The sequence below is a fragment of the Pseudoalteromonas sp. MMG013 genome (genome assembly GCF_018100885.1).
Classification (GTDB): Bacteria; Pseudomonadota; Gammaproteobacteria; order Enterobacterales; family Alteromonadaceae; genus Pseudoalteromonas; species Pseudoalteromonas aurantia.
Map to the genome: position 1 here is coordinate 227814 of NZ_JAGJEE010000002.1, position 57671 is coordinate 285484.

Sequence of the window (57671 nt, forward strand, 5' to 3'; positions counted from 1 at the left end):
TATTTGGTTATTTGTTACAAAAGCATCCTACAATTGTAGATACATTTGATGGCTTCAGTTCTTTGATCATGGGGATTGACTCAGTGATCCATGTTGAAGTGGCAAAACTATATCAAGAGCCAAATTTACCAAAAATAGAATGCGAATTGGTGCGTGAAGGTTTTATCTTGATGCAATATTATTCAAAACGAAAATTATGCTTATGTGCCGAGGGCCTTATTTATGGTGCGGCTGCGCACTACAGTATTGATGTTACATTAGATCACGTAGAGTGTATGCATCAAGGGGCTGATGCATGCGTGATTGAAGTTAGGTATGAGAGTACAAGTATATGAGTGATGATACGCATAATTATAAAAAAGCATATTTAAGGGAAAAGGCGGCCCGTGATGAATTAGAAAGCTTATTGGAAGATAAAACACGTGCGTTGTTTAACACTAATCAAGCGCTTGAAGAAAAAATAGATCAATTACAGAATCAACAAGCCATCCTTATGCAAACCGAGAAAATGGCAACACTAGGGACTTTGTCTGCCGGTGTAGCTCATGAGATAAATAACCCTTTGGCGTATGCAACCAGTAACTTAGAGAGTATTCGATACTTAACACCCACTTTGGTGTCGTTAATTAAACTGGCGCAACAAGTTATGGCTCAAACAGTTTCTGAGCAGCAGGTAAAGGAAGTATTGATTCAATTGGATCAAGAGCAAAGCTTTAACTTTGTATTAGAAGACTTAGATGAACTGTTAGATGACACACATGAAGGATTGCAGCGGATAAGCGCCATAGTGAACAATTTATTAAGTTTCGCTAGGCCAAAGAATAACCTCATGGCGATGACTGATCTCACCGAATCTTTAGATGGTGCACTGAAGTTATTAACGAATCAACTGAAGAACTGTAAAGTGACATGCAATACAGATCCTTTACCCCTTAGCTATTTTAACTTGGCGGCAACGAATCAAATATTTGTCAATTTGCTGTTGAACGCTAAGTACGCATGTGATCTTGTTGAGGGGCAATATGCACAAATTAACGTGGAGGTTTCATCTGACACCGAAAATATTTATGTGGAGGTTTCTGACAACGGCTGTGGTATGGATGAAAATACGGTAAACCGTATTTTTGAACCCTTTTTTACCACCAAACCAGTTGGTGAAGGTACAGGGATGGGAATGGCGATAGTGTATGGCATCGTAAAAGAACACCGAGGTGAGATCCAAGTACAGAGTAAACTTAATGAAGGCACTCGTGTTTTGTGCCGCTTTCCTATCGCAGAAGATCCACAAGACGTATTGGCGTAATGCCATTCACATTGTGGTGTTCACAGGTTTCATTTTTAAATCACGCTTTTCAGCATAACTATTTCTCAGAAGTTGTGTATCAAACTCTTTAATGTATCGCTTTATTTCTATCCAGCTCAGTTTGTTGAAATATAAATGGCCTATTTCCTACCTCGGAAGCCTACTTTTTTGTACCTGAATGTATATAGAAGACTCGATTGGAACTTGTTTTTGTTAAAAATGAGAATAAATTATTTACAAAACATTGAGTTACAACTCTAAAGTTTACAGTGGTATTACTCTTTAGCGGGTCATTTGATGAAAGTTAGGTTAATTCACTTTGTTTTTTTATAATCAAAAGCTATATGTTATATCTTTGGGTTATTATTGTGAGTATTTTATATTCATTAGTTTTATTTATCCGAAAGCCAATTGATTAGTAATGAATTCAATATACGTCCCTCCAATATACTGTTTTTAATAACTTAATGGCTTCATATTAGGAAACGTTAAGATGAGTCAAATTCATATCAAAATTGAATTGTTGAGGCTGAATATTACTCATTTAGTTTTAGTGAAAATACGACATTATTACTATTTTAATGGCCAGTACTGGTTGAAAAGTGTTCAGGGGGCGATTGACGAGCCGAAACTATGTGTTACTTTTAATGTTAATTTGTTAAACAAAAGTTACATGTAAAGGTTGGAGAAATCATGAGAACACAAAAAATGTTCAAGTCGGCATTAAAATATAGTGCTATATCCCTCGGTTTATTTTCAAGCATAGGCTATGCATCAGATTTACCATATGACTGTACAGGCGTACCTGTTTGGCAAGAAAATACAGCGTATGTAAAAGGCGATGTTGTTCAAAAAGCGGATGCGGCTTATGAGTCACAGTGGTGGAATAAAGTTGATCCTGTTACGCATTCTAACCCGTGGCAAGAGTGGATTAAGTTGGGTGTTTGTGACAGCGTTGTCAATAACACGCCTCCTACAGTATCGGGGTTAACGCCCGCGTCAGGTACTGAATTTAACGTAAATGACAGCGTTGCCATTAGCGTAAACGCAACAGATTCTGATGGCACTGTAGCCAAAGTTGAGTTTTATGTTGATGATGTACTTGTGGCAACTGATACACAAGGTGCAGGTCAGGTATTTGACAGCGCTTGGGCGGCAACAGAAGGTACGCATACAATTTCGGTGAAAGCGACCGATGATAAAGGTGCTGTGTCAACGAAATTGAGTAACCAAGTAATTGTTAAAGCTGTGGTAGATCCGGTGAATAAAGCGCCAGTAGCGGCATTAGAACTGGTGAGCCTACCGGCTGAATTGGTGATAGGTTCAAGCGTTGAATTTAATCTTTCTGGCAGTGATAGTGATGGTCAAGTAACGGCGCTAAGCTTTGCAGTCGACGGTGTTGAAGTTGCAGCTTCTAATGGTTCAGCAACGATGCACACTTGGCAGGCTTCTCAGTTAGGTTCGGTTACATTTACGTTAACGGTAACTGATAATGAAGGTGCCACAGGTCAAGTAAGTAAGACCCTAACGGTTGTAGAACCAGGGCAAGTCGATAACCGAGATGCTTGTCAGCCAGCAGGTTTATATCAAACTCCAGGTGTTAACACCCCATATTGTACTATTTACGACCAAAATGGTCGTGAAGTAATGGGGGCAGATCACCCTCGACGTGTAATTGGCTATTTTACAAGCTGGCGTAACGGCGCAAACGGTCAACCTAGTTACTTAGTTAATGACATTCCTTGGGACAAAATCACGCATATTAACTATGCCTTTGCACATGTTGATGCAGCGAACAAAGTGTCAATCGGTGATCCGAATGCGGTTGGCAATCCAGCCACCAATATGGAATGGCCTGGTGTCGCCGGTGCAGAGTTAGATCCAAGCTTGCCTTACAAAGGACATTTTAACTTGTTGAACAAGTATAAAAAGCAACACCCTGATGTTAAAACACTTATCTCAGTTGGTGGTTGGGCTGAAACTGGTGGGTTCTTTGGTGGGGATGGAAAGCGTGTTAAAAGCGGTGGTTTCTACACAATGACAACCAATGCAGATGGTTCAGTCAATCACGCTGGCATCGAGGCTTTCGCACAAAGCTCTGTTGATTTTATTAAAAAGTATGGCTTTGATGGGGTTGATATAGACTACGAATATCCGTCATCAATGAAGGATTCAGGTCACCCTGATGACTTCCCTATCTCTAATGCGCGTCGTGCAGGGTTAAATGCGTCATACCAAGTTCTGATGAAACGATTACGCGAGGTACTTGATAAAGCGGGTGAAGTAGATGGTAAGCACTACATGCTGACAATAGCGTCACCTTCATCTGGTTATTTACTACGTGGTATGGAAACTTTCCAAGTGACTAAGTATTTAGACTACGTCAACATCATGTCGTATGACCTACATGGCGCATGGAATTCGCATGTTGGGCACAATGCGGCACTGTTCGATACCGGGTTAGATTCTGAATTAAAGCAGTGGGATGTGTATGGAACAAAAGAATTTGAAGGGATTGGATATTTAAATACAGATTGGGCCGTGCGTTATTTTAGAGGCGCAATTTCTGCTGGACGTATTAACATCGGTATTCCTTATTACACACGTGGATTTCAAAATGTACAGGGTGGAACAAATGGCCTTTGGGGACAAGCAGCACTTGCAAACCAAAGTGCATGTGCGCCGGGTACTGGGGTTGGTGAGAAGAATAAATGTGGTGATGGTGCTGTAGGTATTGATAACCTTTGGCATGATAAGAATGATAACGGATATGAAGTACCAGCGGGGTCAAATCCACTTTGGCATGCTAAAAACCTTGAAAAAGGTGTTACACCAAGTTACCTAGGGGTATATGGTCTCACACCAGACACAGATCCAACTGATGTATTAACAGGGACTTATACTCGCCACTATGATTCTGTTGCTGTAGCACCTTGGTTATGGAATGCAGACAAAAAAGTATTCATTTCAATTGAAGATGAACAGTCTATGGGCACCAAAGTTGATTATGTAATTAATAATGGCTTGGGCGGGATCATGTTCTGGGAACTGGCTGGCGATTATGATTACGATGCTGCTAAAGGTGAGTACTTTATGGGTTCAAGCATGACATCGCTTGCTTATAACAAGTTCAACCAAAGCGGTGTTGCATACGATGTTCATAATGGTGACCCGACATTCGTTGTGCCAACAGAGTCCGTTGATGTTTCTTTTGTAGCGAAGGATTTCCCAACGGGAGATGACAACTACCCTATTGCACCGACATTTGCTTTTACCAATAACTCTGCCATTGACTTAAGCGGGGCAAAAATTTCATTTGATGTGCCGGTATCGACATCAGCGATATTTAAATCAAATTGGGCTGCACAAGAGAAGTTGACTATGGCAGTTGACGTAAATGGTTCAAATGCCGCGGGTAATAACATTGGTGGTTTCGAGAATGAATATCATCGCTTCTCAATCACTCTTGTCAATGAGTGGGGAAGTGTACCTAAATCACTTGCGCCAGGTGAAACGGTTAATGCACAAGTGATGTATTACAACCCCATTACAGGCCCTGCTAACTTTGTCGCAGAGAAAGACGGTAAACGTTACGCATTTAAATTTGAGTATCCGAAACTACCAGCTGCGAAACCAGGTAATGGAGATGGCGGTCCAATCACCAGTTGTGAAGGAGTGCCGATTGCAGATATTTCGGTTTATCCAGCATTCCCACGTTCAACGCATGCAGCGGCAGGTGATTTGATTATTCAAGGGAACAAGGTATACAAAGCGAAATGGTGGTCGAATAAAGCACCACAGACAAGCAGTGATTATGACAAAGTCTGTAATTTATAAGCGTCAACTTTAGGGCAGCTAAGCTGCCCTAATAAAGGGAATGATTATGAAAACATTAGATAAGAATATATCACGTCTGGGCTCTAGTATTGGCGCCATTGCCTTAACAATAGTAAGTCAAACGGTAATGGCACATGGCTTTATGGAGATCCCTAAAGCACGTCAAGCGATCTGTCAGGCGCAAGGTGGTTATTGGTGGCCAGATGATGGTTCCAGTATTCCTAACTTAGCGTGTCGTGCTGCTTTTTTAGAGTCTGGGTATGTTCAGTTCATTCAGGAACATGAGTTTGCAGTCAATACACCTGATTATAATAATCAAGCTGCAGTAGAGCAAAATATTCCTAATGGCACATTGTGTGCAGCTGGATCGAATGAAAAACGCGGGATGAATTTACCTTCGTCGCATTGGCAAAAGACCGAGGTTACCCCGAATGCGCAAAATGAGTTAGCAGTTAGGTTTCGTGCGACAACACCACATAACCCAAGCTTTTGGAAGTTTTACATTAGCAAGCCAACTTTTGATCCGTCAGTTGATACCTTAGATTGGCAGGATCTCGAGTTGGTGACTGAAGTTGGAAATGTGGATTTTGTTAAAGACCCTGATGGCAAGCGCTTTTATGAAATGAAAGTTGCCATTCCTCAAGATCGTGTTGGTGATGCAATTTTATATACCCGTTGGCAACGTATTGATGTTGTTGGTGAGGGTTTTTATAACTGTAGTGATATAACGATTGTTCGAGACACCGGCCCAGTTAACTGGACTAGCGCTGGTTATTATTTAAAACAAGGTCAGTCTGCAAAAGTAACAGATACGGTATGGACACGTATTTTTGACGGCACAGGTAAAGAAATTGTTAGTAAGTCTCTAAAAGTGACCGCGGATAATGAATTGAATTGGCAGCAAAAATTGGCAGATATGCTTAATTTGGACCACGCCAATATAGTGCAAGTTGGTGTGCGCCAAGCGAGTGGTGACATCACCTTTGATGCTCAGAATTTATTGTCGAATGAAGTATTTGTAAGTCATAGTGAACATACCTATAACTTAACAGTACAAGTACAAGCCCCGAATACAGCACCTAAAATTCATAAGCCGGAACCTTTTATCCTAGATGAAAGTGCCACAGCGCAACTTCATGTTCATGCGTTTGATGATGAGCAGCAGGCACTGACGTATCAATGGCAGGTGCCGAGTCCTTTAACGTTCACAGGTAGTGGCGCAACGATTGATGTTACAGCTTCACAGGTAGATGTAGACACCGATTTTTCAATACTCGTTACGGTATCAGATGGTGAACTGAGCACTTCAGCAACCGTTCCTGTCACTGTCAAAAACACAACTGCACCACAATTTCCTAAATGGCGGGTTGATGGCACGTATGTTGGCGGAGATAAGGTCAGTCATAACGGAAATAATTATGAAGCTAAGTGGTGGACGTTAGGCGAAGAACCCGGTTCAGCACAAGTATGGAAGAAGCTATAGCGCCAATTTCTATAATGGACGCATAGTTCACAGTATAAATTTAGCAGTACAACAATAAGCAGTACAACAATAATCATCCACCATATTGGTTGGATACAACATGTAAAGAAGGTTGAGAAAGTAATGAAACTAAAGCAACTAACGGCTCTTGTAGGCTTAGCGTTGGCTTCAGGTGCAGTAATGGCAGCGCCATCTACACCAAGCCTAGATTGGAAACCACAGCAGTATTCATTCGTTGAAGTTAATCTTGATGGGAATGGATCATATAAGGATATCGTTACCGCCAAAGACGTTGTGACGATTAGTCTCAAATGGAATGCGTGGAGTGGTAGCGGTGGTGATGGCTACAAAGTTTATTTTGATGATATGTTAGTCAATGAAGGTGCACTCACTGCGGGAACAAAAGCGGGTACGGTCTCTTTTCCATACACAAAATCTGGGCGTCACACAGTTTATCTTGAACTATGTGAGGGTACTACGTGTGCACGAAGCGCAGGTAAACCCATTGTAATCGCGGATACTGATGGCGGTCACTTAGCGCCACTGCCAATGAATGTTGATCCTAACAATAAAGATTATGGTACTAAGCCAGGTATGGTAACGGGTACTTACTTTGTTGAGTGGGGCATTTATGGTCGTAATTTTGACGTTACGCAAATTCCAGCACAAAATTTATCGCATTTATTGTATGGCTTTATTCCAATTTGTGGTGCAAATGAGTCGCTTAAAGAAATTGAAAATGGTAACAGCTGGCGTGCACTTGAAAAAGCATGTGGTGGTACAGCCGACTATGAAGTTGTTATACACGATCCTTGGGCAGCAGTACAAAAAGCACTACCAGGAGTAGACTCAAAAGATCCAATTCGTGGTACTTATTCGCAATTAATGGCACTAAAACAACGTTATCCAGATTTGAAAATTTTACCATCGGTAGGTGGTTGGACGTTATCAGACCCATTCCACGGTTTTACTGAAAAAGCCAACCGAGATACCTTTGTTGCATCAATGAAGAAATTCCTGAAAACATGGAAGTTCTATGATGGTGTTGATATCGATTGGGAATTTCCAGGTGGTGGTGGTCCAAATGCTAACTTAGGCGACCCAGTCAAAGATGGACCTGCATATGTTGCGTTAATGCAAGAGCTACGAGTAATGCTTGACGGTTTAGAAGCTGAAACGGGACGTACATACGAATTAACATCAGCAATTGGTTCTGGTTACGATAAGATTGAAGACGTAGATTATCAAGCTGCATCACAGTACATGGATTATATTTTTGCCATGACGTATGACTTTTTTGGTGGTTGGAACAATGTAACAGGTCATCAAACGGCACTGTATTGTGGTTCACATTTAAGTACTGACGAGTGTAATGGTACAGGTCTAGACGATAACGGCGAGCCCCGTAAAGGCCCAGCATATACAACGGATCACGCGGTACAGTTATTGTTACAACAAGGTGTGAACTCGAAAAAAATCGTTGTGGGTGCGGCAATGTATGGTCGCGGTTGGGAAGGTGTGCAAGAACAAAATGCAACAATCCCTGGTAACCCAATGACTGCACCAGGTAATGGTAAGTACAAAGGTTCAACCTCTGAAGGTGTGTGGGAGGCGGGTATTATGGATTATAAGAGTGTTGCCGCTAACTTAATTGGACCAAACGGCACCGGTATTAATGGTTTTGAGATAGGTTATGACGATCAAGCCGAAGGTGCATATGCATGGAATCGCAGTAATGGTAAATTATTGACTTTTGATACACCACGTTCAGTTAAAGCGAAAGGGGCTTATGTGAATACACATAACCTTGGAGGCTTATTCTCTTGGGAAATCGACGCCGATAATGGTGATATCCTTAATGCAATGCACGATGGCTTAGCAGGCGGAGTACCAGCAAATAGATTGCCTGTCGTGACGGTTGATTCTCAAGTGACAATCGCATCAGGTACGAGTGCTGTTGTGACCGCTAGTGCAACGGATGCAGACCGTGATGCTCTGACATATAGTTGGTCAGGTGATGCAGCACTGATGTTAACTAATGGTAATTCAGCATCTGTAACGGTTGCAGTACCAGCGGTAACAGTGGATACACAATACGCATTGTCAGTGACTGTATCTGATGGCAAAGGTCAAGTGACTCGTAATGTCGTGGTAACAGCGAAAGCGGCTGGCTCAAATACTGCGCCGGTACTTTCTCCTATAGCAGATGTGACCGTAGAAGAGTTGGCGAGTGTCTCTGTTACTGCGTCGGCTTCTGATGCAGATAATGATGCATTAACGTACAACTGGACAGTACCTGCAGGTTTAACTTTATCAGGAACTGGTGCGAACGTGTCTTTGACTGCTGGTGAAGTTGCTGTTGATACAAGTTATCAAGTAACGCTGACTGTGTCTGATGGTCAAGCTGACGCATCGCAAACGTTTAGTGTGACCGTCACAAATAAAGTGGGCGGTGGTGACACTTGGCAAGCGGATAAAGTGTATGTTGGTGGAGACAAGGTTGTTTATGGTGGTGTAAATTACCAAGCTAAGTGGTGGACACTTGGTGAAGAACCGGGTACGGCACAAGTATGGAAAGCGTTATAAGTAAGTTGTTATGGGCTTGATATCGATGGTGTTTAGTTGGTTGACTCAAGGATGGGCCAAGCCCTAAAAAAAATGTTATATATTGAATGATTAAAGGCGCCTTTGGCGCCTTTGTTTTTATGGTATCATGTTCCATAATGTAGTGACCTACTTTATTATCTTTGGCGTATTATTCTGAAATTCTCTTCTTTTTTTCTTTTTATTTTTAGTTGGTTGAGCTTTGTTACAAGCGCTTGCACTGATACTTTTAAAGTGGGAGTTGGTACCTCGTGGCCCCCTTATGTAATGTATGATGATGTTAGGTACACAGGTTTAGATGTTGAAATTACAGAACAAGTGTTTCTTCGCGCAGGGTTTTGTGTAGAGTTTGTTAAACTACCTTCCTCAGCACGAGGAATTGTCGAGTTACAAAAAGGTGAAATCGACGTGTTACCCTCTGCCAGCTATAACAAAAGTAGAGCGAAAATAGCCCATTTTAGTAAAGGGTATCGTAGAGAAAGGATGCGCCTATTTACCCGCCACATAAACCAACCCATTAATAGTCTGACCGAGCTTTTCTCTGCGGAATACACCTTTACCGCAAACCCTGGTGCGTATTATGGTGAGGAGTTAGCACAAATATTGACCATAAAATGGTATAAACAAAGATTGTTTGAGGTTGCAAGCGTGACACAACGGATGGAGTTAGTTAAGCGCGGGAGAGTGGACTTCTTAATTGAAGATGAAATCAGTGGTTTGTATTTTAAACGGTTATTAGGCTATAAAGATATTCAATTACATAGCTATGTTGTTAATGATAACGCCATTCACTTTATGCTCAACCGAAAAAATTTTGATAGTGAAAAGGTCAAGAAGGTAAATAACGCGATTAGTGAGTTAAAAGTAAGCTTGCAGGCAATTGAAGATAAGTATACCAAATGGATCAAGTCGCCTTAGCGCCCACTATATTAAGGGCGCTGACAGTTTTTCGACGGGGGTATTTACCCTAGCCGTGTAATGCAAATACTGATATAACCAAAATTTTGACCGTAGTCTTGTGCAATATCATTGGCAAATGGTGTAAATTCACCTGAACGGTTTATCCTCATTTCACACGCATCGGTAATTACAAACGCATAATCATCAAGACAGCTAATACAGCCAATAAGCGCAAACCAAGGCGTATTCATTGCACGCTTAAACGGCGTAAACAATTCGACCGGTTGCTGTTTTACGCCAATTGTTTGGCCTGTGCGTTGCCAACCTTTAATGCCGACTTCTTGCCCTTTATCATACCAAATACTGTTTTTCTCTATATTGAATTTATATGTGGCGCCTTTTTCAAGCATGATACCGGTTAGGTTATAGTATTCAGAGGCGTACGCCCTTATAGTGATACTTTCTCCTGCTTTTAATATGGTGATATGTTGATTTTCAAGTGTGATATGGGGGCTTAACCCTGAACACATAAGATGCTCTGCGTGGCTGTTTTCAATATTGTGGGGAAGCGATTTAAGTGATTCAGGTCGATAGCTACTGATTTTATTGATCCGCGTTGCAACGCTGTGATGAATGATTGGTAATCGTTCACTTACTTGGTTTTGTTCGAGCACAGTGCATAAACGGGTAACAGATTTAAAACTACTGTGCATCCAAAAATAGTCATGTTGATGACTTATAGCCAGAGGATCAGGGCTTAATGTAAGGTCATCTTTATCAATGAGTAGCGTACCATCGTGTGGTAAGAGTGCTTGAAAATTAATGTGTTCTTGATTCAAAAGCGTCAGAGGTATGTTAAGTGTAATAAGCCAGTTTAGTGCATAACGTAGGGTAATGTCAGATAAGCCACTGCGGTAATATCCACCACCAACATCTGAATGGCAGCCAGCAAACCAAATTTCTGTGACGTGAGGCGCGTAATTAAATAATGTGGGCTCAAATGAGCGCCGCTTATCATCTAAGCTCACACAATGCAGTGCTTGTTCCACATTACTAGCGACACTGTGATCTTCAAAAATAACATGCTCAGCACCGCAGGTCGCTTTTGTTATTTTGGAAAAACCGATTGACGCGATAGTATCAAATACACATAAATAAACCCCACTACTTATATAGCGCTCTAAGCACTTTGCAAATCGTCTAGCCAGTGCCGCACCACGACTAAAGCCAATCAATAGAACTTTGTCGCCATCTTGGTAGTGATGGTTAAAGTCATTCATTGCGGTTGAAAGAATAGATCCGACTTCGGTGTCGTTAGGTGCCAGTATTTGATTGAGCAGTTTTTTTACCTCACTGCCTTGATTCCCAATGCCTGAATAATAAAAGCACTGCTGTTGTGGCAAGACTGCTTGAGCATGAGAGTGGAGTTTGCCTCCCAGCATGAGATGCAATTTAAGGACATTACTGATCCCGGTATCTTCTTTAAAATGCTCACTACTGTATTGATGCGTGTCTCTTGGTTCACTGGATGTTCCATCAAAGTTGAAAATGAGAGTTTTGTAAGCGGTAGGGTTAGGCATCAAGAACCTCTATGTAGGTTTTCAAGTGAAGTGAAACCCAGCTGACTATGAGCCGAGAACGTAATAAAAACTTCTACAACATGATCAGATACTGCACATTAGAGTATAAAAATATGATATTTTTAGGTCACTTTATTGAATATACTGAGACCATCTCTATGGTGCATGAGCAGCAACTGCTTCAAAGCTTATCGCAACATTTTGGATTTGCCACCTTTCGCACGGGGCAAGCACAAACAATCACACAATTATTAGCTGGGCAGTCGTCTTTAGCGATATTTCCCACAGGATCAGGTAAATCCTTGTGTTATCAATTGACAGCTTTGCATTTGCCTAACTTGACTTTGGTTGTTTCTCCTTTGTTAGCGTTAATGCAGGATCAAATAGATTTCTTGCAAAAAAAAGGCATTGCAGCTGCGAGTTTAGATTCAACGCAATCAAAAGCACAGAGTCAGGCCATTATGCAGGGAATTCGCAGTGGCGACATCAAGATATTAATGGTGTCTGTTGAACGCTTTAAAAACGAGCGGTTCCGTGAGTTTATTAAGCAAATTCCTGTTTCGATGATGGTTGTTGATGAAGCGCATTGTATTTCTGAGTGGGGCCACAACTTTCGGCCTGACTATTTAAAATTACCTGAATATAGAAAAGCACTAAACATTCCATTGGTGCTATTACTCACTGCAACGGCGACAAAGAAAGTAAAAAAGGATATGGCTGAAAAGTTTCATATTGAAGCGCAGCATATTGTTCAAACCGGCTTTTACCGCGCGAACTTAGATATTAATGTACTTGCGTTATCAAATGATGAAAAGCTCACTCATCTGGTACATTCGGTAAATGCTCAAATTGGAGCGGGGATCGTATATGTTACGTTGCAACAGCAAGCTGAGCAGGTCGCTAAACAATTACAGGCCTCAGGTATAAAAGCTGCAGCGTACCATGCAGGTTTAGGTGACGATGTACGGCAGCAGGTACAGCAAGCGTTTATGCAAAATCAACTTCAAGTCGTTGTTGCAACCATTGCATTTGGTATGGGAGTGGATAAATCTGATATTCGATTCGTGATCCATTTTGATTTACCGAAATCCATTGAAAATTACAGTCAAGAAATAGGCCGAGCGGGCCGAGATGGGCAACCATCGCAGTGTACTGTTTTGGCAAACTTGGATGGTATTGCAACGGTCGAAAACTTTGTGTATGGCGACACTCCCGAACTTTCAGGTGTTGAAACGGTTATAAAAACCATTCAATCTGAGCATCAAAGTGGTCGCTGGGATATGCAAGAGCTGGCATTATCAAAGGCAAGTAATATACGGGTGTTGGCTTTGAAGACGCTGTTAGTGCAATTAGAGATCCGTGGTGTCCTCACCTCACAGTACGCGTATTACGCTGATTTTAGAGTTAAATTGTTATATACAGAACAAAAAATTCTGGCTAAGTTTGATCAACAGCGACAGCAGTTTTTACAACAGGTGTTTTCGGCAACGCAATTTAAGAAAGTGTGGGGAACGGTTGATATAGCCTCGTTAGTATCTCAGGGAGTTGATAGAGAGCGGGTTGTTTCAGCACTTGATTACCTCAGTGAACAAGGCTTAGTTGAACTAGAAAGTAAACGTGTCATGCAGGTGTATGATGTCAATATTGAACGGTTAGAGCAAGCCAATTTGGCTGAGCAACTCTATACGTATTTTAAATCAAAAGAGCAAAGTGAGTTGAAGCGCATTGCTGCGATGATCCGCTTTTTTGAACTAGACCGTTGTTTAAGTGCTAATTTGGCACATTACTTTGATGATACAAACGCTCCAGAAATGTGCGGACACTGTAGCGTATGTAAGGGGAGAGTGGCGCAGCTAGTAGCAAGCCAGCAACGTGTTTTGCCAAGTGATGAACAGTTGCGAACAAATGTATTTGGTTTACAAAAGCACCTACATAATGCATCTGAAAGTGCCAGTGCAGATACGGTCCTACGGTTTTTAACTGGCGTAACCACGCCATTATTTAGCAAATATAAACTCAAGCAGTTACCGGGGTTTGCCTGTTGTGAAGGCCATAGATACGCAGTGGTAACGGATAAAATTAAACAACTAGGGCTAGTTAGAGACTAGCTTATCAGGTGTTATTCAGATTGTGTTGAGTAATATTATGCTGATGATGATAAATAAAGGGCTAATGGTTGTGATGAAATTACAGATGTATACTTTTTTCGGTATTTTACTACTTAGCAGCACGCAAGTGTTTGCACAAAGCGGCATATATAACTTTGATACTATTCAAACATTAATGCCTGCAAGCGCTTTTGAAAACAATGAACGCGTGTACCCAAAGCAAAGTGATTTTAGTATTGTGCGTGCGATCCCAATGAGTACAGATTCAGGAGAACGCGCAGCGTTAGTTGTGATAAAAAACCAAGCATCAGGTCAGCGTATTTTTGATATCAAACAGGTTGTGGCCATTATCGGTGACGGTACGCGTGTCTATGCTCAATCGGAGGATTTAAAAGTGAAGCTCTCCGGCAATGAGCAAACAACAGTGAAGTTGGAATTTGGTAAATTTGATTACCCAATAGTGAGTTTATATACCTCAGAGAGTGAGTCGTAAAATACCAATGCATGTACATATAACAAAACTGGCAGACAGTGCAGCCCGTCAAAGCAAGTATATAATTGGCCTAATGAGTGGCACCTCACTGGATGGACTCGATATTGCTTTATGCAGAATATCAGGCCATGGTCGTGCAACAAAAATAGAGGTCTTACAATTTACGACCTGTGATTATCCAAAAGAAGTGAAAGATAAAATAAGAACAGTTTTTGCTAAACCTCATGTAGATCTGGCGTATTTAACGTTATTGAATGGTTGGTTAGGGCGTTATCATGGTCAGTTAGTCATTCAAGCGCTTACGCAGTGGCAAGTTGATTCGAAAGACATAGACGTTATCGCAAGCCATGGTCAAACGATTTATCATTGTCCAGCCCACCAACATCAATATAGTGAGTTTGGCGATGGTACCTTACAAATTGCAGATGCTGATCATATCGCAGTAACCACCGGGATCACAACATTGTCTGATTTCAGGCAAAAGCATATCGCGGCGGGTGGAGAAGGGGCGCCTTTGGCACATTATGGAGACTATTACTATTTCAGTAGTGATAGCGAGCACCGCATATTGTTAAATATGGGTGGTATAGCAAACCTAACCTGGTTACCTAAAGGCGCGAAATTTAATGAGGTTGTTTGTTCTGATATTGGTGCGGGCAATACGATTATGGATGCATATATGCATCGCTATTGTGCTCAGGAATATGATAAAAATGCACAATTTGCACTTCAAGGCCGTATTCATCCTGGGTTATTAGCGCAGTTAATGAGTGAACCTTTTATTAACCGTCTGGGGCCAAAAACCACAGGGCCTGAAGTGTTTAATTTGGCAATGCTGGCAAAAGCTCAAACACGCAGTGGTACTTGCTCTTTATCACACATGGATGTAATGGCGACTTTAAATGCCTTTAGTGCCCGTGTAATAGCAAAATACATCAATAATTTGGTTGAAGATGAACCGGTAACGATTTATGCAAGTGGTGGTGGGTATCATAACCCTTTGCTCGTGAAACAAATAAAAGAAGCACTCAACGAGAATTTTGTATTTGTGAGTAGCACTGAATTGGGAATAGACCCAGATGCAAAAGAGGCGGTTTTATTTGCCATCTTAGCCAATGAAGCACTCTCAGGAGAAAGTGACCAAGTACAAGCTGCTGCGCAAGGAAAACCAATGGTTACGATGGGAAAAGTCAGTTTTCCAGATTAAAATATCGAGAGGAATGATGTGAGCACACTGGCGGCATATCTTTTTGCTGTTTTGCTCCATGGCATGCTTAAAAATGGTTTTGAAGCACGTTGTTTTACTTTGAATTGATTTTGTATTTGTGCACTAAACTCGGCTGAGTTTTTTACGGTGTTATAGATCCCAAGCAAGTTTAATTGGATCACATACTCACCATCATTACCACGCCCTTTAAGGCATAACTCAACGTGACCATTATCTAGGTGTTGTTTGGTCAGGTGACTATCAGCTGCAAAACTAGCGCCTCTGCCTGTTACAGATGTGGCAGACAGTGAAATACTATCTCCAATTTTTGCATCATAAGGTAAAATGCAATTAATCATTACTCCAGCAGGTTGATAATCAAGCAAAAGAGTGTCGTACTGCATCGCTTCTGCGCATACATTAGTGGTATGTTCGTCTAAGGTGCGTGCTGCAAAACTAAGCCGTACAGGCTGGTGGTTCATGATAGTTAACGTGCTCTGGTTATTTGATGGCGGTATTATTGATCAATACCATGACAGTTTTATGACTTTAAATGCAATAAAGCGGTTTGTGACTATTAACTCAGTATATGCAGGTGTGTTTAGGTATTAACCAGATTAAGCCTGCATTGCTAATGTTATAAATTCACTTTTCAAGCATAATTTTTTCTTAGTATGCCAACCTATTGCGTTACGCGAAGTATTTGCTCACCCACTGTAATCTCTTTAAAAGTGGGTGGCTGGGAGGTAAACTTTTGCTTGAGAAGCGCATCAATTAGCTGTGCTTCCGTAAATGGATTTTGGCCCATAGCAAAATGCATATTGGCGGTTTCCCAGTTAAATTGTGGTTTATAAAATAGTATGAGCTCAAAGTGATGATCAAAGTGTGCGATTAATAGGTATTCTTTTTGAGAGTCTCCATATAAATCAACAGCAATAAAATTAAGCTTGGTACTATCAAATAAATTTCGATGTGTATTTTGGACGTGGCTTTGTAAAGCCACCAAAAGCTGTTTTGGGAGTTCTACCATGGGTAAGCCAATACTGCTGTCTAGCTTATCAATAATATTTACATTTTTGTGGCTTTGTTGCTGTGCGTATTCAGTTTCACCCGAAAGCACTCGATCAATTCTTTTTTGCAGTACTGTATCGTTTTGAGCGTAGGTATTTTTTAGCGATATTAGCGCCTCTTTACCAGGCATGCCTAACGAAAAAGCAAAGTAATTAAGATCAATATCTTCAACGGCTATACGTCCAGAGTTAATGTAAGCCATTTGGCTCGATGCTGAGATTTTTTTAAAGTCGAGTAGTGGAGATTGACTCGCAAGCAGTGCTATCACCAATAACACCCCAATCCGTGTATTTATATTACCAAGATGTTGGTACCAAAGTGTTTTATATTTGACTATCACCGTACTATAACAGGCATAATAAGCCATCAAAAATAGGCATATAAATATTCCCCATAGTCGGTCAACAGATAATCCATATTGGGTGACTCGGTTGTACAGCCCATATCCACTTATCCCAACATAGGTAGGTAAAATCAAAACACCGAGCGTGAGTGCAATATATAGTGAGTTGGGAGCACTGAGTTTGTCTTTATCGTTTTGTAACGCTGTATTGAGGGTTAGAAGAATGAGCGTGAGTAAAATAAAAATTAACGCACTGCCACCATTATCCCAAAGCGGTTGCAAGCCTTGAACCATCAGTGTCATTAAAAATAAACTACTTAGCGCAATTAAAAGAGGCAACAACGATAATGACAGTGCTTGAATGAGCCTATTGGCTGTTTTCACCACAGTGACATTGTTTTTTACTTTAATGACAGCCAATGCGTGACTGATTGATATCATAGGATAGATAAACCATGGCTCGTAGAATATGGTTTCAAAAACAGTAATATTAATAACGGCAAATAATTCGGCCCAAAGAACAAAAATCAACCAGACCATAAGTGTAAAAAAACCTGCAAAAATCAGGGTAATGGCCAGTTTTGATGCGTGGTCTATCACGGCTGCATAGTTAATACGCCAGCCTTGTGAATGCTTTACAATGGACTTTGTAAACAACAGTACTTTGAAACTGATGAGGGTCATGATCACAGCATAATTAAAACTATGAGATCCGAGGGATGAACCCGATATATCAGAGACTTGACTACCCACATATGCACCTAAGCCGCTACACATGAGAGAAAAGAAAGTCGCGTACCAAAAGTGTTTGGAGGGCGTGCTGTTATTAACACCATATATAAGAAGAGTCGGCATAGAAATCGAGAAGGTGTAGCAGGCAAACATGACAGCAGGGGAGCGTGCGATAGGCCAATTAAAGTCAATTGCTTGGTGTAATAAGAGTAATGTAAGCCCTTGCAACAAGGCAATTAAAAGTAACAATTTTGATTGAAATGGGGTTATTTCAGTATGCTTTGAAAGCATGAACAATCCTTGTTTTTGAGGGCTTTAAGCCTACTATACTATGTATTGTGAAGATTAGGTATTTCGTATTGCATTCAGCTTTGCTGAGAAGGTTTTTCTTAAATAGCCGGTTTTGCCACATCTAAAGCTTGATAGTATTTATTGGTGAGCTTTTCTATATTTTGTTTATTTTTTATAATGGCCAAATTAAATGCTTGTAATTTGGATTCACTAAACATGCCAGGCCTGAGCATGTAATGGACAGGATCATTGCGCACATTGAATCTTGTCGCTTTCACGTGACCTTCAATTTCTTTGCTATTTTTAATCAGGTAAGCACCCGTGAGTAAATCTTCAATAACGAAATTAACGCGCTTGTATTTTAATAATCGAAACCGTGCGATTGAAGCGTTCATTTCAACAACGCAGTCAGGACATTGCGCTTTAAATTTGCTAAAAGGCGCACCGTACACACTGCCTCTATTGATTGCCGTTATTGATTTTTCTAAAAATTTAGGAATAACTTTGGTTTTACTTTTCTCCATTGTGTCTGCGAGGATAAAGTCTTGGTGTGAGAACAGCTGCATGAACTCTGTTCGATAAGCGATGCTAAATTCGGAAAACCCCCTGCGCGGCGAGGTATAACTGGCTGCAAATATAAGGTCAATGTTGTCTTTTTTAAATTCTTGAAACGCACGACTTGAAGAAGGGAAGGAGACATATTCCCAACACAAATTGATATCTGATAGGATCATTTCAATAATGTCGATATCTAAGCCTGAAAAGCCACCATTATTTATGTAAGAATAGGGGGGCCAGTCTTTTGCTGCACTGATGCGTATTTTTTGCTCGCACGCGTAACTCAACGGCACTAAGCCTAGTGCAAAAAGCGGTATAAGAAGTTTAAAGAGGAGCATGGCCCACTTTATTGGCAAACAGGTTTGTATTATATACCGAAACATTAAGCGCCTTAGCACTGAGAACAGTTAATATCAGTAGTATAGCTGTCGGGTAGCTTGAATCAATGTAAATGCGTTTCTTACTAAGAAACGCATAACTCAGGTTAATCTATGTTGAATCTACCTACGAGTTTGTCTAGTCCATCAGCTAAACTCACCAGTTTTGTCGCACCGTCTGACAGGCTGTCGGTGGAGTGACTCACTTGCTGCACCGATTCGGTCACTTTTTGAATCTGGCTATGGGTTTCATTGGCCGATATACCCTGTTGACTTGCTTCATGGGCAATGGTACTAATGAGCTCTTTTACCTTGGTTACACTGCTGGCGATGTCGTCGAATGCTTGATGTGCTTGTTCAGATTGGGTAATTGCATCATTCGATGCTGACACGCTTTGTGTCATTTTTTCTGATACGGAGCGAGTTTGGTCAATAAGTTTGGTTAGCACCTGCTCTATCTCTTGGGTCGCATCGTGAGAACGTTGCGCGAGGGTTCTTACTTCATCGGCAACCACGGCGAATCCTCTGCCTTGTTCTCCTGCTCGAGCAGCTTCAATAGCTGCATTCAGGGCAAGTAAATTGGTTTGTTCAGCAATTGCTCGAATAACACCCAGTATATTCGTGATATTGTTACTTTCACTTTCGAGTTGACTCATGGCCGCTGCCGAACCACTTAATGAGTCATTCAGCTGCGCAACTTGTGTTACGGTGTTACCAATTAACGTATTACCATTATGTGCGCACTCATCAGTTTGCGCAATTTCAGTCAAAGAGTCTTGGCAATTTTGGCTGACGATATGTGCCATATTGTTGACTGATTCAGTATTTGTGGCTGCTTGGTTTGCAGTGTCGGATTGACTATGGCACTGCGTGCGAATATCTGTAATTTGGGTTTCGAAATGATGGGCTGCACTGTTTAAGGTATGCGCATTTTGTTGAATATCTTTAACCAGGCCATTGATTGAATTTAAAAATTGATTAAACCATGTGGCCAGTTCACTGATCTCATCATTGCCAATGACTTGCAGTCGTTTTGATAAATTACCTTCCCCTTGGGCTATGTCTCTTAAGCCTTCAGATACTCGCTCGATAGGGTAAACAATTTTATTCGCCAGTACCACGGCGATAATGCCAAAAATAACCAGCATAACCAGAGCAATCATGCTGATGAGCATTGACATACTATAGGCCGAAGAAAGGATCTCCTCCTCATCAATGATTGCAACAAATCGCCAATTGAGTTTATCTGAGTGATAACGTTTTGCAGTGACCGTTTTTTGCTCTGTTTCAATAGATAAAAACGGCTGGTTACCGGCAGCTCCCAGTGCTTTATATAGCGGCGAATTCAACTCTTTCATATTTTTAAAGTTGTTATCTGGGTTTTTAGGATCGGCAAGGATCACACCATTGCCATCCATTAAAATTAAATAGCCCGTTTCACCTAAACGAATGTTGCTGACTATGTCAGTGAGTGTTGATAAGGTAACGTCTAAAGATTGCACACCGGCAAAGCTGCCATTTTTGTATATGCCCGTTGCTACTGACACCATAGCCTGGCCTGTGACACCTTGGTAGGGTTCAGTAATAATAACGTCGCGAGGGGACTTTTTCGCATTTTGATACCAAGGGCGTTTCCTAGGATCATAACCACCCAAAGGTTCAGCAGGGTATTGAATAAACCCGCCCTTCTCAGAGCCTAAATAAACAAATAAAAGCTCTTCGTGGGTTACGCCAAACGCTGTGAATAGTTCAAATATTTCAGCTTCTTGCGCGCCATTCTCAAGTGGTGCCATCATTCTTTCAGGCCCAGTGTAGGTGCTTATATCATCAGGAATATTACTGACCAGCTTACTTTGCGCTAAAAAACGTGCGTTATTTTTCATTTGATCGAAGAACAGCACAAACGTATTTTCGACTTGGCGAATTTCATTACTGGAAGAGTCTAAAAATTGTTCCAAAGATTCCTGCTTAGTTTGAGAAATACTCACCAATGAAATGGCTAAAATGGGCACTATCACCGTTAATAGAAAACTCACTATGAGCTTTTGACGCATTCTCATCTGATACTCCCGAGATTGTTTGAATATTGGTTACATTTGTTATGTGATTATGTGTAACCCATTAAATTATACATACAATCGCAGATTTTGCTGGTTTTGTACAAAAATACACAATAAATAGTTGACGGGAAGGCGTCGCTTTATCTATACAGGCACTCAGTTTATATCGTGCTTTTTCATTAGTTTATAAAAGTCTGAGCGGTTTCTTTGCGCTAGCTTTGCAGCTTCGGCAACATTCCCCGCACACAGGGACAACACTTTTTGTATATACTCATATTCAAATTGTTTTTTTGCGTTGTTTAGCCCTTGAAAGTGATGCTCTGATTGCAAAGGTAGCGCGTTTGTCATGATATCCTCGGTGATGAGTTTATTGCTACTGAGCACCACAGCGTGTTCACAAACATTGTGAAGTTGACGAATATTACCAGGCCAATGGTAGTTTATTAAATGTGTCATAGCTTGTGGGCTTAGATGCTTTTCGTGTGCACTGAGTGTTTCTACAAACTGTTCAGCAAGTAGGATAATGTCTTCGGGCCGCTGGCGTAATGCAGGTAACGTAATGGAGACCACATTCAGTCGGTAATAGAGATCTTCACGAAACTCTTTGTTAGCCACAGCTTGCTGTAAATCTTTGTGACTGGCAGATAAAAAACGGACGTTGATTTTATGTTCAATATGCGACCCCAGAGGCCTAACAGTACGTTCTTGTAATACACGTAAAACCTTTACTTGTAGGTCTAACGGCATATCACCAATTTCATCTAATAAGATGGTTCCGCCATCGGCGCTTTGTAGTAACCCCGTTTTATCGCTAATGGCACCTGTAAACGCGCCTTTTTTGTGGCCGAATAACTCGGATTCTAACAGGTGAGCGGGTACCGCAGCACAGTTAATGGCGACAAATGGTCCATTGGCGTGCTCACTTGCTTGATGAATGGCTTTAGCTGTAACTTCTTTACCTGTACCACTTTCACCTTGGATGAGAATATTTACATTACTTGGCGCGAGTGCTTGAATATGCTTTACCACTTGTTGCATTGCTGAACTTTGATAGGTAATGCCAAAATAACGGTGCTGATCAGTGATGACACTGCGCGTTTGGGTGTGCTCTAATGCACTTTCTATGGTTGACAACAAAGCTTGGCTATCAATTGGTTTGCTTAAAAAGCTCAAAAAACCTTGCTGTATGGCATCTACCGCGTCAGGAATTGAGCCATGTGCGGTCATCATAATCACCGGAAGGCCAATATGGTGCTTTTTAATGTTTTCAAATAACTCAAACCCATCCATATGGGCCATTTTTAAATCGGTGATCACAATATCAATGACTTCTTGGCGCAGAATTTTTAACGCCTGTGTGCCTCGGTGAGCACATAGGGTGTGATAGCCATTAGCGAGCAAGCGCATAGCTAATAGCTCCGCAAGGGCGTGGTCGTCGTCAACAAGTAAGATGGTGGCTAAACTCAAGCTGTTATTCCTCTATTGAATTCGCGTTATTATCGGTTTGTGTTGCATTGAGGTGCCTAAGCTCAATGAGCGCAAGTTGACGTTTTAATTCAGCGAGCGCATTTTGCGTAACAGATAACTGCTGCTTTTCTTTCTCCAGTGCTTTGCGTAATTTAATATTTGCTAACCTTTGCTTTCGTAACCGTTGTGTATTGAACTTAAGTGAATCGAAATAAACTCGGTATTCATCTGGCCAGTTATATGAACGCGTAAACTGTTTCAACAGGCGTAGCTGTGTTGTCGTCGAGCGTGTGTTACACCAATCAGCGAAAAACGTATTAATTTGTTGGTATTGCTCAAAATGAGCGGGAAGTTCATTGTTGTGAGAACATGCATTTTTTTGTGTGCTCATCAGTGTTGCCAACGGCGCATAAGTAAGAGAAGACACCTCGAGGGGCAGTTTGGGCTCTAGTACAGGGCTTGATTGGCAGGCACTTAACAAAAAAGTGAGGATGAAGAGTATGATAATACGCATTATTAACTGCCTTCCACTGGAAATTGTACGCAGATATGGGTGCCACTTTCTACGTTATTAAATTGAATGTTGCCCTTGAGTTGCTTGACGGATTCTTCAACAATGGCAAGTCCAAGGCCACTGCCAGAGTGGCTATGACTGTGTTGGCCTCTGAAAAATGGCTGCATGAGTTGCGCAAGCTCTGAAGATTCAATGCCAATACCATCATCCACAATAGAGAATGTCGCGATGTGGTTTTGTACCGAGAGGCTAACTTGCACTTTATGCTTGGCATATTGAAGCGCATTGTTGATAAGCTGGATTAAAATGAGTTTACAAGGCATATACGGAAGCCCCTCTGTTGAATCACTTATTTGCCAGTCGATATGTTTGGTGTGAGACAGTGAGTGCGTGCCAAACTGGGTTTGTAAGTCTAGCGCCAGCAAGTTCAAGGCCTTTCTCTTTTGTTGATGTAAAGGGTGACTCGCCGCACTGTAATTAAGTAAGTCATCAATCAGTATATTCAGCCGCGTTAACGATGTATCCATTATCGTTACAATTCTTTGTTGTTGCGGATTGAGAATCCCTATGTCATCACTTTTTAACAGGCTATTCCCTTCGCTTAACGACGATAATGGGGTTTTCAACTCGTGACTGACATGACGTAGGAAAGAGTCTTTTTGGGCATGACTACGTTGTAGTTCATCATTGAGCCAGCTGAGCTTCTGGCCCAGTTTACTTAACTCATTGCTGCCATGTAACTCAATTTCACTCGAATACTTGCCATCACCCAAGCGAGAGAGAGAGTGCTCAACTTTGTACAGTTGTTGAGTAACGCGATGAATGAGCGCGAGGCTGATCATAATAAATACAGGGAGTAAAATGAGCAATAAAGCTACAAACCAATGATTCACATATGAAATATTGGCGCGTTTGGCGGCTAGACGTATTGCCAGTGCTTGGTGAAAGAGCTTTTCGGTCGTGCTGAGTTGGTAATGTAAGTCTTTATAACTAACAAGATGAGAATCATAAATGGGCACCAGCGAAAGTACTTGTTGCCAATTGGCAACAAGTGCTGTTTCTACAATCGCATTTTTAAGTAAAATAATGCGTTTATGGGTCATTTTCCACTTATTTTCGATACTATTTTGTAGTGCAGGGCTATTGAGTAAATGATTATTTTTTTGCGCTTTTTCTAATGCAGAAATGTCTTCCTTTAACGAGGAAAACTCTAATATAAGTTGATGATTATTAACGTAAGCCTGATGCATTCTTTGTTGTTCAGAAGACACATGGTTTGCATACCAAATTGTCAGTGCAATAATGGGAATGAGTGCCACAGCCAGTGCCAATTTAGCCTGAAACCCCAAAGAGCGAGAAAAAAAATTTTCCTGCGATTTTTTGAGCTTTATAAATGGCGGAGCAACCTGCTTTTTTAACCTATCAATCGTCATATGAAATACTGTTCCGAGACACGCAGTCGCCAAATAGCAACTACATAACTTATTGATTTTTATAAACAACACGAATTTTTCGCATTTGTATGTTGCTATTTAGCAACAGTCACACTTAATCCTTCCTGAACTAAGCACAGTGCCAATTCATAACTCACTGACTTAAATAGATTTTTAACATATGGCACCAAAGTTGAAATAATGACTGTGAATTCAATGAACTGTGTTTGTAATGTGCAGTTAGATACTTAACTTTGGAGCAATACGATGATGAAAACAGCACTACTGATACTGACGGTATCTATATCAACAGGTGTCATTGCTAACTCTGAATTCACGCAATTAGATACGAATAATGACGGCGCTATTAGCTTGAGCGAGTCAAAGGCGAATCCAAGTGTCATGGCGCAATTTAAAGATTTGGATACCGACAATAATGGTCGATTATCAAAAAGTGAATACAGCCACTTTGTTAAAAAATAACGTGGTGGTTAAGTCGACAGAACAACATGCTCAAATATAAAAGAGGATACAACATGAAATTAGTCCACGCCTTTACGGCAACAACATTGATGTTCGTCAGTGCATTAAGCTTTGCATCTGGGCTGACATTTGCTGATTTAGATTCAAACGACGATGCTCAAATAAGCCAAGAAGAAGCCTCGGTAAACATGCAATTAAGTGCACAGTTTTCGGCGCTCGATTTAGATAAAAATAAACTACTCAGTAGCAGTGAATTTTCAAATTTTAAATTATAGGTGATGATATGAAAATGCTTAATGTGATGGTTGTCGGCGTGTTAACAGTTATGAGTATGAACGCGCTAGCTGACGACTTCAGTGACTTTGATTTAAACCAAGATGGCTTTATTAGCCAAAGTGAGGCGGCCATATCGGATACGTTAACGTCTCAATTTATGCGTTTAGATACCAATAAAGATGGCAAGTTATCTAAAAGCGAGTTCGCACACTAGATACTTGATTACGCATTGATTTATGACAACAGACGGAGAGTTCAATGAAAATATTTACAGCATTATTTACCGCAATCTTATTAGGTGTATCTCATGGTGCGATAGCGAGCAATTTCTCATCACTGGATAGTGATAAAGATGGCTTTATTAGTAAAAGCGAAGCGGCACATTCGGAGTCACTGTTAAAAGTATTTGATTTATTAGACAGCGATAAAGATGGCAAATTGTCGAAAAAAGAGTTTCATCAATAAGTAGCCTCCCGTACTACTTGACGCACAAAGCCTAGGTATGACCTAGGCTTTTTTCGCTTTTATCAGAAGCGATATGTGATATTGGCACTGACTTGGAATTGATTGAGTGTATCACCATCAAAATGCCAGCTACACATGTCGGTTGTTGCCGGATCTGAGTCACAGGTGACTTTAGATTTATTCTTTACGATAGTGGCTAACCAACGTACTTCAGTTCCCACGCTTAAGCTGTCTAACACTTGATATTCTAAACCGCCAAACAACCCGGATGCGAAGAACGAGTCAGCGTCAGCAAAGTTGGTATCAAGACGGTTAACCCCTAATTGTAAACCTAAATATGCGTCTAGATTATTGTAAATTGGGCGGTATACCGCACTTTGGAACAACAAGTATTCCATTTTCACTTTATGTTGCGTGCTGCCTTCTAATTCACCTTCATATTCACTATAAAATAAACCATATTTGGTATCGTTCTCATGCCAATCAACACTGAAACCGTAATGACTGTCGTCAGACAATTCATGTTGCTGAAGTTTAGAGGTGGTTAAAGTTTGACTATACGTTTGACCTGCATAAGCGGTAATTCCCACCTCTGCGTGGCTTGCGTGAGACGTAAGTAATAAGCCAACAATGCTTGCAAGTATAAGTTTTTTCATGAAATATCCTTTTTAAGAATGTCATGGTGTATGAAATTTTGCGCCTAGTATACGAGATAATCGCTTAGATGCCATTGAATAAAGGTAAGATTATGTAAAGGCGCTGGGTGATAGTACGAAAACTGTCAACGTATTAAGGGGCGGTTTAATGATTTACTGGTTAAATCAGAGAAGCGAATGTACACTGCTCTGATAACATTGGGAAATATAAAAAATAGAGGGTTATATGTACAACCCTTGTTGATTGATGGTTTGCTCATTGAGAGGTTCCTCCAACCAGCCTAACTTAACAGGGGTTTGGTAAAGGCGCGCGTTACCAAGCTGTGGCCAGATATGACATAAGCCCGGAACAAATACCTTAGCAGTATGTATAGGCAGAGGCTGCCTAGTGTAATCCAAAACTAATGTTTCTAGCCCAAGTAGCTCTAATTGCTCTGTTATGGCAATGATATCGTCTTTAAGATCGCCGGACTGAGTTAACGTATATGCTCCATGAGCAGTAGCATCGTGGGGATTCAAAAAATCGTCATCAGAGATGGCATCGAAGTCAAACGGCGCACCGTTTTGGTCTCTAATAGGAATTAATTGGCACAGCTCCGTGAGCGCACGTTGTGCCGCCATTTCTGGTTTTAAATGACAGCCAAAACCGAAGATCCAACCTTGGGTTGTTTTGTGCTTTCCAATGGCAGCCATTACAGCGACCCCAGTGTCTATAGTTAAGTCTAATACCCAATAATCATGATGTTCACGGAGTGTTTGATCAAGAGGAGCTAAGTAATCTGGATTTAATCGCGAGAGGTCGAAATTGGGTTTTATAAGCCGGTTGTACCACCAAATTGCAGTTGCATCACGCTCGATTAGCTCAAATAGAGCTTGTAGAATTGCTTCCTCAAGGTTATTTCCGGCAGCGCAGCCATTGGAGTTCCATTTGCCGTATATATCATCGTGAAAAGGCGTATTGGCAAAGCATAAAACAGAAGGTACATAGACCGCTTCATCAGATGTCAACGACCAAACGAGTTGCCAATTTATTGCTTCGTTATGGGAATACGGTACTGCCGCTTGTTTTCTTTGTGAGTCACTATGAGACTTATTCGAGAAGTGCTGATATTGCGTGTCGCTATACGGGCTGATATCGTCAAAGCTAATATATCGATGAGGTAAGTCTTTCGCTTGTTTAGTTATGTATTGTTCATTGCCACAATACTGCGCATTCTTGCGTTCAATCGCTTCACATAGGGCACTGGCTTTAGATTGCTCTTCAGTAACACCTTTACCGAGGCATATCTGTACAAAGCTATTTTCATCGACCGCTAACATATCTTTTACTGCTGGTTTTTTGAAAAATGCAGAACGATAAATCTTGATAGGGTAATTAGTTTTTTGTGGTATCGGCTCTATATGGGCGATGTATCCTGTGACTTTATTGACAAATGGCATTAGCCGCTGCACTGTCATAAGGCTACTTACGCTTCTAGACCCTCCGTCATGGTCGAAATGTACCTTATTTGAAGTTAATTCTAGCTTTTTATCACAGCTGGGTAGTTCACCGCTAACGGGTAAGTTGAGGTAGCTTTCTGTAACAGAGCCTTCATTGTCAAATACCATCATATGACGTTTCAAGTTACCTTGGTGCTTTTTGGTGGCAGCGAGAATTTTATCAGCTTTGCAAGATAGTAAGTTGTCACTGTATTGTATTGGCCTAAATATTTTACAGTTTAAAGTGTTTTCCAGCGCTTGTAATACGGGTTGATTAGATAGCAATGAATGTAAAAATAATACACTCTCAGGTATAGAATGAAATACTGGTGAAATTGTATATCCTCGTTGATTTACACTCACAATATGAAAATTCTGATAAATGGGTAGTTTGACAATTTCTTCTGCAATATTATTGCTACGAAAATCAGTAGTGAAAACAAAAGATATGTTTAGATTAGTATTATTAATTCTATCTATCAGTGAATTGTAAGCATTGATGTGTTGCTGTGGAGCGATTACATAAGAGTTTTTTCTTATGATTAAATTGTTGAGCTCATAATCAGATGCTAAACACTTAGATTCAGTGAGGTATTGCTGTTTGTCTAACAAAGCTTTAACTCTAGATAAAAACAATTGCTTTTCTTGCCAATTAGGCGTTGAGTTTACAATTTGAGAGAGCGTTTTTTTACCGTCAATTAAATAAAATAGTGGGTAATTGACATGTGAGAAAAAGAACTCTGACGAGTCAGTGATAGCAACAACATCGTGATTAGGAAGCGTATAGGGTCGTACGCTAGACATCCAATTAATAATTAAATCTTTCATAGATATTAAAGACTAAATAGTTCCTTAGGGTTCTTTTCTAGAATATCAGATATCTGTATCGTAGACAGTTCAGGAAGACTTTTTGAAATCTCGCAGAGCTCAAAATGTAGATGGTCGGGGTGAGGAAAGTCACTTCCAAAAATCATTTTTTCATGCCCGATCGCCTTTAAAGTATCTGAAATTGGTTCACCAATTTCTATACCAACCCAAAACTGGCGCTTAAAATACTCCGAAGGCAGCATGGTAATATTATCTTGTGTTAGACTCGGAAATTCGTTGTAGCATATATTGTCTAATCGCCATAACCAATGAGCAACCCAAGAACAGCCAGCTTCTAAAAATGCGAACTTTAATTGAGGATGCCTTTCAAGTACTCCAGACTCAAGCAATGTAACAAATGCCATTTGAGCTTCCATTGGGTGTGAACAGGCATGCAATGAAAACCGGGTGTTAAATCTATCGGTTCCTACGGTATTACCTTGTAAATGAGTTCCACCATGAAAAGTGACGGTAATATTGTATTTTTCACATGCAGCCCAAAAATCAGCGTACTCTGGATCGCCGAGTGTTTTACCTAGTATAGGTTCAGGTCTGATGGTGATAGCACGCCAACCTTTAAGTGCAATATCTTTAACTTGAGTAGAAAGCGTACTTGGTGAATGTCTACTTATAAGACCTACCGGCATTAATCGTTCTGGTGACGTAGAGCAAAAGTTTTCTATCCATTGATTATAGGCATGTGCATAAGCTAATGAACTATCTTCTGATACATCTTTATGATTTACGATATATCCTGCAAAGGTGGGGAACAGCATTGCGACACTGACGCCAACATCGTCCATGGATTTTATTTGCCCAGCAGGAAAAGTAGCTAAACTTCTTTGAGTGTTGCTACTTGAGTTGATGAGAGCGGTAGCTATTTGCTGCTCTTCTCCCCAGTTTCCTAAGATAGGTTCTGATCCGATCATATAAGTTGGTGGAAGGGGCAGGTCATAACCAGTTTTAGTGTGGCGTTGTGCTTGTTTTTCACGTGTATCTAAATTTAAATGCACTGGATCTCGTTTGAAAACTTCAGGATCAACATATTGTTCCCAAAGGTCTATTGGTTCCATTACATGTCGATCACAGTCAATTACTTTATACATAGCTCTAGTAAGTCTCTTTTGAAAATATTGTTGGACAAAACCTTTCATCATTAAGAATGAGTCCATATCCGTAATCATCGACCCCGTTATTTAATTGGACATCTTCAGTAAATAAACCAATTGTAATAACGCTTCTATCTGCTTCGGTCCTATTGGGGTAGCTTCCATGAAGCGCCTCGAAATTATGAAAACTAATTCCGCCTAATTCTAATGTGATGGCATCTTCATTCCACTCATGATCTGTGTAGTAAGAGCGTAATAGTTGTACTTGTTCAGCAATATCTTGACGATCTCCACCGGTATTAATGAGTGTTTTTGGCCATTTATGTGAACCATTTACAACCATTAAAGGCCCGTTGTTATGTGTAATTGTGTTTAGCGGTAGCCAAGCCGTCAACACGCCTTTTTTGAAAAAAGGCATATGTTGTGAGTCTCGATGAAAGCCTACATTCCCTTTTAATCCGGTACTGTGTGGCTTATGGAATAGCTGACAACCCCAGATCTTAATATTTCTTGCACCTGTAATTTCGGCTGCTAACTCACCGATTTTAGATTGGGTTATTGTTTTGTATATAATGGAATCACACATATGAATTTGGGATAGTCGTGTTAACTCAGAGTTCCCATCACCAAAATGACTCCATGGCTTAACACCTGTTTCATATTTTGATGCGAGTAAGTGAGATATTCTAAGCTTGGCTTGCTCTAACATGCTGATGTTAAGGCTAGCATTGTTGAATGCAATATAGCCTTTTTTTTCGAATTCTTCTTTATGATTCATATTTATATTACGCGAGTAACACATTGGTTACTCGCTCCAACTTAATGTTATGTACTAGTAAACGGTTGATTTGCTCTAATAGCTATTAAGTCTGCAAGTGCCATCGGATTTAAGTTGTCACTTTGAGTGCTTACCTTTTCAGGTAGGTCTAGAAGAAGGGTACTGGTATAAGAGTTGATATTGTCAATTTCTCCCTCAGAGCTTATTGATTCAGTATTTGCATAACTAATGTATACATTTAAACCATTAGGGATTTTGTAGTTTAACTGGCTAAGTATATGAGGGTAATCACACAGTTTACTACCATCAATTAGTGCTTCTTTAGAGGAAAGCGACCAATTTAATGCAACAAGACGAGGTATAAAGTGCATCCAACAGTAGTCATCATCAAGGCCAGTAGAGCCACCTCTATCACCTTTTTGAAGTAAGTTTTTAGAGTTGGAGTTTTCTATTGAAAAAGTACGATTTTTTTCATACACAACACTTGGTTCATTTTTTACAATGTTTTGTGACACAAATTCGGTGTCAAAATAAGAGGAATTAAAGTCTTCGGCAAAAGGAAAATATAAGCTCAAATCGGAATAGTTCGCTAATATCTTTGCACCTTGAGAGTCATCAAGCTGAGAAATATGGGGAGGAAGCTTTATTACTAAGCCGACAGCTATATCTTGCCAGCCATTAGTGGACTGAAATGCGTATTCGCGATTGTAATTTGAAGAATTACTTTTTGTTAAAGAAACTTTAATTATATATGGAACATTGTCTTCCTGTGATCTTTTCTTATAAGCTAAGAACGCAACACTTCCATCATTAGTAAGCTCAATATTCTCTACATTCAAAGCTTTAAGTAAGCTATATAGTTTATTATCTGTATTGGTGTACTTTTCTGGATTAGTCCAATATTCAGCAACTATTTTTGGCCAGAGTGCACTCCAAGTGTTTCCATCTCTGATAATTAATTTATTGGATGCTTGCTCTTGAATTCCCATATTTACTCCTTTATATAACAAGATTAGGTTTTACGATGATTTTGTACTTTTAGTCAGCTAAAATAGAAGCTTATAAACTAAATTACAATATCAAACTCATTAAGCTCATGCTCTTTTAATTTAGTCGATTTCCAGCCCATTCTAGCAGGGACGTCGTATAACCTGCCATTACTTGTTCGCCTCCAAAAATGTCTCAGACCAGGTGAAATGACTTTAGCCACCGGGAAATTGGTATCTGAAGTTGTTAAATCAAAAATAATAAGGTCTTGGTTGACGTTTTTTAGCTTTGTAACAATGTCTGAAAAGTGCTTCTCTATGCTTTCTTCTTCTATATCGTATGTAGATTGAAGGCAATCTAAGCATTGATTATTTAAAAAATCGTGATTATCAATACTTTGCTCCTCTAACCATTGATGAAAGAGAGGTTCCGATTTTTTTGTTTGTGGGTTCGTTAATGCTGGTAATAATTGGCAAACTTCAGAAATAGCTCTTTCAGCTGCGGTGGTAGGGTTTGTATGACAGCCAAAGCCAAATAAGATTTGTTTTCGGGTTAGTTTATTATAACTTATTGCAGAAAACGTAGGTATGCTAATATCAGTGGTAATGTCTATGATATAAATAGTACGGTTCAAAGATGCAAATTCTGCGACGATGTTATTAATATATGAGCTTTTAATAGATTTTAAATCTATTTCGTTACGCTTTACTTTGTTGTACCACCAAATAGCAACGGCATCGCGTTCTATTAACTCTAATGAACCTTGGAAAATTGCCTCTAAAAAGGTATTCCCCGCTGCACAACCATTTGAGTCTGGCATCGCAATTCGATCTTCATCATTAATTTTATCTAATTGAGAAAATGCGATTTCAGCGGGAATATAAACTGGTTCAGATTGTGTAACGGAAAAAGCTTCTACCCAGTAATAGTCTTTATTTATATCAAATTTTTTCGGTATCCAATGCTGTGGCGCCTTACTTTCTCTCACTTCCTTACTTTCACTATCAAATTGGTTATTACTATAATTAAGTACTGAGTTAGGCTGAATAAATCTGTGGTCTAAGTTACTTGCTTTTGTATATTTTCCAATGGATCTACCATGATGAACCATAGAGTAACGTTCAATCGCCTCACAAACAGCACTACACTGAGCTTGTAATTTCGTTTTACCTTTGCCGCCGTTTGCTGACCTTAACCCCGCTTTGACCCACGAAATGTTATCGAGCGAGAACGCTGTATTTTTACCTGCAACATAGTTATGAATATGTAGTGATTCTGAGCTACCGTAAGGCTCAAGTTTGCTAATTACTCCTGTATATTTGCTAACTAGCGGCATTAATACCGTCAATGTGCTTTGGCTGCTTTTAGAACGGTATGGCGAGTTATTACTGGTATCGAATTGGAAAGATAGGTGTTGAGGTTCAGGTATTATCGCGTGTTTGCAGCTAGGAATATGTCTTATTTTATGACTTGTTTTAGTGTTAGTGATAAGACAATGCTCCACAAGAGTCGACTCTTGCTCTAATAGTGGCATAGCCTTAACTTCAATTTTTTCAGCGGGGATATATTTAACAGCGTCTCTTTTCTTTCTCACCATAGCTAAAAGAGGTCTGTGAGATAAAACCCTTGATATAGTGCATTCAACGCATACCTGTGAGAGGTTTATATATAACAGTGTTTCCCCATCACTGCATATTATGTGTTTTAAGCTTGATTTATCGTCAAAGAAAACGAGCTCATCGAAATAACTCTGACCGACCATGAGCATGCTTCGATTTGGTTTATTCTGATTTGAATTGGAGTTGCTAACAATAATATTTGAATTTTTTAGCGAGTTGATTTTTCTTAGTATTAAAGCAGGTGGAAAATCCAACCCCTCCACAATATTATCAAAAGTTAATGGTGTTCTGCTAATTAAGTTAATTATTGCAGATGATATCTTGCAGGAAATAATATCATCCTTGTTGAAAGATGATATTATTGTTTTTTCATTTTCTATTGTGTAATAAGAAAGTTTTTTATTTAATTTATATTTCATTTTATTTTGTTGGCGCTGCATTATCAGCGCCGTATATTTTTTTTAAGAAGTGAAAATTACAAGTTGCTCATCGTTACCTTCGCCAAGATTTATTTTAGTTAAAATATCAAAGGATGCACAAGTGTAAGGAAGCGTTAATTGTACACTGTCCGTAACAACATTTCCTTTTATGGAAAACTCGCCTTTTGCTTGTCCTTGCACTATTTTATCTTGCACTACAACTGCACCATTATTACCACTTGAGTTAGGAAGTGCGTTACTTTCATCACCATTGATACTCCAACGAATAACATTTGAACTGTTTTCGATTCTATATTTGTATTCGTTATCACCTACTTTAGAAACAAACTCTAAAATAGGCCATACGATATTTGGATCAAGGTGCAATTTTGCGGTACTAGGAATTTGCATACCACAACCAACCCAACGGTGTAAGTTTACTACTTCAAAGTGCTTACTCGAACTTAGCTTTCTTAAAAGTTCAGTTGCATCTTCAGATGAGTCAGCTGTGATTACAAGTGTTTGCAGTTTCTCAGTTGGTGAAAGGCCTAACTCACTAATGGATGGATCGTGCTCGGTTTGATCATCTGTAAGCTTAGTTATCTCATAAATTGAAAGGCCTGACGTCAAAAAGTGTCTAGTGTACTCTGTAGCTGTAACTTCCCAATCATTGTATATATCATTTTCATCATCTGTTAACCTTACCTCTAAAGTTTCACCGATCACTTCACCTTTGAAGTCTTCGTTTGCAAAGAATGAGCGAATTTTTGGCGACTCATTAAGGTTAATCATTAATTGGAACCAAGTTCTGGTAATGTTTTCAATTTGAACTAAGTTATTGTAATCAAAGTTTTCTTTAACACTTATTAATTCATTTTCAAATTTATACATTCTATTTCCTTAATTTATTTATTTAAGTTTTCGCTAATTTTTAACCATGATTTTTCGGTTATTCCGCCTAATTCTTTCATGGTATTTATTTTTTCAAATAGTTGACTCTTTTCTTTCATGTCAGCTGTTATTTTATACAATTGGCATAGTGATATAAGCGCTATATAATAGCTTTTAGATTGAACAGCTAGCTCAATTGATTCGTTAAATCGGTCTTTAACGGCGTTGGTCAGTTTACCTGATTGATAGAATTCTGCTCTAGCTAGCTCCCTAGTTGTAATTGCTAAAACGCAACGATCTCCGGTTTTGATGGAGCGGGCGTATGAATCTTTTATCACGCTTAAAGCTGTTTTATACTCACCCACTTCAAGTAGCGTATCTACAAGTGGCGGAATATACCATGCTAGTATACCTAGTTGACCTGACTCTACGTCTTCATCTACTATTTTAAGACCATATTCATAGCGCCGTGTGTACCAATCCCTGTTCATATCAAAGTAACGTTGGATCCACTCACCAGTAAAAATTTCTGGTGATTCTTTTCGTGCCTTGGTACACCACTTATCCATGCCTTGTTTATCATTAATTAGGAAATAAAAACAAGTGCCCCATGTATACCCTGTCAGTTCAATGGCTTTATTACCTGTACTTTTTGATGCGGAAAGGCACTCATCACGCAGAGATTTAGCTTTAGATATGTTGCCATGCATCGCTTCGATTGACATTAAGTTGCCTAGTGACATCATATAGGGGTCAAACCCAAATTCAGTATTTAAGCTTTTATCTTCCTCAGGGTTGTAGTTTTCAATGGCAGATTCTAACAATACTCTTGATTCATTAAAGTCGCCGTCAAAAAAATAGGCTTGGCCTAACATGGCGTCAAGCATTAATCTACTTTTCCTATCACTGTTATATAGTTTGTGTATTCTAACTTTTTCTCCTGCAATTCGAGCGTGATCTCGTTCACTCTGATAGTGGTAATATATAAAGAGTGACCACTGTGCTCGAAATTCAATTTCTTCTTCAGATATACTCGTATTTTTAAGGAATTTAATATCAAGACTTTGACATGAGTGTGTGTTCTCTATGTTAAAATCAGCTAGTAATTTAATGCTATTACTACCCCACCCCAGTTTTTTTATATATGAAGGTATGCATACATGATTTATGATTTTTTCTAACTGTGGAGTAAGCTTGTTTTTATTATATTTTTTTAACCAAGTTTTTATTAGCTCACTATCTTCTACGACTTGTTGATTTAAAGATAGCTTATTTGATTTGTCAAAATGGAATAGAGCCCAATTTACCGCTTCAGAAACGTTTTCAGCTAGCCTGAAGTGATATGAAATTAACCAAGGCATAGTTTGATATTTATATGAGAGCACAGAAGCCATCATTGTACCAATTCGGTTATGAGAATTTTCTTGTACTAATTTATCCATACTTTCATAGGCTGCATCTCTCACTAAAGCATGTTTAAATATATAGCTATCGTTATTAACCCGTCTTTGTTGAATAACTAAATCATTGGCTATCAGCTCATTCAGATCATTCTGAATTTGATTTTCACTTAATGATGATGCACTAATAAGCAACTCATATTCGAACTCACGTCCGATTGTCGCCGCAAGCTGGGCGGTTTCTTTGGCATGAATGAGGCTATCGAGTTTTTGCTGGAGTGATTCACGTAAACTGCTGGGAACTTGATCTAGTTTGTCTGGGCTGACAAAATTAATTTCACCTTCAACGAGACCGACCAAGGTTTTTTGCTTTAACATACCAACAAGTTCTTCGATAAATAATGGAATACCATCAGTTCTACTGACTAATATATCGAGTACATTACGTGAAACTGGCTGGTTATCAAATAGCCTGATGATAAAGTCTTCTGTGGCTTTTGCCGTTAATTTATTGAGATTGACTTCCAATAACGTGAGATCTTTTAGCGATGTGGGCACTTGCTGTCGAGACGTGCTGATCAACACATTACCAGTGTCTAGTTGACCCGCGAAGTGCTGAATAAATTCAATCGTGGTGGTGTCAGCCCAGTGTATGTCTTCGATAATATACAGCTTATTTTCGCTTAAACTGTATTGCTGATTCAGTAAGAGGGCTGTTAAGCTATTGAACAGTATTATCTTTTGCTGGTCTGGTGCTAAGGTGGACGCTTGCATGTCTTCAGGTAATTCGATGTTTAACCAAATCAGCAATATTGGTATCGCCTGCGTGGCAGTAACGCTTTGATCTTGCTTTTGTATTATGTCACTGAATAAGGTTATGGCGCTTTGTACATCGAGGTGTGCAGTATTAAACAAATATCGAATAAGTGTTAGCACAGGATAAAGCGCATTGTTTTGGTGTTCGGGTAAGCATTGTGCCACTAAATGCTGGTATTGACCTGCGTGACTGCGTATTTCTTGTAGTAAACGAGATTTACCAATGCCTGCCTCACCATGAATGTGGGTTAAATGGCTTTGGGTATTTTTGCCCTTAATAACAGAAAGGGTTTTATCTAGCTCTTTTTCTCGGCCAATTAATTCATGATTATTACGTGTGCCTCGCATAAAGCCAAATGCTTCAACTTGCCTTTCGCCTTTTAGGCTATATACCGTTGCAGGTGAACCGGGTTGCTTTAATGTAGGGAAGTCAATCGTTTCAAATTCGCTGTACGGCTCTAAAATTGCTCTTGAGTCACCACTGCAAAGTATTTGTTTTGGCTTTGCGCTGCGAGCGAGACTCAAGGCCGTATTGGTAATATGACCTTCAGGAATGGCGTTGGCATAGGTAACAAATACGCCGGTATGCAAACCAATGTGTATATTGAAAGAAATGCCATGCACATCTTGCATTAAGGCATCTCTTTTTGACATTTCGCTCATGATCTCGAGTGCGGTGCGCGCAGATAGGCGAGTATCATTATCGCTGGCAATGGGAAAGCCGAAATAAAATAGCAGCATATCCCCAAGAGTACCGACATGGTAAGCATTAAAACGTGTCGCAATATCAATACATTGGTTTAATTGTGCCTTGGTTAATGCATCTATAACGTCTAAGTCTTTCGTGTTATCGCTAATTTCAGAAATACTAATTTTGAGTGCTAAAACTGTAATTTGTTTGCGCTCAGTGAGTAGGGTGTGGTGATTTCCTTGGTCGCCTTCAGCATCTTTACGTAAGATGACGGTGTCGTCATCAAAACCATGCTGGGCTTCACCCTTGGTTAGAATGCCAACCAGGTTTGCAACATTGATGCTATTGAGCTCATTGAAGCTTTCTTGTGAGGTGATCACGCGATCTATGGCGTTCTTCTTAAGCACTCTTCTTAGTAATGATGCCAAAGGGTGACCCAATAAAGGGGCAGGCAGCGGGACGTTTATATCGCTCAATTGCTTATGATAAATCGAGGCGATGCTTGAACCAGTTACCGCGGGCAAGCCTGTTAAACACTCTAGATACACAAGGCCCCAAACATACAAGTCGGTTTTTGTTGTGGCAGGTTCGCCACGTAACTGCTCGGGGGCACTGTATGAGGGGGTACCTAGGGTTTCTTGCGTGAGCGTAAGGGTATTAAAGTCTGGCTGACGGTGTTCTGAAACCAAGGTGCCAATACCAAAGTCGAGTATTTTTGCGTAAGTTTTTGCCCCTGATTTCGCCAACATAATGTTAGCGGGCTTTATGTCTCGGTGTATTATGCCTCGGCTATGGGCATGTATCAGTGCATCTAATACTTGTAACATCACATCTGTTGCATCAACCGCATTCAGTGCACCTTCCTGTGTGAGGTGCTGACGCAGTGAAATGCCGTCTACGTATTCAAATACTCCGTAAAGGAGATGATCATCGACTTGTCCTTTATCTAATAGTCGGACAATATGAGGGTGCTGTAGCTGGCTACTTAATTGTGTTTCACGCTTAAACCGTTCTATATAACGGCGCTTTTTTTGTTCTTCTAAATGAGGTTCTAAAGCGAGAAATTTGATGGCAACGAATTGATTGGTATTTTTATGCCTGGCTTTAAATACCTTACCAAACCCGCCTTCACCAATTTTATGAATAAGTTCATAGTGAGCACTATCAAAGCTATCAGTTATAAACTGATCTGAAAACTGTGTGAGCGACATAAGCTATATTTTCCAATAGTATTATTGTAACCATATCCTTTGTACAACGTCCCGGTTACGTTATTAGTTTTTATTTGTAGTAACAAAGCTATTTCGCTCATCCTTGCTGTTGTTACATAAAATTACTTGTATAGATTAGCTTATCGGTAGGAGGTTAGGAAACTTTAATTCATGAAAAATAGAGGAATTTTTTATGAATTCATAATTGGGTACGGTAAGTATGTCAAATATATTACACGCACCCATTATAAAGACGGGGGTTATTAAAGTGATATAATAATATTGTCTAGTGAGCGTTGCTGTGCTGCATACGTACGACTGCCACTCACATAAGCTGGGTCAATTTGCCCGTGACGTCTGCGTTCGAATGTTAATGACCCAGTGCAATCGTGTTGAGTGTTAATCAGTGCGTCGTTGAAAAATTCAACATTAGACAAGTTAATAGTGAAATCACCATCGTCTGACACATTATTATATACTTCAGAGCCGGTTAATTTATCACCGTCTTTTTTAGTGCACTCTGTATTGAAAACAATGCTAAATTGATCACCAGCGCCGCTTTTTGTCCATTCAATCTCGATTGAATCGTCTTTATCATACAATTGACCTGTTTGTGGAGCGAGGATCTGATATTGCGGTGGCAGTGTTATCGTGTTGGTTAGAGTTTTATTTTCTGATGCGCGGTTAAGCTGCACCACAAATTTAGTGTCGCCTACCGCCACGTCAAAAACAGCGCGGTAATCTATATCGAAAAAGCCATCGTCTTCTTCTAATGTTTTGACTGTTGTGCCGACAGTCGCTTGTAATTTATCGCCATTGGTTAATTTTAAGTTATTTCCATTTCGACTTGAAACATTTAACTCTGCGATAACGCGGCTATCTTGGCCATTCGAAGTCACGTAGATATCAGACCAAATAGCCTCGGTTTTAACATTATTTGACTCTGTTGTTTCTGAAGAGCAGGCACTCAGTAGCGCGATTGCAATAGCCAGTGATGAATATTTTAAGTGATGCATGGTCGTCCTTGTAAAAGGCAGGTTTATAGATTATTCGTACCTTATATTACAACCGAATAGAATGTTAATTAAAGTGTTTTTACACAAAAATACAATTTAATATAATTATTCACAAGTTGTGCTGTGAGCTTGGTAACGAGAGAACCAACAGACACGATGAGGCAGCGTTTTAACCCGTAAAATTGACTCGATATTAAAGGCGATTGATTTTGTAAGGTCGGTATATGGTCATTCACCCGCCAAACAAGCTATAAAAGTGGGCGTTTTATAGCTTGCTCTATCATATTGGCGCAATACTTTATTGAACGGTCATAAGTAAATCATGGGCTTTTAATGTCAATCCCATAGGTTTTATCTCATTATTAATAACGCCCAATGATTGGGATAGCTGCTTGCCACTGAGTGTATTTGAACAGTAAAGCTCAACTTTTAACGTGTGCTTGAGTTTACTCATTTGCCCATAATGAGTGAGGTATTCAAACTCCGGAAGCTGAGCTTTTAGTTCTTCGCAGGCATTGGTGAGTAATTGAATGAGTTGTTGTTCAAGCTTCTTTTGCGTTTTAGTCATGAGAGCTCTCAGCGGAAGCATAAATCCAGCAGGTGTTTCCTGATTGAAGAGGGGCACTAACTCGCTGATACGCATCTACCTCGTATTCATCGGCTTGCGCTAATTCAGCATCTGTTATTGAAAATACAGTACCGTGGACTATGTCATCGTGATCCCCTGTATAATTTAAGATAGGGTGATGGGTTTTGCCGCTGCTGGCAATCACGGCTGCATCCGTTATCTCAACTTCACCAAGTTGATACCCAATTAATGCATCAGGTTCACCTTCTAACAATCGACCAAAAGTATCTAGCTGTACTTGTGAGTGTTGTAATGTACCGTAAGAGAAAAGTGCTTGCATAGAGGTTCCGTTGTTGGGTAACAAGATTGACGCAACAATAGCAAATTTGTTAAAAGCACTGCAACTCAAATGTCTTTGGGTCTGCCCATATCCGGTACGTCGTAATTACAAACGCCATGCGGAAATGTTGCTTGCAACCGAGCTCGCATATCTACAGTCATGTTGTGTGCGGCATATATGCCTTTATCAATGGCAGAGTTGATACTCATTAAATGACATTTAAAAATATCACCGGCCCAAGGTGCACCTGACTCAATACGACTGGTGCTAAACATCGGAAATCTAGACTGGCAAGCGCCCTCTTTTTGTTTATTCCATTTCCCATTAAATACGGTACTGCCAGAGGCATGTACTTTGCCATCACTATCAAAGCAGGTGTCTTGCAATTCCTTGGGCTTAGCATTCAATATTCCCTCAGGGGTGTGCTCGGTAATTGCCAGCAGCCACTTATCCATCATGGCAAAGGCGGCTTGAGTTGGGTCATGATCTTTATGAGCGACCCAAATGATGTGATTTTGAGTATGACCCAATGCTTTGTTAATGCGTAAGCGGCTATAAAATGAGGCTGACATATGGTGCATATCTAACTCATTTTCTAAGTAATGACGAGCATCAATGATGGGGAGGGTAATATTACCAATGAATACCTGTCCTGAACGATACGCCGCATGCATTGCGTCGATATTACCTTGATGGCGAGCCGCTGGGGCTGCGGGTGCAGGTTCTGTGATATTCTCATTGCCCCACAAGGATAACCACAGGGGCAGGTTTGTGCCAAAAGGCGTCACTATTTGTTCTTGAGCCATGTCGTTTTGTGGTTTCCAGCTACCAATATTATGATTAATGTCGATAAAGTCATCGAAGGAAATCTCCCCGTTATTTAATGCATTTAAGCCGTATTGCACCCCCATATTGTCCCATGTAGAGCGGCCAAACCCTTGCTGATCTTTACCGAGTATGTGTTGCATATCTTGCCAATAACTCCAGTTGGTTTTTTCGACCACAGACTCAGCGAAAAATGCCCGCAAAAAACCTTGTTTTGGGTTGTTAATAAACGCGGATAGTCCAAAGTATCCGTTAATACATTCACTATTGCCCTCTGGAAATGTGGGCACAAAGCCAGCCATTAACTGATTAAGTGGCTGAAGAAAGCCTGCGCGTTGTGGAAAGTCGTTTATGGCATTCATACCCTCAATTAAGCGGCGGCGATCCCAATTGCGCCAGATTTTTTTATCGTCGGCCCGAAACGTAAAATAGTTATTTAGCAAGTCGCAATCGAGCGCATAAGTGGTTTGGGTTATCATATCTGGGTAGCTATACAATGGCAGTAAGCCATCCAAAATTCCGGTACTATTTTGGGCAATGAGGTATTGGGCGAGTCCACCGCCAGAGCCCCCAATACCAACGGTATATAAAGGCTCACCATAGAGACTCACAAACTGTTTCTTAACACGCCTTGCGGTGTCTTCTGCCAGTAGCATATTGTAGGTGTAGCTGGTTTTATTGCCGCTTGAACTGATGATTGCATATCCATCTAGGAGTTGCTGTGCTTGGCGTTTCATTACTTTCCAGGCTGTTTGCCTGCCTTGACGATAGCCAATGCCAGAACCACCATTAAATTGATAGATAAGCCGTTTATTCCACAAAGATGACGTATTGCGGTGAGGTATATCAAGCGGTGTAATAGGCACGATGATGGTATAAATAAAGCGGTTAATTGTGCCTTGCTCAACTCTAAATAAAGGGCCCGAAAAACCAGAAACATCTTCATTATCTGTGAGTTTCCGTGGCACTAACGGCGTATCTATGGTGTAGTATTCAATACGGGATTTCACGCCACAATCTTTACTATAACCCAGTAGTTTTTGTTGTGGGTCGTATACAGATACTCCGTCACCATCATGATTATCGACTTCAGGGAGACCTAAACCTGAGTCAAGTGTCATACAAAAAAATGGGTATTGATTGGGGCCTGAGTAAAGGTTGGTGTTGGGTCCAACTGCGCCTAAAGGAATGGGAAACGAGTAGGGGTCTCTAGGGCGTTTTGACTGTGAAATATGTGGATAAAAGTCAAGAATATGATGGTTATTCGATGTGGCAACTGCCTTCACTTGGCGCATTTTATACGCATCATCTTGGCTTAACATTCGCCAACCTAACGTTATGACTAGTATTACAAAAATGCTTCCTGCCAACCATTTTACGACTGTTTTCATACATCACCAAATGGGTTAACCATCATACTATTAAGTGTAGGCAGCGTGATTAAATTCGTTGTTATTACTTTGTTGCTGCTTTGTAAGTGCAGGCTAAGCATGTGATTACTGTAGGAATAAAACTATCAGCTAACTTTTATTTGCACAATTTGCGTATTTGGCGGTAACAAGCGCAACATAATGGGACAACTTTTTATCATCTGAGGTATTAAAGTGTGTACTTAATGTTGTGGCAGAAGCTATTCTGTCGACTCTAAACTCTCGGTAGTCACGTCTTAATTGGCAAAACGCCACGAGGGTCCATTTTCCACCCCAATATACCAGTCCAAGGGGCTCTATTTGACGCATTGTGGAGGTGTGATTAACGTCCGAGTAGGCAAGGTGCAAACACTGTTTATTTTCAATTGCATGACGCAGCTGCTTGTTAAGCGCTTGCTGCTTACTGTCATGGCTATAGCTAGAGACTAAATAGGGTGAATCATCTTGAGATTGCTTTAAATGGGTAGGCAAAACAGCTTCGATTTTTGCCATCGCTGATTTGGCATGTTCACTTAAGGTTGGATCTGTCCATGCGCCAACCATTTTGGTGCCAAGCAATAAAGCGGAGAGCTCTTCTACGGTAAACATCATAGGGGGAAGCGGGCAGTTGGCTATCAAATAACCGATACCTGCTTCACCCTCAATTGGCACTCCTGAGCTTTGTAAGTCTTGAATATCACGGTAAATGGTGCGTTCTGAAACGTGGAAATGCTCAGCCAGCTGTGCAGCCGTTGTCGCAAGTCGGCGGCCTTTTAAAACGTTGACTAATTGAAAGAGTCTTTCAGATTTATGCACATTTACACCCTAGTAGGTCAGTTAGTACATGCTGTTTGGGCTATCACGCGGTTATGCGTCAGCTCAACACTGTCTTCATTGATCAGTTGCATAAACTTTTTACTGTGTGGTGAGTCATAAAAAGCTTGTTGTACTCGCGTTGCATCATTGAGTGTGTTCCAGTATACAACATCAATATACACAGAGCTGTTTTGTTGTTTGGCGAGTGAGCGATAAAGCAAACCCGGTTGTGCGTTCAAAAAAGTTTCAAACTCCTCATTCGCTAACATAAAGTCCTGCTCTGTTACGCCACCGGCTAATTCAAATTTAACGACTTCGATGATATTGGTAGTCATAATGTGTTTTCCTTGAGTGATTTATAAGTCACAGCAAGTAAAACACATCACCCTGTCAGGGAGTGTCAGGAGGCTTTATCCAACATAACCATATAGGGCGAGCGCACCTGCAATAATCCCGCTGCTGGCAAACAACCCGTATTCAACTTTGGTTTGTAAACGAGCATCTTTGCTGGATGATTTTTTAGTGATTGCCATAATGATACAAGTTACGGCCAAACAAAAACTGATGATAATAAAATTAACGAAAATGGCATCGAGCAGCATGAATTACCTCAAGTGATAAAATATTGAAATTTAAGCAAACATAAATTTTTAAACGCGGGAATTATACGTGGCTTTTTGGTGAACACATAGCTTTCTGTGGGTTTTTAATAAAGTTGCATGAGGAAGGAGACTAAGCGGTAGAAGTGCGTTATTACGATGTATAAAACGGCACGACTACCGAGATCTAAACTGTGAATTTAAATACAGGTATGATCGCCGCCTTGAATTGACCAAAAACAGACCACTTTACAAGATTCGATTTTTGTACGGCAAAATACCGTATCAGGCACTCGACCGCCAGCAATTGCTGGAGTGTGTTTTGTAGCTAAATCTTGTTGTTGTGATAATAGCTTTATATTCTTTTTATTTAACGTCATTTTCATTGTAAGTATCCTTTTATTTAAGTCCCTGTTACGTTTACATATTGTTCTTTAAATGTAAATAACCTCAGCTCTGGATAAGCGAATTTGTCCAATAAAGCTATTTTTCTCACTCTCGGCGTTGCTTTCATTTGTAATAGCCCGCTATTACTGCATAAAAGCGCCTTGATATTGAACAAAATATCATCATTGGATTGTACGTAAGTTTATATACAAAAACATTTTCTATTCCAAAACCCTTATCCAAACCTGAGGTTAAATAGTTTATTTGTTTTTATGATACCATTTTGTAATAGAGCGCTCGATGAGCGAGGTAGCTAAGCCAAATTTTGTCTACTTGTTGTTGGTATAGCGGTATATTCTCAGCGTGCGTTAAACCATTATTTATAAGTAATTCGCTTAATTGAATAGCACAGGCCATCGCATTGAACATACCTTGGGAAGACAGCGGATCAAAGCTTAGGGCTGCATCCCCTAAAGCAAACCAATTCTTACCAGAGCAACTCACTAACTTTGACGAATTCGCTGCCACTAGAGGGTGTAGTTGCGCATTTTTCCCATCTATTCTGGATGAAAGTATGGTGAATCCAGGTATACTTTTAGCCCGATTTAATAGCTGAGATGGGTCAGTTATACGTGCCTTTTTTATCAATTTTGCATCTGCGTACCACGAAAACACTCTTTTTTGTTGCGCCTGAGTCGGGCTTTTTTCAGGGTTATGAATTGGAGCGCTATACCACCAACCTTCATCTGTGTGACTGATCAGCGCTGTTTTCTTTGTGATATTGACATTTGCAGTGAACCCAATTGACATGAGTTTGTCAAATTGCTGGCGAGTAATACCTTGTTGGCGTGCAAAAGCGCAATGACGACCTGATGCATCAATCACGGTGTTGGCATTGAGTTGAAGTGGGCTATTGTCGTGTTGCAATGAAAGTTGCCAGCCTTCATCAGTGGCAACACTGTCAGTTAATTGAGCCGGCCATATGCAGTGAATTTTTGCATCAATACAAGCATTACGTAGTTGTGTTTCAAAGTAGGATCTGTCTAGGTGCCAACCGAATCCATCTGGGTTTCTTAAATTGTCTATTAAAGTAGGTTCAGACGAGCCCCAATAAGATAACGTACCATGGCTGAGTATGTGGCGTTTATTATCGAGTAAATGTGCTAGTTTTAGCTGAGTTAAAATGCGCAGTGCAGCAGGTGCTAATGACTCGCCAATTTTGTTAATTGGTGCGGCTTCTTTGTCAATAAGCGTTACACAATAATAGGGCGCGAGTGCAAGAGCTGCAATACAGCCCCCTACACCAGCTCCTATTATCGCAACTTGCGTTTTTGGCAATTGCGTTGTTGTCATCGTTGTTAGCTTTTTTTGATAAAGCGATGTGCTTTTTCTGTTAGGCTTAAGTCAGGGCGAATACCCTTTTTAGCTTTGTGCTGAACTGTAGATTTTAATGCGCTAACGGGGGCATTTGAATCAGGTGTTAAGCCGACTTGCATGGTACTTGGAAAGCCACTCACGCCTTTTTCCGTTTTTGGAAGTACGACCGCCAATTTATCAAAGTTATCAATCATGTCGTTGATTTGTGCCGTGTAGTCAGTTGTGGGGCCAATGGGTAAATCATCAAGCCAAAACTCTCGTTCGTTAAACGCAGCTTGTCGCTCATCGATGGGTAAACTTTCGTTGATGACTTTGTTGTAGTTTTCTTGGTTTAACATATTATTTGGGACGCGCGCAGGCCAAAAGGTCGGTAAATATGGGTCGAGCGCTGTATTGTATCCATCTCTACAAGACGCAGTATCTGTTTGCCAAGGAATGGCCATCCAGCGGGTGATCCCCCCGGCTATTTGTCCATTATTTATTGGGCCGTCGAAAGAGAGAGCTGTATGTGGTGTTAGTACAGGGCCAAAATTAACATCGTGTGTTGGGGAGGTGTCCTCAGCATGGCGCAATCTAAAGGCTTCACTATACATACCGACACTGCGCATCGGCCATGTCATTTCGCAGCCAGGATGAAATGCATCAGCCAAACAAAAATCCATCGCTGCTTTGGTCAGCATATCGGGTTGCTCTGTAACTGGAACATCATCAATAGCCGTAGGTGCTGTGCGAGCTGGGTCATAATCGGCAATAAACTCTCCATCAACCCATTGCGATAATGCATTAAGCTGCAGTCGAGTCAGCGTTAAAAACTGTCGAGGTGACTCGTTTGCATCAATGCTCATTGCATCGCCATAGATCCATGGCCATTGTTGTGGAGACAAGGATGCGTTTGTTGGATCCCATGCGGTAACCGACATAGGGTTCTCGCCAATATCAAATTGGGTGTCTAAATTTCTAAAATTGTTAAACAAAGTACGTCTTGATTCTTGCCATGTTGCAGAAGGATCACTTAAACGTGTTAGCCAAAGTTCTGATGTAAAATCAAATGGGCTCTGCCACCCAAAGCCCGCAGCAAAACCGGCATTAACCCACTGTAAGTCGGTCATACGTTGGAAAATAGGTAAAATGTCGTGGGTAAAGGAAGGCTTGCCCGGAACAGGTAACATGTGGGCGCCAACGGCGATATCGCGCATTAAGTCCCACATTGTTCTGACAGATTTTTGCATCGGGGCATAATCAGGCGGTGCACATACAACCCAGCCAGGTTTTACCGATAATGATACACCGTCATAGACGACGTCGGCATTAATTGGGCCATCAGAGGTATCATCATACCAGCCCTCGTTATTGCCAAAAGTAATTGCTTGATGCCCGAGTGGATTCGCTGATTTACCATGCCCACCTAGCATCACTAACCGTCCTTGAGAGTCAGTGGTCATTTCACCTAAGTATACTTTTACTTCATTGAACTGCCCCACAAACTGCGTATCATTTCCTGGCGTATTACAGCCCGATATAGTGTGTTTAGCACCGTCAATTAACAAACCGCGTCGCTTTTCACCTTCTACTTTGGCGTTACGTAAAATAGAAGGTTTTGCATCCGCTGCTTCTGGAATATCTAATGCGATTTCAAATTTGTACCAAGAGGCTTTTTGATTCGCAAGTTGTGCATGCCACGTTATATTGGCATTGTTGGCTGTCAGCTCCTTAACGACTTCGCCGTTCGCATTCAATCCATATATCCGAAAACGTGCAGCTTGGCGCTTTAAAGCGCCAGTGCTATCACGGTAAAAACTAGGCGATTGTGGGAGTGGTTCACTGACTTCTGGACCAATAAAGTACTCAGACGGACTATTGCCAACACGCATTACACCGATTGGTGGATAGATAGCCGCTGAAACAATCGTTGAATCACAAGGGGTGTTTTCCATACCTAAACTTCCTTAAATTGACGCATGTATGTCATAATTAAAATGCAAATCGAGGCTGCATTTTCTATAGTGCAGAAGTGTAGGCCGAGATATTAAAATTGACAATTACACCGTATTACGGCGCTTTTCTATGCTGTTTTATATAGCTGCCTATGGTATTGACCGTCTCTAGCCAATAGCCATTTTTAGGGTCTTTTAAATAGGTAATAAGTTGATCAAGCACGGTTTTATCTACGGTATATAAGCCTTTTTCGCCCACTTCATGTCCGGCAAGAATTATCCAGCTATTATTATGCTTGACCGATTCAAGCGTGGTTTTAATTTGTTTAAAGCTCTGTCCGTCAATCCGAATTGCAGTCAGCTGAGCAAAGTCAGTGAAGTTTGGGTTATTGGCGGTCTCATCATTCCATGTGCGACCAAATTGAAACTGTTGTGCAATCAGCGGCACGTAGCTGCGCGTATCAACACCTCGACCGACAAAGGTGTTTCCGCATGGGTAGGCAAAACTGGTAGGGATAATACCTAAGTGCGTTTTGAGGTAGCTATTGGCTTGCTCTATATCATTTTTCAACCAGTCAAGGGTGACATTTTCAAGGCTCATTCCCCGAGCTCTTAGCCATTCAAAATTGCCAGTACACGTATGGTTGCTGGTATGATTTGCAATTTCATGACCATATTCAACGGCTTTTTTCCACCCAGTTAGCTGGCGAGATACACTTTCAGGCACAACATAAAAAGTCCCTTTAACTTGATGTTTAGCGAAAATATCCATCCCCACGGTTATTTGGCTGTCTCGCGCATCATCAAAGGTAATGCTGACGGCATTTTGAGCGCCCGACGGATACTTAAAACCAAGGTATTTTTTGCTGTTGTAATTTTGCCAATCGGTGTTTGCTGATCCCAGCTCAGATGCTGGTACGGTGTTGCTTGTGAGAACTGACGAAGTTAAGAGACCAAGACTCAATGCGAAATGCAAAGCTTGCATGATATGTTTCCTTATAATTAAAACGCGTTATTATCTAAGCGAAGAAGGTCTTACTGTGCAATAGCAATTAACTCAATGTATGCTGAATAATTCTTAACTTAAACCTTACGAAGTAATATTTTTGACTATGTGTATACATAACTTTATGTTTTAATTTGTAATAATATTTATTGGTCGAATTTTACACTCTGGGTGGTATACGGATGATAGAACTTAAAAATGTCATATTTTCACGCGTTGATGGAGATATAAAGCGCAAAATATTGAATGACATTTCTTTGGCTATTACACCAGCAACACAACTTGCGTTAGTAGGAGATAGTGGTTCGGGTAAATCTACATTGTTGAATTTACTTGCGGGCTTACTGCAACCAGACTCGGGTGAGGTGATTGTGAATAATACAGTCATTAGTGATTTGAAAGCCCAACAGCTCGCTTATTACCGCCGTTCTATCGGAATTATTTTTCAGCAATATCAGCTACTCAGTCCGCTCAGCGTAAAAGACAATATTACTTTTCAGGCGCGTCTCAATAAAATGCCTTGTGGCGAAGATGAAATAATAAGTTTGGCAGAGCGGTTGGGCATTGCGCATAAGTTAGATGCTTTGCCGCAACAATTATCAGGAGGAGAACAGCAGCGAGTAGGGATCGCGCGTGCATTATTAAATCGACCAAATTTACTACTTGCAGATGAACCAACAGGAAATTTAGACACCCAACGTGCTCAAGACGTACTCGAGTTACTCATTGAACTATGTGATGAGCGTGCAATTAATCTGGTATTAGTTACGCACAGTACGCGGTTAGCCTCACAATTACCTATGCAACTGACACTGAAAGATGGTCAATTGCATGGTTGAATTTAAGCTTATTTTACTGACATATTGGGGGTTCTATCGCCGTCACTTTGGACTACTCGTCCTCTTTTTGGTGGGTCTGAGTTTAGGCAGTGCCCTGTTAACAGCCATCCAAGGCCTCAATTTTGAAGCTGCAAAACGGTATCAGTCAACAACGGCGATGATTAATCACCCCATCAGTCATTTTATTCGCCCCATTTTAGGGCAAAACTATCTGCCTTTTGCACTGTGGGAGCAATTGCGTGCAAAGGGCGTAACATCAGCGCAACCAGTATTAGAAGGGACGATAAAAACCCAAGCCGGTCAACAGTTAAGAATAAAAGGAGTTAATTTATTGCAGTGGCTCAATAAAACGTCGGCAGCGCAAAATGTAATCGCTCCTTTATCAAGAAGTCAAACGGCAGCCACGCCGATGTCATTTTTGAACACGCTGTATTTAGACCCGACTATGATTATCCGGTTAGGTTTAGACCCCGACAACCCCGTACTCATATTCGAAAATGCAGAGCAAAGCATGCCCGTCATTGCGATGGAGGGGCTAGGAAAAAGCGGGCTAGTTGATATTCATGTGGCTGACACATTACTACAGGCAAACGGCCAAATTAGTTACTTTGAAGTAACGAATGATACAGCGGACCCTCAGCTGGCACTCAGTATTATCAAAGCACTAACGTCGACGGTTGGTCGAGTAGAGAGTGTTGAAGAGCAAGCATTTGATGGGTTGTCACAGGCGTTTTTTTTGAATCTGAAAGCATTGGCGCTATTAGGATATGTGGTAGGCGCATTTTTGAGTTTTAATGCAATCAAATTGGCTTATACGTCTAGGCAAACCTTACAACAACAACTGTTTATTCTTGGGTGTAGTATGAAAATGTTGCTTAAAGCACTCATTGTTGAGCTGATAGCGCTAAGTTTCATTGCAGCCATTTTCGGCGCAGTTTTAGGCAGTGTGTTAGCTAATTTATTAGTGCTAGATGTATCAAGCACCTTACAAAGTCTCTATAAACTGGATCGAGCATTGGTCGTATCATTTGATTGGTGGCTAGTTTTATTGGCGTTCATTTTAAATGGGGTTGTGTTGTTCGGGTTTGTCTTGATGCAGGTGCGTCATCGTCATTTAAAGTTTGTTTGGCTGAGATTTACTGCTGTTTTCGTTACGGTTTTTATAACTGGATATTACTATTTTTTTGCCGTCACAGAAGTGGAGGCCTTAATGCTTTGCGTAGGGGTATTAATGCTATTTTTTATTGTTACCCCTGTTACGATTAAGTCGGTATTTGTTGTTAATTGGCCAACAAAAAATGTGGTGTTGTTATGGCTACGTGCAGACAGTAGTAATCAATTGTCGGCGTTATCTTCTTCGGTATTAGCGATGCTGATGGCTGTGGGGGCGGCAATCAGCATGCAAATTATGGTGGGCAGCTTTAGTGATGCACTTGATAAACATTTAACGAAGCGACTCAGTGCCGATTTGTATATTCGGGTCGAAGACAAATTAGATGAATTGAAAAATACATTAGCACAGCGCCAAGATATTGAGCGGGTCGGTGTGTACTGGCATGCTCCCGTTGAAGTGATAAAAAATACGGGGGAGCCTGATCACATTTATTCTGCAAAATTAATGAGTTTTGGGCAAAGTAGTGAATATTATTCACATCTTAATTTATTAGGAGATAAATCGGTTACGCCTCGTCACTTTCGAGTTGAATCAAGCTATCACGGATGCCTCATTAATGAACCTGGGTTACTGAAATATCAGTTCTCCGTTGGCGATAAAGTCATTATTCAGCAACAAAATCGCTATTTAAAATGTGTCATAACGGGTGCATTTTATGATTATGGTGAACAGGCATTAGCATTTGTGAGTACGACCGATGCCATGCTTAGCAGTACGATTCGCTTTCAGCAATATGGGGTATCATTATGGCTTGAAGATGCCAAAAGTGCTTCGGGCATTCGAGATGAATTAATGACATTACATGCCCTAGATAGCTCGCAAATTATTGAAAACAGGCAGTTTAAAGCGTTTGCTAAAAGGCTATTTAACAGTACGTTTACCGTTACCAGTGCTTTGAATTTTTTTATTATATTGATCGCATTATTTGGTATGTGGGTGAGCTTTTTAACCTTAGGGCGCCAGCAGTTAGAACCCATTACGGTTTTACAACGGTTGGGTGTATCAAATCGCACGCTTTTAGGTGCTAAGCTTTTACAAACTGGCCTCATTATAGGAGCAACTTTAGGGCTCGCTGTTCCTTTAGGTGTGTTATTAGGATGGGTTCTACTCAACTATGTTATGCCTATTGCATTTGGCTGGAGCATGGCATTAACCATAGATTGGTCAGTGTTAACGACTTTTATTGTCAGTATTTTCATCGCAGCGTTAGTGTTTAGCGCCATACCACTTCGTAAGGTATTAATACGGAACACGCCCAGTGAACACATGCACTTGTAAAGGAATAACAATGTTAACTTCTGTGATATCAATTTGCTTATTCATTTTGCTATTGGTTGGGTGTGAACCAATGCAACAGGGTCGTGAAGTTTCCATCAATGCAGTCCCGAAGTTGGGTGTGGATGTTGAGCCTAATACGTTACTTTCATTTCCTCAAGACCATGGAGCGCACTTAGCGCAAGGTATCGAGTGGTGGTACGTAACAGCAAATTTAGAAGCGGATGATGGCACTGAATTTGGTGTGCAGTGGACCTTGTTTCGTATGTCAGTTGGAAACACTGACGCGAGAAGTTCTCGTTGGTGGGATGGGCAACTTTACTTTGCACATTTTGCTATTCAAAATAACCAAACGCACAAAGCATTTGAAAAGTTTGCACGGGCAGGGCAGGTTGAAATCGCAGCTGCGCCTTTTGTTGCGCGAATCGATAATTGGTATCTTAAAGGAGGGGCAGATCAGACCTTCCCCTTGAACTTGATGGCGAAGCAAGGTGGTTTTTCGGCACAATTGGCGTTACACAACAGTGTAATGGCATTGCATGGTGATAAAGGATACAGCCAAAAAACGATGCAAGGTCATGCGTCGTATTATTATAGTTACCCATTTTTACACGCAAAAGGCGCACTTGAGTTCTTTGGCAAGCGCTATAAAGTCACTGGAAAGGCGTGGTTGGATAGAGAGTGGTCGTCATCATTGATTGACCCAAAGCATACCGGGTGGGATTGGTTCAGCTTACAGGCCAATAATGCGGATAATGGGGCCTTGATGGTATTTTGTATTAGAAATGCGCTGCAAGAATACGACCATTGTAGTGGTTCTCATATTTTGAGCAGTGGTGAAGTGCAACACCTTGCAGACTCACAGATTTCGCTGCAACCAATTGAGCACGTATCACTGGATGGTAAACGGTACCCAACTCAATGGCACCTTGATGTTACCGGGTTTGATACAACCATTATTAACAGTGTAAATAAAGACGCTAGGAACCAATTAAGCATCCCTTATTGGGAAGGTCGCGTCACAAGCGTTGGAGGTTTTACTGCAAAAGGGTATGCAGAACTTGTAGGTTACTAGGGGCTGTTGATCTTTCAGGTTCGTTTTTGCAGCAGCTTGATTGAATTTTATACAAGACAGAGGCTGCGTAGCATGGTTATTCCATGTGAGTCAGCCGATAACATAGTAGAAAAGCCAATCAAGTGCTGCCTACCGGTTCTTTGAGCACCCCTTTCTCTTTGTTGCTTAATATTCGCTTAGATTATAAACCACACATTAAGCGCCGCGATAAAAGCATGCTCAAAGAGAGCAAAAATAGAACAGCAAAGATCAACAGCCCCTAGTTCTTCGCCGATATAGAACCATGCCTGGTAGGCGAATCGTGATTTTACTTTGTGCATCTATTTCATCGTATTTTTCTCAAAAATTTGAACTTTATTGCCCTCAAAAAGCGCACTTTAAGTAGTGCTGGTTAATTCGAAATCGGGAATTTTCGTATTCTCGATTTCGGGAATCTTTATGATTCATTCAATTTTTAAATTGTAACTATTTGATATAATGATGCTTTTTGTTTGGTATCGAATTTGCTTTATATCTTATGTCAATTGGATAAAGGTATTCATCATGGATAAAGTAAGGGTTGAAAGCAAAAAGCATCTGAGCGGTAAAGCGGTGGCTATAATGGCTATGCTTATTATGATAGTTGGTGTATTGGTGACACTGATGATTAATCGTTTTGATAAAACAGCGGTAGCAAGTCATGATTTATGGCGAGCAAAAGTAGCACAACAAGATTTGGCGCTAGAAGCAAAGGGGTTTGGCAATTTACAGTCAAAGCAACAGCGATTTTTGACAGCACCTTATAGTGCAGTTGTAGAGCAAATATTAATAAAGCCTGGGTCTTTAGTTACAAGAGACAGTGTGATTGTAAAGCTGAGTAACCCTGAAATTGAGCAAGCAGTGCTACAAGCAAAAATGACATATAACGCACAGAAGGCGGTTGTTGGACAACTCTTGCTTAAACAGGAGCGTGAGAAACTATCCGATGAGCAGTTATTACAAGAACTCAAAGTCGATTTGCAGGTTGCTCTCTCACGTCTTAATGCAGAAAAAGGGTTAGCTAAACAAGGGGTTGTATCTGCGCTAGATCTACTGGACAGTCAAGCCAAAGTTGATAAATTGACATTGCGCTATCAACATTTAGAAAACAAAAAAGCGAAAGTGACGCAATTGCACTTACAGGCTGCGCAAATCGAAGAGCAAAAACTTAACGAAAAGGCGAGCTTAATGGCGCTGGCGAAATCACAAGCTCAAAGGCTTAACGTGGTTGCGGGCATTGAAGGCATGCTACAAACGTTACCAATCGAAATAGGGCAAAGCTTAGCGATGGGATCTCAGATTGCCTTAGTGGGAAGTGTTGATTCATTAATCGCGTTAGTAAAAGTGCCACAAAGAGAATTGCAAGGGCTAGAAATAGGCATGTCAGCAGTGATAGATACCAGAGGAGGAAAAGCGGATGCTTTGGTAAAACGTATCGATCCTGTTGTGACAGACGGTCATGTTGAAGTAGAACTCGATTTGGTCGGTCAGTTGCCGAATAATGCGCGACCCTCACTGAATATTGCTGCGGTCATTAATTTAGGGGTAATACCGCAAACGTTGACGATACCCATTCCCGTTAATGCTAAGCCTCAAACACGGGTACAAGTTTACAAAGTCTCTGACAATGGAAAAAGTGCGACAAAAACTTGGATTGCATTGGGTCAAAGAAGTGGCCAACGAATTCAATTACTTTCAGGCGCGATTCAAGGCGAAGAACTTATCTTATCAGCAATAGATCAGCATGCTGAAGATACCATCGAACTAAAATTATAAGGACTCTATCATGACAGCATCAATCGATAAAAAAGCGAGCATTTCACTCAAGCAATTAAGTAAAGTATACCTCACTGAAAGTATTGAAACACATGCATTACAAGCAATTGACTTGGATATTTACCAAGGTGAGTTTGTATCAATTTCAGGCCCTTCGGGGTGTGGTAAATCAACATTACTTTCGATTTTAGGTTTGCTTGACTCACCAAGTGATGGCCGCTATTTCATTGAAGGTGAAGCCGTTGAAGAATTGGATTTAGACCAACGGGCTGAGTATAGGAATTTAAAAATTGGTTTTGTATTTCAGTCGTTTAATCTGATCGACGAATTAAGTGTGTTTGAAAACGTAGCGCTTCCGCTGCGTTATAGGGAACCGGCAGTACAAGAAACCGATATTGATAAAGCGGTTAAGAAAGCGCTCACTCAAGTTGAAATGGCACATCGAGCAGAACATAGGCCAAATCAATTATCAGGTGGGCAACAGCAGCGTATCGCGATTGCTCGAGCACTGGTTGGTGCCCCAACGATATTGCTAGTTGATGAACCGACGGGCAACCTAGATTCTCACAATGGAGATGCGGTAATGACGTTGTTGCGTACATTGAATCGGCAGGGGACGACAATATGTATGGTGACGCATGATCCGCGTTATGCAAATTTTGCATCTAAGCAGTATAACTTATTAGATGGAAAAATTGTTCCCGTGCCAGCTCTCAGTGAGGCGGTATAATGAAAGTAACCTCACATATCAAGCAGGTCGTAGCTGGCTTACAAAAAGCGCCGGGGTTTACCCTCATTATGATCTTAACTTTGGCATTGACGCTCGGTGCTTTATTGGCGGCATTTAATTTAAATCAGGTGGTGTTGCTTAAGCCGCTCCCTTATAAAAATGCGGAACAGCTGTATGTTTTAAAGCAAAACTTACATCAAGATGGCATTGATAATATAGGGGGGCAAAGTGAGGGCGGGCAAATCGCCATGTACCAAGCGTCTAAACAAGCGGGTTATGAATCAGCCATGCTGACGCAAAGACGTGGTCGTATTACGAGTCGAGCGGATAAACCTGTAGAAGTGGTGATGTATGTTAGTCATGAATACCTACCACTGCTCGGTGCACAGTTAGTGTTAGGGCAAAACTTTAGTGCCACGGATAAAGTAACAGATGCATTACCTGAAACCGTTATTTCTTATTCGCTATGGCAATCTGATTTTGGCGGTGCATCTAATGTCATTGGTCAAAGCTTAGATTTTGATGGCGTTAGTTTACAAATTATTGGTGTCGTCAATGATAATTTTCGAGATCCAGAGCCTTTGAGTTTCTACGGAAAAAGCCGTTTATATCTACCCATGGCGCAAGCAGGAATAAGTGAAAAAGAGTTTAGAAATGCGTCACGCAATTTAGTTACGGTACAAAAAAATATCGCGAAGCAAAGTTTGTCCCCTTTACAAGGGTTACTAGATAGAGCATTAACACAGTCAATTGAAAGTAGTGAATTTGCCGTTGACTTTAAAGATTACGAACATAGAGCTGATTTGGCGCCGTTAACTAAGGTGATCAAAGGCGATAATCCATTTATTTCGCTGATGGTATTTGCTGGCGCTTTGGTACTGTTACTTATTGCGTTTGCCAATATTGTGAATTTGTATTTGTCTCATGTGATTAAAAAGCAGAGTATGTTGGCAATTAGTGCAAGCGTGGGGGCGAAACCAAAGCATATTTTTAAGCATTTATTGGTGGAAAGTTTGATCATCGTGCTAAGCGCATCAGCCTTTGGGCTTTTATTGGCAGCATGGCTATTGGTATTGACTCAATATCTGGCACAAGGGTCGATTAATCGTTTAGATGAGCTCGGTATCAATGTTATGACCGTCGGATTTGCATTGATTGTGGCATTGGTGTTGTCGGTTGTTTTAGCCTGGGTGGCGAGCAAAAGTGTTGATCATGAGCGTTTAAAACAACATTTGACGGCAAGTGGAAAGGGGACGCAAAAACAGATATCACCGGTTTTACGAAAAACCTTGGTTATATCGCAGGTTACCTTAACTGGCTTAATGTTATTTGCCACGTCAACTGTATTACAGGCAACACTGAAGATGGCAACAAAACCACTGGGTATTAATGTAGAGAATGTGTACAGCTTACAAATTGAAACGGGTGACAATTACCCATCACGAGAAGCGAAGTTGGCGTTGATTGAACAGCTCAAGCAGCATTTTTTAGCATTGCCACAGGTACAAGCTGCAGTAAAAAGTACCATCTCGCCAATCAGAAAAGGTGATTTCTCAAGTCCATTTATTGATTCGGAAGGGAACCGCCTCGGGTTATTTGGTTTTAATACCATCGGCCTTGATTATTTCTCTGTGTTGGAGCAGCCAATTCTCTACGGCAGAAATTTCACGCAAGCAGACATTGAAGACAAAAGTAAAGTTATGTTGGTGAGTCGTTCAGTTGCAATCAATGCATTTGGTAAAGAGAATGCCGTCGGTGAGTCAATGTTCTTTTCACCTGATCAAGGCTTTGAAGTTATTGGGGTCGTGGCGGATCATTACAACGCATTCACGCAAGAAAAATACGCGGGTGTTACCTATTTTGCTATGAGCCCTATGCGTTTAAACTTAATGCTGAAAGTATCAGACAAGGCATTGTTTAATAAAACGGATATTGTGATGGAATTGGAGAAGGTAGATGCTAATTTGGCTGTGCTTGAGTTTCTGGATGTTGAGCAGAC

46 protein-coding genes (2 of these 46 cut by a window edge) are annotated in these 57671 nt (G+C 40.6%); 19 read left to right on the forward strand and 27 right to left on the reverse strand.

All coding sequences use genetic code 11. The annotated features are described in order from the left end of the window. The 6 genes from J8L98_RS03040 to J8L98_RS03065 form a co-directional block, all read left to right on the forward strand. Positions 1 to 335 carry the 3' portion of a heme NO-binding domain-containing protein gene (locus J8L98_RS03040; RefSeq protein WP_210995227.1) on the forward strand. Its footprint begins 217 nt before the window's first position, so the window shows 335 of its 552 coding nt (coding positions 218-552); the start codon falls outside the window, past its left edge; the stop codon is at positions 333 to 335. Then, positions 332 to 1303: an ATP-binding protein gene (locus J8L98_RS03045; protein WP_210995228.1), complete on the forward strand. Its 972-nt coding sequence runs from the start codon at positions 332 to 334 to the stop codon at positions 1301 to 1303. The genes J8L98_RS03040 and J8L98_RS03045 overlap by 4 nt, the downstream gene beginning before the upstream one ends. Positions 1304 to 1996: 693 nt before the next feature. Further along, the gene (locus tag J8L98_RS03050) at positions 1997 to 5140 is read left to right on the forward strand and encodes a glycosyl hydrolase family 18 protein (protein ID WP_210995229.1); all 3144 of its coding nucleotides are present in this window, start codon (positions 1997 to 1999) and stop codon (positions 5138 to 5140) included. Positions 5141 to 5186: 46 nt separating this feature from the next. Next, positions 5187 to 6623 (forward strand): lytic polysaccharide monooxygenase, encoded by a 1437-nt coding sequence (locus tag J8L98_RS03055; protein WP_210995230.1) that lies wholly within the window; start codon positions 5187 to 5189, stop codon positions 6621 to 6623. 123 nt (positions 6624 to 6746) lie between these two features. Further along, entirely contained in the window at positions 6747 to 9209 is a 2463-nt protein-coding gene (locus J8L98_RS03060) for a glycosyl hydrolase family 18 protein (protein WP_210995231.1), read from the forward strand. Between the two features lie 252 nt (positions 9210 to 9461). Further along, entirely contained in the window at positions 9462 to 10145 is a 684-nt protein-coding gene (locus tag J8L98_RS03065; protein WP_312037139.1) for a transporter substrate-binding domain-containing protein, read from the forward strand. Positions 10146 to 10189: 44 nt separating this feature from the next. Here J8L98_RS03065 and J8L98_RS03070 read toward each other — a convergent pair whose 3' ends face one another. Beyond that, positions 10190 to 11707: a DUF2235 domain-containing protein gene (locus J8L98_RS03070; protein WP_210995233.1), complete on the reverse strand. Its 1518-nt coding sequence runs from the start codon at positions 11705 to 11707 to the stop codon at positions 10190 to 10192. Positions 11708 to 11865: 158 nt separating this feature from the next. Between J8L98_RS03070 and J8L98_RS03075 the strand changes: the two genes are divergently transcribed. The 3 genes from J8L98_RS03075 to J8L98_RS03085 are packed head-to-tail and all read left to right on the forward strand — an operon-like array spanning position 11866 to position 15515. Beyond that, the gene (locus tag J8L98_RS03075; protein ID WP_247682420.1) at positions 11866 to 13815 is read left to right on the forward strand and encodes an ATP-dependent DNA helicase RecQ; all 1950 of its coding nucleotides are present in this window, start codon (positions 11866 to 11868) and stop codon (positions 13813 to 13815) included. Positions 13816 to 13837: 22 nt separating this feature from the next. Next, positions 13838 to 14308 (forward strand): hypothetical protein, encoded by a 471-nt coding sequence (locus J8L98_RS03080; protein WP_210995234.1) that lies wholly within the window; start codon positions 13838 to 13840, stop codon positions 14306 to 14308. Positions 14309 to 14315: 7 nt separating this feature from the next. Continuing rightward, positions 14316 to 15515 carry an anhydro-N-acetylmuramic acid kinase gene (locus tag J8L98_RS03085; RefSeq protein WP_210995235.1) on the forward strand — a complete coding sequence of 400 codons (1200 nt, stop codon included), beginning with the start codon at positions 14316 to 14318 and terminating at the stop codon, positions 15513 to 15515. On the opposite strand, the gene J8L98_RS03090 is transcribed toward J8L98_RS03085, so the two are convergent. The 7 genes from J8L98_RS03090 to J8L98_RS03120 form a co-directional block, all read right to left on the reverse strand. Then, the gene (locus J8L98_RS03090; RefSeq protein WP_210995236.1) at positions 15512 to 15997 is read right to left on the reverse strand and encodes a hypothetical protein; all 486 of its coding nucleotides are present in this window, start codon (positions 15995 to 15997) and stop codon (positions 15512 to 15514) included. The genes J8L98_RS03085 and J8L98_RS03090 overlap by 4 nt on opposite strands. 200 nt (positions 15998 to 16197) lie before the next feature. Beyond that, positions 16198 to 17952: a DUF4153 domain-containing protein gene (locus J8L98_RS03095; RefSeq protein WP_210995237.1), complete on the reverse strand. Its 1755-nt coding sequence runs from the start codon at positions 17950 to 17952 to the stop codon at positions 16198 to 16200. Positions 17953 to 18050: 98 nt separating this feature from the next. Next, positions 18051 to 18848 (reverse strand): transporter substrate-binding domain-containing protein, encoded by a 798-nt coding sequence (locus tag J8L98_RS03100; RefSeq protein WP_210995238.1) that lies wholly within the window; start codon positions 18846 to 18848, stop codon positions 18051 to 18053. Between the two features lie 146 nt (positions 18849 to 18994). After that, positions 18995 to 20947, reverse strand: coding sequence for a methyl-accepting chemotaxis protein (locus tag J8L98_RS03105; RefSeq protein ID WP_192509796.1), 1953 nt, complete (start codon positions 20945 to 20947; stop codon positions 18995 to 18997). 156 nt (positions 20948 to 21103) lie between these two features. Beyond that, complete coding sequence (locus J8L98_RS03110) at positions 21104 to 22414, reverse strand: sigma-54 dependent transcriptional regulator (protein ID WP_210995239.1); 1311 nt, start codon at positions 22412 to 22414, stop codon at positions 21104 to 21106. 4 nt (positions 22415 to 22418) lie between these two features. Beyond that, a complete protein-coding gene (locus tag J8L98_RS03115; RefSeq protein WP_210995240.1) occupies positions 22419 to 22928 on the reverse strand; it encodes a hypothetical protein in 510 nt (169 codons plus the stop codon). 2 nt (positions 22929 to 22930) lie between these two features. Continuing rightward, positions 22931 to 24361 carry a HAMP domain-containing sensor histidine kinase gene (locus J8L98_RS03120; protein ID WP_210995241.1) on the reverse strand — a complete coding sequence of 477 codons (1431 nt, stop codon included), beginning with the start codon at positions 24359 to 24361 and terminating at the stop codon, positions 22931 to 22933. Between the two features lie 267 nt (positions 24362 to 24628). Here J8L98_RS03120 and J8L98_RS03125 point away from each other — a divergent pair, with 267 nt between their 5' ends. Genes J8L98_RS03125 through J8L98_RS03140 form a run of 4 tightly spaced genes read left to right on the forward strand, consistent with a single transcriptional unit; the run spans position 24629 to position 25585 of the window. Further along, on the forward strand, positions 24629 to 24844 hold the full coding sequence (locus J8L98_RS03125) for an EF-hand domain-containing protein (protein ID WP_247682407.1): 216 nt from the start codon (positions 24629 to 24631) through the stop codon (positions 24842 to 24844). Between the two features lie 53 nt (positions 24845 to 24897). Further along, a complete protein-coding gene (locus tag J8L98_RS03130) occupies positions 24898 to 25119 on the forward strand; it encodes an EF-hand domain-containing protein (protein WP_210995242.1) in 222 nt (73 codons plus the stop codon). An 8-nt stretch (positions 25120 to 25127) separates the two neighbouring features. Then, the gene (locus tag J8L98_RS03135) at positions 25128 to 25334 is read left to right on the forward strand and encodes an EF-hand domain-containing protein (RefSeq protein ID WP_210995243.1); all 207 of its coding nucleotides are present in this window, start codon (positions 25128 to 25130) and stop codon (positions 25332 to 25334) included. A gap of 44 nt (positions 25335 to 25378) precedes the next feature. Then, the gene (locus tag J8L98_RS03140; protein ID WP_192509806.1) at positions 25379 to 25585 is read left to right on the forward strand and encodes an EF-hand domain-containing protein; all 207 of its coding nucleotides are present in this window, start codon (positions 25379 to 25381) and stop codon (positions 25583 to 25585) included. 62 nt (positions 25586 to 25647) lie between these two features. Here the strand turns inward: J8L98_RS03140 and J8L98_RS03145 are convergent, their stop codons facing one another. The 19 genes from J8L98_RS03145 to J8L98_RS03230 all read right to left on the reverse strand — a co-directional run bounded on the left by J8L98_RS03145 (position 25648) and on the right by J8L98_RS03230 (position 48764). Further along, positions 25648 to 26241: a hypothetical protein gene (locus J8L98_RS03145; RefSeq protein WP_210995244.1), complete on the reverse strand. Its 594-nt coding sequence runs from the start codon at positions 26239 to 26241 to the stop codon at positions 25648 to 25650. Positions 26242 to 26463: 222 nt separating this feature from the next. Then, on the reverse strand, positions 26464 to 28548 hold the full coding sequence (locus tag J8L98_RS03150; protein WP_210995245.1) for a YcaO-like family protein: 2085 nt from the start codon (positions 28546 to 28548) through the stop codon (positions 26464 to 26466). Positions 28549 to 28553: 5 nt separating this feature from the next. Next, complete coding sequence (locus tag J8L98_RS03155; RefSeq protein WP_210995246.1) at positions 28554 to 29693, reverse strand: amidohydrolase family protein; 1140 nt, start codon at positions 29691 to 29693, stop codon at positions 28554 to 28556. A gap of 4 nt (positions 29694 to 29697) precedes the next feature. Beyond that, positions 29698 to 30474, reverse strand: coding sequence for a phytanoyl-CoA dioxygenase family protein (locus J8L98_RS03160; RefSeq protein ID WP_210995247.1), 777 nt, complete (start codon positions 30472 to 30474; stop codon positions 29698 to 29700). 47 nt (positions 30475 to 30521) lie between these two features. Then, complete coding sequence (locus J8L98_RS03165) at positions 30522 to 31463, reverse strand: hypothetical protein (RefSeq protein WP_210995248.1); 942 nt, start codon at positions 31461 to 31463, stop codon at positions 30522 to 30524. Positions 31464 to 31540: 77 nt separating this feature from the next. Continuing rightward, on the reverse strand, positions 31541 to 33520 hold the full coding sequence (locus J8L98_RS03170) for a YcaO-like family protein (RefSeq protein WP_210995249.1): 1980 nt from the start codon (positions 33518 to 33520) through the stop codon (positions 31541 to 31543). Positions 33521 to 33541: 21 nt separating this feature from the next. Beyond that, a complete protein-coding gene (locus J8L98_RS03175; protein WP_210995250.1) occupies positions 33542 to 34390 on the reverse strand; it encodes a hypothetical protein in 849 nt (282 codons plus the stop codon). A gap of 14 nt (positions 34391 to 34404) precedes the next feature. Further along, positions 34405 to 38508, reverse strand: a complete 4104-nt coding sequence (locus J8L98_RS03180; protein WP_247682408.1) for a TOMM system kinase/cyclase fusion protein — start codon at positions 38506 to 38508, stop codon at positions 34405 to 34407. 263 nt (positions 38509 to 38771) lie between these two features. Then, positions 38772 to 39524 carry a hypothetical protein gene (locus J8L98_RS03185; protein ID WP_210995251.1) on the reverse strand — a complete coding sequence of 251 codons (753 nt, stop codon included), beginning with the start codon at positions 39522 to 39524 and terminating at the stop codon, positions 38772 to 38774. 298 nt (positions 39525 to 39822) lie between these two features. After that, the gene (locus J8L98_RS03190; RefSeq protein ID WP_210995252.1) at positions 39823 to 40092 is read right to left on the reverse strand and encodes a hypothetical protein; all 270 of its coding nucleotides are present in this window, start codon (positions 40090 to 40092) and stop codon (positions 39823 to 39825) included. Next, positions 40085 to 40432 carry a gamma-glutamylcyclotransferase family protein gene (locus tag J8L98_RS03195; RefSeq protein WP_210995253.1) on the reverse strand — a complete coding sequence of 116 codons (348 nt, stop codon included), beginning with the start codon at positions 40430 to 40432 and terminating at the stop codon, positions 40085 to 40087. Before J8L98_RS03195 ends, J8L98_RS03190 begins: the two co-directional genes overlap by 8 nt. Before the next feature lie 65 nt (positions 40433 to 40497). Beyond that, positions 40498 to 42648 (reverse strand): DUF6351 family protein, encoded by a 2151-nt coding sequence (locus tag J8L98_RS03200; RefSeq protein WP_210995254.1) that lies wholly within the window; start codon positions 42646 to 42648, stop codon positions 40498 to 40500. A 129-nt stretch (positions 42649 to 42777) separates the two neighbouring features. After that, the gene (locus tag J8L98_RS25140) at positions 42778 to 43482 is read right to left on the reverse strand and encodes a YafY family protein (RefSeq protein WP_210995255.1); all 705 of its coding nucleotides are present in this window, start codon (positions 43480 to 43482) and stop codon (positions 42778 to 42780) included. A gap of 17 nt (positions 43483 to 43499) precedes the next feature. Then, positions 43500 to 43817: a hypothetical protein gene (locus J8L98_RS03210; RefSeq protein WP_210995256.1), complete on the reverse strand. Its 318-nt coding sequence runs from the start codon at positions 43815 to 43817 to the stop codon at positions 43500 to 43502. Between the two features lie 75 nt (positions 43818 to 43892). Continuing rightward, positions 43893 to 44015 carry a hypothetical protein gene (locus J8L98_RS25015; RefSeq protein ID WP_282098744.1) on the reverse strand — a complete coding sequence of 41 codons (123 nt, stop codon included), beginning with the start codon at positions 44013 to 44015 and terminating at the stop codon, positions 43893 to 43895. Positions 44016 to 44281: 266 nt separating this feature from the next. Beyond that, the gene (locus J8L98_RS03215; protein ID WP_192509820.1) at positions 44282 to 44467 is read right to left on the reverse strand and encodes a hypothetical protein; all 186 of its coding nucleotides are present in this window, start codon (positions 44465 to 44467) and stop codon (positions 44282 to 44284) included. A 271-nt stretch (positions 44468 to 44738) separates the two neighbouring features. Then, the gene (locus tag J8L98_RS03220; protein WP_210995257.1) at positions 44739 to 45821 is read right to left on the reverse strand and encodes an FAD-dependent monooxygenase; all 1083 of its coding nucleotides are present in this window, start codon (positions 45819 to 45821) and stop codon (positions 44739 to 44741) included. Positions 45822 to 45826: 5 nt separating this feature from the next. Next, positions 45827 to 47779: a LodA/GoxA family CTQ-dependent oxidase gene (locus J8L98_RS03225; protein WP_210995258.1), complete on the reverse strand. Its 1953-nt coding sequence runs from the start codon at positions 47777 to 47779 to the stop codon at positions 45827 to 45829. Between the two features lie 115 nt (positions 47780 to 47894). After that, positions 47895 to 48764 carry a polysaccharide deacetylase family protein gene (locus tag J8L98_RS03230; RefSeq protein ID WP_210995259.1) on the reverse strand — a complete coding sequence of 290 codons (870 nt, stop codon included), beginning with the start codon at positions 48762 to 48764 and terminating at the stop codon, positions 47895 to 47897. 203 nt (positions 48765 to 48967) lie between these two features. Between J8L98_RS03230 and J8L98_RS03235 the strand changes: the two genes are divergently transcribed. The 6 genes from J8L98_RS03235 to J8L98_RS03260 form a co-directional block, all read left to right on the forward strand. After that, positions 48968 to 49624: an ATP-binding cassette domain-containing protein gene (locus J8L98_RS03235; protein WP_210995260.1), complete on the forward strand. Its 657-nt coding sequence runs from the start codon at positions 48968 to 48970 to the stop codon at positions 49622 to 49624. Then, complete coding sequence (locus tag J8L98_RS03240) at positions 49617 to 52076, forward strand: FtsX-like permease family protein (RefSeq protein ID WP_210995261.1); 2460 nt, start codon at positions 49617 to 49619, stop codon at positions 52074 to 52076. Before J8L98_RS03235 ends, J8L98_RS03240 begins: the two co-directional genes overlap by 8 nt. 10 nt (positions 52077 to 52086) lie before the next feature. After that, complete coding sequence (locus J8L98_RS03245; protein WP_210995262.1) at positions 52087 to 53148, forward strand: lipocalin-like domain-containing protein; 1062 nt, start codon at positions 52087 to 52089, stop codon at positions 53146 to 53148. A gap of 543 nt (positions 53149 to 53691) precedes the next feature. Next, entirely contained in the window at positions 53692 to 54942 is a 1251-nt protein-coding gene (locus J8L98_RS03250) for an HlyD family efflux transporter periplasmic adaptor subunit (RefSeq protein WP_210995263.1), read from the forward strand. 10 nt (positions 54943 to 54952) lie between these two features. After that, complete coding sequence (locus J8L98_RS03255; RefSeq protein WP_210995264.1) at positions 54953 to 55672, forward strand: ABC transporter ATP-binding protein; 720 nt, start codon at positions 54953 to 54955, stop codon at positions 55670 to 55672. Next, positions 55672 to 57671, forward strand: the 5' portion of a protein-coding gene (locus J8L98_RS03260; RefSeq protein ID WP_210995265.1) for an ABC transporter permease. It continues 415 nt past the right edge of the window; only the first 2000 of its 2415 coding nucleotides appear in the window; its start codon is at positions 55672 to 55674; its stop codon lies beyond the right edge, outside the window. Before J8L98_RS03255 ends, J8L98_RS03260 begins: the two co-directional genes overlap by 1 nt.

Coding starts and splice junctions, on each gene's coding strand:
- J8L98_RS03045 (WP_210995228.1), top strand. CDS start 332: ATGAGTGATGATACGCATAATTATAAAAAAGCATATTTAAGGGAAAAG.
- J8L98_RS03050 (WP_210995229.1), top strand. CDS start 1,997: ATGAGAACACAAAAAATGTTCAAGTCGGCATTAAAATATAGTGCTATA.
- J8L98_RS03055 (WP_210995230.1), top strand. CDS start 5,187: ATGAAAACATTAGATAAGAATATATCACGTCTGGGCTCTAGTATTGGC.
- J8L98_RS03060 (WP_210995231.1), top strand. CDS start 6,747: ATGAAACTAAAGCAACTAACGGCTCTTGTAGGCTTAGCGTTGGCTTCA.
- J8L98_RS03070 (WP_210995233.1), bottom strand. CDS start 11,707: ATGCCTAACCCTACCGCTTACAAAACTCTCATTTTCAACTTTGATGGA.
- J8L98_RS03075 (WP_247682420.1), top strand. CDS start 11,866: ATGGTGCATGAGCAGCAACTGCTTCAAAGCTTATCGCAACATTTTGGA.
- J8L98_RS03085 (WP_210995235.1), top strand. CDS start 14,316: ATGCATGTACATATAACAAAACTGGCAGACAGTGCAGCCCGTCAAAGC.
- J8L98_RS03090 (WP_210995236.1), bottom strand. CDS start 15,997: ATGAACCACCAGCCTGTACGGCTTAGTTTTGCAGCACGCACCTTAGAC.
- J8L98_RS03095 (WP_210995237.1), bottom strand. CDS start 17,952: ATGCTTTCAAAGCATACTGAAATAACCCCATTTCAATCAAAATTGTTA.
- J8L98_RS03100 (WP_210995238.1), bottom strand. CDS start 18,848: ATGCTCCTCTTTAAACTTCTTATACCGCTTTTTGCACTAGGCTTAGTG.
- J8L98_RS03105 (WP_192509796.1), bottom strand. CDS start 20,947: ATGAGAATGCGTCAAAAGCTCATAGTGAGTTTTCTATTAACGGTGATA.
- J8L98_RS03115 (WP_210995240.1), bottom strand. CDS start 22,928: ATGCGTATTATCATACTCTTCATCCTCACTTTTTTGTTAAGTGCCTGC.
- J8L98_RS03120 (WP_210995241.1), bottom strand. CDS start 24,361: ATGACGATTGATAGGTTAAAAAAGCAGGTTGCTCCGCCATTTATAAAG.
- J8L98_RS03125 (WP_247682407.1), top strand. CDS start 24,629: ATGATGAAAACAGCACTACTGATACTGACGGTATCTATATCAACAGGT.
- J8L98_RS03130 (WP_210995242.1), top strand. CDS start 24,898: ATGAAATTAGTCCACGCCTTTACGGCAACAACATTGATGTTCGTCAGT.
- J8L98_RS03135 (WP_210995243.1), top strand. CDS start 25,128: ATGAAAATGCTTAATGTGATGGTTGTCGGCGTGTTAACAGTTATGAGT.
- J8L98_RS03140 (WP_192509806.1), top strand. CDS start 25,379: ATGAAAATATTTACAGCATTATTTACCGCAATCTTATTAGGTGTATCT.
- J8L98_RS03145 (WP_210995244.1), bottom strand. CDS start 26,241: ATGAAAAAACTTATACTTGCAAGCATTGTTGGCTTATTACTTACGTCT.
- J8L98_RS03150 (WP_210995245.1), bottom strand. CDS start 28,548: ATGAAAGATTTAATTATTAATTGGATGTCTAGCGTACGACCCTATACG.
- J8L98_RS03155 (WP_210995246.1), bottom strand. CDS start 29,693: ATGTATAAAGTAATTGACTGTGATCGACATGTAATGGAACCAATAGAC.
- J8L98_RS03160 (WP_210995247.1), bottom strand. CDS start 30,474: ATGAATCATAAAGAAGAATTCGAAAAAAAAGGCTATATTGCATTCAAC.
- J8L98_RS03165 (WP_210995248.1), bottom strand. CDS start 31,463: ATGGGAATTCAAGAGCAAGCATCCAATAAATTAATTATCAGAGATGGA.
- J8L98_RS03170 (WP_210995249.1), bottom strand. CDS start 33,520: ATGCAGCGCCAACAAAATAAAATGAAATATAAATTAAATAAAAAACTT.
- J8L98_RS03175 (WP_210995250.1), bottom strand. CDS start 34,390: ATGTATAAATTTGAAAATGAATTAATAAGTGTTAAAGAAAACTTTGAT.
- J8L98_RS03180 (WP_247682408.1), bottom strand. CDS start 38,508: ATGTCGCTCACACAGTTTTCAGATCAGTTTATAACTGATAGCTTTGAT.
- J8L98_RS03185 (WP_210995251.1), bottom strand. CDS start 39,524: ATGCATCACTTAAAATATTCATCACTGGCTATTGCAATCGCGCTACTG.
- J8L98_RS03190 (WP_210995252.1), bottom strand. CDS start 40,092: ATGACTAAAACGCAAAAGAAGCTTGAACAACAACTCATTCAATTACTC.
- J8L98_RS03195 (WP_210995253.1), bottom strand. CDS start 40,432: ATGCAAGCACTTTTCTCTTACGGTACATTACAACACTCACAAGTACAG.
- J8L98_RS03200 (WP_210995254.1), bottom strand. CDS start 42,648: ATGAAAACAGTCGTAAAATGGTTGGCAGGAAGCATTTTTGTAATACTA.
- J8L98_RS03210 (WP_210995256.1), bottom strand. CDS start 43,817: ATGACTACCAATATCATCGAAGTCGTTAAATTTGAATTAGCCGGTGGC.
- J8L98_RS25015 (WP_282098744.1), bottom strand. CDS start 44,015: ATGGCAATCACTAAAAAATCATCCAGCAAAGATGCTCGTTTACAAACC.
- J8L98_RS03215 (WP_192509820.1), bottom strand. CDS start 44,467: ATGAAAATGACGTTAAATAAAAAGAATATAAAGCTATTATCACAACAA.
- J8L98_RS03220 (WP_210995257.1), bottom strand. CDS start 45,821: ATGACAACAACGCAATTGCCAAAAACGCAAGTTGCGATAATAGGAGCT.
- J8L98_RS03225 (WP_210995258.1), bottom strand. CDS start 47,779: ATGGAAAACACCCCTTGTGATTCAACGATTGTTTCAGCGGCTATCTAT.
- J8L98_RS03230 (WP_210995259.1), bottom strand. CDS start 48,764: ATGCAAGCTTTGCATTTCGCATTGAGTCTTGGTCTCTTAACTTCGTCA.
- J8L98_RS03235 (WP_210995260.1), top strand. CDS start 48,968: ATGATAGAACTTAAAAATGTCATATTTTCACGCGTTGATGGAGATATA.
- J8L98_RS03240 (WP_210995261.1), top strand. CDS start 49,617: ATGGTTGAATTTAAGCTTATTTTACTGACATATTGGGGGTTCTATCGC.
- J8L98_RS03245 (WP_210995262.1), top strand. CDS start 52,087: ATGTTAACTTCTGTGATATCAATTTGCTTATTCATTTTGCTATTGGTT.
- J8L98_RS03250 (WP_210995263.1), top strand. CDS start 53,692: ATGGATAAAGTAAGGGTTGAAAGCAAAAAGCATCTGAGCGGTAAAGCG.
- J8L98_RS03255 (WP_210995264.1), top strand. CDS start 54,953: ATGACAGCATCAATCGATAAAAAAGCGAGCATTTCACTCAAGCAATTA.